The 57,671-nt window shown below is 63.1% G+C and carries 42 protein-coding genes and 4 pseudogenes; 23 read left to right on the forward strand and 23 right to left on the reverse strand.

All coding sequences use genetic code 11. From position 1 onward, the window contains the following. The first annotated feature begins 896 nt into the window (after positions 1-896). Both HDG37_RS39590 and HDG37_RS28380 read left to right on the forward strand, forming a co-directional pair. Positions 897-1,019: a hypothetical protein gene (locus HDG37_RS39590; protein ID WP_013094087.1), complete on the forward strand. Its 123-nt coding sequence runs from the start codon at positions 897-899 to the stop codon at positions 1,017-1,019. A 71-nt stretch (positions 1,020-1,090) separates the two neighbouring features. Next, on the forward strand, positions 1,091-1,702 hold the full coding sequence (locus HDG37_RS28380) for a recombinase family protein (protein ID WP_184053545.1): 612 nt from the start codon (positions 1,091-1,093) through the stop codon (positions 1,700-1,702). A 128-nt stretch (positions 1,703-1,830) separates the two neighbouring features. Here HDG37_RS28380 and HDG37_RS28385 read toward each other — a convergent pair whose 3' ends face one another. The 8 genes from HDG37_RS28385 to HDG37_RS28420 all read right to left on the reverse strand — a co-directional run bounded on the left by HDG37_RS28385 (position 1,831) and on the right by HDG37_RS28420 (position 11,105). Continuing rightward, positions 1,831-2,847, reverse strand: a complete 1,017-nt coding sequence (locus tag HDG37_RS28385; RefSeq protein WP_184053316.1) for a UDP-glucuronic acid decarboxylase family protein — start codon at positions 2,845-2,847, stop codon at positions 1,831-1,833. Positions 2,848-2,898: 51 nt separating this feature from the next. Further along, on the reverse strand, positions 2,899-3,855 hold the full coding sequence (locus tag HDG37_RS28390; protein ID WP_184053319.1) for a glycosyltransferase family 4 protein: 957 nt from the start codon (positions 3,853-3,855) through the stop codon (positions 2,899-2,901). Then, positions 3,845-4,984, reverse strand: coding sequence for a glycosyltransferase family 9 protein (locus tag HDG37_RS28395; protein WP_184053322.1), 1,140 nt, complete (start codon positions 4,982-4,984; stop codon positions 3,845-3,847). Before HDG37_RS28395 ends, HDG37_RS28390 begins: the two co-directional genes overlap by 11 nt. Continuing rightward, positions 4,981-6,069 carry a glycosyltransferase family 2 protein gene (locus HDG37_RS28400; protein ID WP_184053325.1) on the reverse strand — a complete coding sequence of 363 codons (1,089 nt, stop codon included), beginning with the start codon at positions 6,067-6,069 and terminating at the stop codon, positions 4,981-4,983. Before HDG37_RS28400 ends, HDG37_RS28395 begins: the two co-directional genes overlap by 4 nt. Beyond that, on the reverse strand, positions 6,066-7,811 hold the full coding sequence (locus HDG37_RS28405) for a carbamoyltransferase C-terminal domain-containing protein (protein ID WP_184053327.1): 1,746 nt from the start codon (positions 7,809-7,811) through the stop codon (positions 6,066-6,068). The genes HDG37_RS28400 and HDG37_RS28405 overlap by 4 nt, the downstream gene beginning before the upstream one ends. 22 nt (positions 7,812-7,833) lie before the next feature. Continuing rightward, complete coding sequence (gene waaF, locus HDG37_RS28410) at positions 7,834-9,075, reverse strand: lipopolysaccharide heptosyltransferase II (protein ID WP_184053330.1); 1,242 nt, start codon at positions 9,073-9,075, stop codon at positions 7,834-7,836. Continuing rightward, positions 9,072-9,674 carry an HAD-IIIA family hydrolase gene (locus HDG37_RS28415; RefSeq protein WP_184053332.1) on the reverse strand — a complete coding sequence of 201 codons (603 nt, stop codon included), beginning with the start codon at positions 9,672-9,674 and terminating at the stop codon, positions 9,072-9,074. Before HDG37_RS28415 ends, waaF begins: the two co-directional genes overlap by 4 nt. A 123-nt stretch (positions 9,675-9,797) precedes the next feature. Continuing rightward, complete coding sequence (locus HDG37_RS28420; RefSeq protein ID WP_184053335.1) at positions 9,798-11,105, reverse strand: glycosyltransferase family 1 protein; 1,308 nt, start codon at positions 11,103-11,105, stop codon at positions 9,798-9,800. Between the two features lie 377 nt (positions 11,106-11,482). On the opposite strand from HDG37_RS28420, the gene HDG37_RS28425 reads away from it, so the two are divergent. After that, a complete protein-coding gene (locus HDG37_RS28425) occupies positions 11,483-14,176 on the forward strand; it encodes an ATP-binding cassette domain-containing protein (RefSeq protein ID WP_184053338.1) in 2,694 nt (897 codons plus the stop codon). Positions 14,177-14,207: 31 nt separating this feature from the next. Here the strand turns inward: HDG37_RS28425 and HDG37_RS28430 are convergent, their stop codons facing one another. After that, the gene (locus tag HDG37_RS28430; RefSeq protein WP_184053341.1) at positions 14,208-15,140 is read right to left on the reverse strand and encodes a glycosyltransferase family 2 protein; all 933 of its coding nucleotides are present in this window, start codon (positions 15,138-15,140) and stop codon (positions 14,208-14,210) included. Positions 15,141-15,198: 58 nt separating this feature from the next. After that, complete coding sequence (locus tag HDG37_RS28435) at positions 15,199-15,906, reverse strand: PIG-L deacetylase family protein (protein WP_184053548.1); 708 nt, start codon at positions 15,904-15,906, stop codon at positions 15,199-15,201. Between the two features lie 177 nt (positions 15,907-16,083). On the opposite strand from HDG37_RS28435, the gene HDG37_RS28440 reads away from it, so the two are divergent. The 3 genes and pseudogenes from HDG37_RS28440 to HDG37_RS40450 all read left to right on the forward strand — a co-directional run. Continuing rightward, positions 16,084-17,115, forward strand: a complete 1,032-nt coding sequence (locus HDG37_RS28440; RefSeq protein WP_184053344.1) for a flavodoxin family protein — start codon at positions 16,084-16,086, stop codon at positions 17,113-17,115. 28 nt (positions 17,116-17,143) lie between these two features. Then, a complete protein-coding gene (locus tag HDG37_RS40445) occupies positions 17,144-17,401 on the forward strand; it encodes a hypothetical protein (RefSeq protein WP_409260253.1) in 258 nt (85 codons plus the stop codon). Beyond that, positions 17,401-17,763 (forward strand): annotated as a pseudogene (locus tag HDG37_RS40450) (phosphatidylserine decarboxylase); the annotation flags it as partial. The gene HDG37_RS40445 and the pseudogene HDG37_RS40450, both read left to right, overlap by 1 nt. Before the next feature lie 28 nt (positions 17,764-17,791). Here the strand turns inward: HDG37_RS40450 and HDG37_RS28450 are convergent. From HDG37_RS28450 to HDG37_RS28460, 3 genes are all read right to left on the reverse strand, one after another. Then, positions 17,792-21,874, reverse strand: coding sequence for a CheR family methyltransferase (locus HDG37_RS28450; RefSeq protein WP_184053347.1), 4,083 nt, complete (start codon positions 21,872-21,874; stop codon positions 17,792-17,794). A gap of 104 nt (positions 21,875-21,978) precedes the next feature. Next, on the reverse strand, positions 21,979-22,968 hold the full coding sequence (locus tag HDG37_RS28455; protein ID WP_184053350.1) for a chemotaxis protein CheB: 990 nt from the start codon (positions 22,966-22,968) through the stop codon (positions 21,979-21,981). 352 nt (positions 22,969-23,320) lie between these two features. Next, complete coding sequence (locus HDG37_RS28460) at positions 23,321-24,400, reverse strand: glycosyltransferase family 4 protein (protein ID WP_184053353.1); 1,080 nt, start codon at positions 24,398-24,400, stop codon at positions 23,321-23,323. Between the two features lie 142 nt (positions 24,401-24,542). Here HDG37_RS28460 and HDG37_RS28465 point away from each other — a divergent pair, with 142 nt between their 5' ends. From HDG37_RS28465 to HDG37_RS28500, 8 genes are all read left to right on the forward strand, one after another. Then, positions 24,543-25,103, forward strand: coding sequence for a hemerythrin domain-containing protein (locus HDG37_RS28465; RefSeq protein WP_184053356.1), 561 nt, complete (start codon positions 24,543-24,545; stop codon positions 25,101-25,103). Between the two features lie 318 nt (positions 25,104-25,421). Beyond that, complete coding sequence (locus tag HDG37_RS28470) at positions 25,422-25,694, forward strand: DUF6723 family protein (protein ID WP_184053359.1); 273 nt, start codon at positions 25,422-25,424, stop codon at positions 25,692-25,694. 335 nt (positions 25,695-26,029) lie between these two features. Next, positions 26,030-27,136: a cytochrome c oxidase subunit II gene (gene coxB, locus HDG37_RS28475; RefSeq protein WP_184053362.1), complete on the forward strand. Its 1,107-nt coding sequence runs from the start codon at positions 26,030-26,032 to the stop codon at positions 27,134-27,136. Beyond that, on the forward strand, positions 27,133-29,760 hold the full coding sequence (gene ctaD, locus HDG37_RS28480) for a cytochrome c oxidase subunit I (protein WP_184053365.1): 2,628 nt from the start codon (positions 27,133-27,135) through the stop codon (positions 29,758-29,760). Before coxB ends, ctaD begins: the two co-directional genes overlap by 4 nt. Positions 29,761-29,774: 14 nt before the next feature. Next, positions 29,775-30,104, forward strand: a complete 330-nt coding sequence (locus HDG37_RS28485) for a hypothetical protein (protein WP_184053369.1) — start codon at positions 29,775-29,777, stop codon at positions 30,102-30,104. Further along, on the forward strand, positions 30,101-31,051 hold the full coding sequence (locus HDG37_RS28490; RefSeq protein WP_184053371.1) for a cytochrome c oxidase assembly protein: 951 nt from the start codon (positions 30,101-30,103) through the stop codon (positions 31,049-31,051). The genes HDG37_RS28485 and HDG37_RS28490 overlap by 4 nt, the downstream gene beginning before the upstream one ends. Then, the gene (locus tag HDG37_RS28495; protein ID WP_184053373.1) at positions 31,048-32,409 is read left to right on the forward strand and encodes a cytochrome c; all 1,362 of its coding nucleotides are present in this window, start codon (positions 31,048-31,050) and stop codon (positions 32,407-32,409) included. The genes HDG37_RS28490 and HDG37_RS28495 overlap by 4 nt, the downstream gene beginning before the upstream one ends. Positions 32,410-32,514: 105 nt before the next feature. After that, positions 32,515-32,793 (forward strand): DUF2934 domain-containing protein, encoded by a 279-nt coding sequence (locus HDG37_RS28500; RefSeq protein WP_184053375.1) that lies wholly within the window; start codon positions 32,515-32,517, stop codon positions 32,791-32,793. A 15-nt stretch (positions 32,794-32,808) separates the two neighbouring features. Here HDG37_RS28500 and nadE read toward each other — a convergent pair whose 3' ends face one another. Continuing rightward, on the reverse strand, positions 32,809-33,669 hold the full coding sequence (gene nadE / locus HDG37_RS28505) for an ammonia-dependent NAD(+) synthetase (protein ID WP_184053377.1): 861 nt from the start codon (positions 33,667-33,669) through the stop codon (positions 32,809-32,811). Between the two features lie 14 nt (positions 33,670-33,683). Beyond that, positions 33,684-34,208, reverse strand: coding sequence for a CinA family protein (locus tag HDG37_RS28510; RefSeq protein WP_184053379.1), 525 nt, complete (start codon positions 34,206-34,208; stop codon positions 33,684-33,686). A 255-nt stretch (positions 34,209-34,463) separates the two neighbouring features. Here HDG37_RS28510 and HDG37_RS28515 point away from each other — a divergent pair, with 255 nt between their 5' ends. The 8 genes and pseudogenes from HDG37_RS28515 to HDG37_RS28555 all read left to right on the forward strand — a co-directional run bounded on the left by HDG37_RS28515 (position 34,464) and on the right by HDG37_RS28555 (position 47,547). After that, positions 34,464-36,473, forward strand: a complete 2,010-nt coding sequence (locus tag HDG37_RS28515; protein ID WP_184053381.1) for a protein-L-isoaspartate(D-aspartate) O-methyltransferase — start codon at positions 34,464-34,466, stop codon at positions 36,471-36,473. A 331-nt stretch (positions 36,474-36,804) separates the two neighbouring features. Further along, positions 36,805-38,109, forward strand: a complete 1,305-nt coding sequence (locus HDG37_RS28520) for a cation:proton antiporter (protein WP_184053383.1) — start codon at positions 36,805-36,807, stop codon at positions 38,107-38,109. 165 nt (positions 38,110-38,274) lie between these two features. Then, positions 38,275-39,708, forward strand: a complete 1,434-nt coding sequence (locus tag HDG37_RS28525; RefSeq protein ID WP_184053385.1) for a site-specific integrase — start codon at positions 38,275-38,277, stop codon at positions 39,706-39,708. 10 nt (positions 39,709-39,718) lie between these two features. Beyond that, positions 39,719-41,746, forward strand: a complete 2,028-nt coding sequence (locus tag HDG37_RS28530; RefSeq protein WP_184053387.1) for a hypothetical protein — start codon at positions 39,719-39,721, stop codon at positions 41,744-41,746. 291 nt (positions 41,747-42,037) lie between these two features. Continuing rightward, on the forward strand, positions 42,038-44,062 hold the full coding sequence (locus HDG37_RS28535; RefSeq protein ID WP_184053389.1) for a hypothetical protein: 2,025 nt from the start codon (positions 42,038-42,040) through the stop codon (positions 44,060-44,062). Between the two features lie 122 nt (positions 44,063-44,184). Then, on the forward strand, positions 44,185-44,610 hold the full coding sequence (locus tag HDG37_RS28540; RefSeq protein ID WP_184053391.1) for a hypothetical protein: 426 nt from the start codon (positions 44,185-44,187) through the stop codon (positions 44,608-44,610). Between the two features lie 728 nt (positions 44,611-45,338). Further along, positions 45,339-46,253: pseudogene (locus HDG37_RS28550) on the forward strand (IS110 family transposase); the annotation flags it as partial. A gap of 277 nt (positions 46,254-46,530) precedes the next feature. Beyond that, positions 46,531-47,547: pseudogene (locus HDG37_RS28555) on the forward strand (transposase). Between the two features lie 245 nt (positions 47,548-47,792). Here the strand turns inward: HDG37_RS28555 and HDG37_RS28560 are convergent. The 8 genes from HDG37_RS28560 to HDG37_RS28595 form a co-directional block, all read right to left on the reverse strand. Further along, entirely contained in the window at positions 47,793-48,338 is a 546-nt protein-coding gene (locus HDG37_RS28560) for a DNA-binding protein (RefSeq protein WP_184053393.1), read from the reverse strand. A gap of 381 nt (positions 48,339-48,719) precedes the next feature. After that, the gene (locus HDG37_RS28565) at positions 48,720-50,276 is read right to left on the reverse strand and encodes a cytochrome c peroxidase (protein WP_184053395.1); all 1,557 of its coding nucleotides are present in this window, start codon (positions 50,274-50,276) and stop codon (positions 48,720-48,722) included. A gap of 307 nt (positions 50,277-50,583) precedes the next feature. After that, positions 50,584-51,741, reverse strand: a complete 1,158-nt coding sequence (locus HDG37_RS28570) for a PLP-dependent aminotransferase family protein (RefSeq protein WP_184053397.1) — start codon at positions 51,739-51,741, stop codon at positions 50,584-50,586. 18 nt (positions 51,742-51,759) lie between these two features. After that, a complete protein-coding gene (locus tag HDG37_RS28575) occupies positions 51,760-53,343 on the reverse strand; it encodes a class I tRNA ligase family protein (protein WP_184053399.1) in 1,584 nt (527 codons plus the stop codon). A 1-nt stretch (position 53,344) separates the two neighbouring features. Further along, a complete protein-coding gene (locus HDG37_RS28580; protein WP_184053551.1) occupies positions 53,345-53,680 on the reverse strand; it encodes a cupin domain-containing protein in 336 nt (111 codons plus the stop codon). Between the two features lie 16 nt (positions 53,681-53,696). Further along, positions 53,697-54,476 (reverse strand): phytanoyl-CoA dioxygenase family protein, encoded by a 780-nt coding sequence (locus tag HDG37_RS28585; protein ID WP_184053401.1) that lies wholly within the window; start codon positions 54,474-54,476, stop codon positions 53,697-53,699. A 40-nt stretch (positions 54,477-54,516) separates the two neighbouring features. Continuing rightward, entirely contained in the window at positions 54,517-55,758 is a 1,242-nt protein-coding gene (locus HDG37_RS28590) for an MFS transporter (RefSeq protein ID WP_184053403.1), read from the reverse strand. A 4-nt stretch (positions 55,759-55,762) separates the two neighbouring features. After that, a complete protein-coding gene (locus tag HDG37_RS28595) occupies positions 55,763-57,085 on the reverse strand; it encodes a lysine N(6)-hydroxylase/L-ornithine N(5)-oxygenase family protein (protein WP_184053405.1) in 1,323 nt (440 codons plus the stop codon). Positions 57,086-57,372: 287 nt separating this feature from the next. Here HDG37_RS28595 and HDG37_RS28600 point away from each other — a divergent pair. Then, a pseudogene (locus HDG37_RS28600) lies at positions 57,373-57,638 on the forward strand (transposase); the annotation flags it as partial. Positions 57,639-57,671 lie beyond the last annotated feature (33 nt).

Consider the following 57,671-nt stretch of genomic DNA (forward strand, 5'->3'; position numbering starts at 1 on the left):
TGTACTGCGCCCGCTTTGCCTTGACCGTCATCGTTTCCTCTCCTTGCTTGAGCTTACACACTCAGCAAGGGATTCGTTTTTCGGGGGCAAGCTCACTCCGCGCGCCGTAATGCCGGCTAAGGCCGAAGCCGAGTCCAGAGATGAGAGTGCGGTATGGACGTTCCTGTCTGGGAACTGCCGGTCGCCCTGCGTTAGCTTGAATGGCCGAGATCGAATACCGCCAGCCTCCGATGGTTAAGTCGCCGCTACATGCAACTAACCACTTAAGAACCCATTGGACACCGCAACTTTGAGGGATTCTGGAATTGAATCCGCGCACCTCGGCTTGAGCATGTCAACCGGGGACAAATGTATTCTAATCCCTTGCAAATCGTTAAAAAGGGCCTTTAGGTGACGTATCGCCCGCAGATCGTATCTGAATATGGATTGGCAGACTTGCATTTCTATAATAATTACAGATACTTGCAGTCAGTCATACACTCGTTACCGGTTGCACTTCTTGACCATACCGAACCGAAAACGCGTCAGTGGGCTGAAGTGATTCCCGCGCTCACGAACATGGTCGCCGCCGCGAAGACGCTGCGCAGCCGGCTTAAAGAGGCGAGCGAGCCGTCAATTGCTTCGCGGCGGCTACCTGCCGCCTCTACCGCCCACGTAACCACAGTTCAATCGCGCCAATACCGACGCCAACCGTATTGGACGTTCAATGCGGTTGATACACTTTGAAAATTCCTCCACCGGGCTGCTCGCGTCGCCAGCGGAAGCGTCATTGCCAGGCGCCTGCTTGCCCGCGCCGCAACGGTCTCGCGCGGGCAGGACCGGGAACGGTGGTTGCGACTTGATCACGATGGCCGCGGTTAGCCACGGTCACCCGCAATATCACATAGGAGAGCGTCATGACTTCGGACAAGAATTCGAATCGTCAGCCGTCGAATCCGGCGCAGCCCGGCCGCGACAGCGGACAGCAGCAACAGAACCAGACTCCTCCGACGCATCAGGGCGGCCAGCGGCAGCCCTGAGCGCGATGAGTGACGACGTATCCGGGCGTCGTCGCTCGAAAAACCGGCACCCCGACGTAATAGCGCCGCTAATGGCGGATCGTGACTACGAAGGCGAAGTGGAAAAACTACACATCTATCTGTTCGGCGCGCACGATGCGGTTCGGCACGAGCAGGCGCTGATCCGGCTCGACAAGGCCGGCTACATGGTCACGCTCGCGCGGGTCGTGGTCGAAGATCTGCCGACCTATGCGCAGGCGCGCGACCGCCCCGAGCTGCAGAGTCTGATCCGACGAATCGCGCCGCGCGACACGCTCGTCGTGCTCGAGCTGGCCGCGCTCGGCTGCAACGCGCGCGACATCCTCGCCACCGTCATGCAGTGCCGGAAGGCCGGCGTGGCGCTGCGTTGCGTCGAGGTCGGCCATACCGATCTTGCCGGGCGCCCCGAGCCCTCGGCGGTGAAGGCATTGCGCGCGCTGGTGCGGCTCGACGCCGCGTGCCGCAGCCTGCGCAGCCGCGACAGTCTCGCGGCCGTTCGCGCGAGCGGCAAGCACACGGGCAGGCCACCGTCGCTTTCCGAGCAGCAGCGTCAACGCGTGCTGCAATCGCTCGGCAGAGGACAGTCGGTCAGCGAGGTCGCGCGACGCTTCGGCACGTCGCGTCAGACCGTGATGCGCATTCGCGCGGACACGCCAGCCGTGTAGAAATCGTGTGCCGGAGCCGTTTGCGTCACCTTCCTTACCGCATCGCTGATCGTGCAGCCCGCGCGGCGCGTTTCGCATGACTAATCGCGTGAAACGCGCCACTGCGTCGGCAGCGCTGCGCCGCTGGCTCAATGACGGCGAGCGGACGTGACTCCGGCGCCGTCCATGCCCGCAGACGGCGGCGTGTGCTGACTCGCCTCGATGCGCGCGCGGAAATAACGTGCGGTGCGCGGCAGCCCTTCGTCAAGCGACGTGCCCGGCTGCCAGCCGAGTAGTTTTGTCGCCAACGAGATGTCCGGCTGTCGATGCCACGGATCGTCGGCCGGCAGCGGCCGTGTTTCGAGCGGCGACGCGGAGCCGGTCACCGCGACGACGCGCTGCGCGATCTCGCGCATCGACACTTCGTGCGGATTGCCCAGGTTGACCGGGCCGCCTGGATCGTCGGCGCTGTTCATCAGCAGGATGAAGGCGTCGATCATGTCGTCGACATAGCAGAACGAACGCGTCTGCGAGCCGTCGCCATAGACGGTCAGCGGCTCGCCGCACAAGGCCTGCATCATGAAGTTCGACACCACCCGGCCGTCGGCCGGATGCATGCGCGGGCCGTAGGTGTTGAAGATGCGCGCGATGCGGATCGACAGGCCATGCTGACGGCGATAGTCCATGAACAGCGTTTCCGCGCAGCGCTTGCCTTCGTCGTAGCACGAGCGCGGACCGATGGGATTCACGTGGCCCCAGTAGTCTTCTTGCTGCGGATGGACGAGCGCGTCGCCATACACCTCGCTCGTCGACGCCTGGAAAATCCGCGCTTTCACGCGTTTGGCGAGCCCGAGCATATTGATCGCGCCGTGCACGCTGGTCTTCGTGGTCTGCACCGGATCGTGCTGGTAGTGGATCGGTGACGCGGGGCACGCGAGGTTATAAATTTCATCGACTTCCACATACAACGGGAACGTCACGTCGTGACGCATCAGTTCGAAGTTCGCGCAGTCGAGCAGATGCGCGATGTTGTCCTTCGTACCGGTATAGAAGTTGTCGACGCATAGCACGTCGTGTCCCTGCGCGACGAGCCGTTCGCACAGGTGCGAGCCGAGAAAGCCGGCGCCGCCGGTGACCAGAATGCGCTTGCGGGTAAGTTCTTTCATGGTGCGTGATCCTGTGGTTGGACCGCATGAACGTTGAAAAGGAGCGTGGCATCACGCCGTGACGTGCAGCAGCGCGTCGTGCCAGTCCTGCGCGAAACGGTCGATATGAAAGCGTTCGAGCGCGGTGCGCCGCGCGCCTTCGCCGAGCCGCCGCGCTTCGCCGGGATCGCGCAGCAGCCCGAGCATGACGTCGACGAGCGCGTCGACGTCGGTATGCACGAAGCCGTTTTCGCCGTTGCGGATCACGGTGGCGAGCTCGGCCGTCGCGAGACCGACGATCGGCATGCCGATCGTCATCGCCTCGACGATCGCGAGGCCGAGGCTGGTCCAGCGGATCGGATTGAAAAAGAAGCGGTAGCGCGCGCTGAACGCGGCCAGATCGAGGTTGCCGATCTCACCGATGCCGTCTAGCCGCTGTGCGTCCATGCCGACGAGATCGAGCGGCACGCGCGTGCGCGTTTCGCTGAAGACATCCGCGCCGAGCCGCCGGCCGCGCTGCGCCAGATGATTGACGACCACGATGCCGCGCTGCAGTTCGCCGCTGTAGCGCACGCCGTCGGGCACCACGACGCCATGTTCGATCACGCGCGTCGGCGTGACGCCGCTGTCCCACATCAGCCGGTTGAAGTGCGTGACGTGGACCAGCAGCGTGCCGGGATCGTCGACCCAATGCCATTGCTCGAACGGGTTTTCCTGCGGCGGGTCGTGCTCGACATAGACGCGTGGCAGACGTTGCTGCGCGGCGCTCAGCACGCGCTCGCGGTCGTGGTCCCAGTGGGTGCGATGCTGGTACAGCACCACGTCGAACTCGTGGTTGGGCACGTCGTCGATTGCGATCTCGTGCACGTTGTCGCCCCACGGCAATACGCCGACCTTGCCGGCATAGCCGGGCGGATGACCGGGTTTCGTCACCAGATAGAAATCGTGCGGCGTCTGGCTCAGGTAATACATGTAGTTGCCGTGCACGTGCCAGGTCAGCACGCGCAGCCGGCGGCAATTACGCAACATGGTGCAGATCCTCGAAAGACAGCGAAACGGTTCCCTCATGCAGGCTGCCGGGCGCGCCTGGTTGCGCGCCGGGCGCGCGCGCAAGCTGCTCGCGGGCGGTCTCGACCACCTGTTCGACCTGCACGTTCAGCGCGCACGGATGACCATACGGGCAGTCGCGGAACATGCACGGCCGGCACGCCGGATAGTCGGCCAGCACGCGATGCCGCGCATGATCGAGCGGCGCCCAGCGCCGCGTGTCGCTGCCGCATGCGATCACGACCGACGCGCTCGCCATCGCCGCGGCGATGTGCGAGATGCCGGTGTCGTTGCAGACCACGAGCCGCGCATGCGCGACCAGCGCAGCGAGTCCGCCGAGCGAAGTCGCACCCGCCAGATGCAGCGCGGGCGCGCTCATCGCGCCGAGCACCGCGCAGGTCAGCGGCGCTTCGGCGGCCGTGCCGGTGATCGCGATCTGCCAGCCGTCGGCGGCGAGGTGGTCGGCGACGGCCGCGAAGCGCTCGGCGGGCCAGCGGCGGGACGGCAATTGCGAACCGGGGTGAACCAGCACGAGCCGCTCGTCTTCGATGCCGTGATACGTGCGCAGCGCGGTGTACTCGTCGAGGTCGAGCTCGGTGAGCGGGAACGTCAGACGCCGGTCGTGCGCCGGCGCGCCGAGCGCGCTCATCAGCGCGAGATAGCGCTCGGGCTCCGGCAACGCATCGGGCCAATCGATGAAGCAACCCTCGCGCGGTACCTCGTCGGGCTGCACGAAGCCGGCGTCGGCACACGCGCCGAGTTGATGCAGCAGATCGTTGGCGATGCCGCCGCTGCCGTGCAGTTGGATCGCCAGATCGAAACGCCGCTCGCGCATCCGCGCGAAGAACGCGGGCAAGCCATGGTTCGATTCGGGCTGCTCGGGAAAACCGACCGCGCCCGGAAACACGATCAGCTCGTCGACGAGCCCCGCATAGCGCTCGACGAACGCGCGTGCCCACGGCAGTCCGATCAGCGCGATATGCGCATCCGGCGCGGCCGCACGCAGTGCGTGCAAGGCGGGCACCGCGCACAGCATGTCGCCGAGCTGCAGCGCGCGAAACACGGCGATACGGCGCGGCGCGAGCGCCGCCAGCAGCGAGGGTGGGGTCATGGAAAGAACACCTTGAAACGGATGGCGCCATAGAGCCGCCAGTAGATCGATAGAAACGGAATGGGGATCGACGTCCAGAGCATTTCGGCGACGTGGCGCCAGCCGTGATTGCGCCCGCGCAGCCGCCGCGCGCAGAAATAGCCGGTCAACCCGCACCACGCGATCAAACCCGCGCCCGCGAGCATCGGCTGATCCGCGAACGAACCGCCGATCGCCAGCAACGCGGCGCAGAGAATCGCGTAGTACAGCAGCGGCGGCCGCGAGCGGATGCGCGTTCGAAACAGTTCGGGATGCTTGCGATAAAGCAGCGCATCGAACTGGCTCTTTTTCTGCTGCGCGATGCTGACGCCCCAGCGCGCCGGCCGCACCGGATGCACGACCACCGCGTCGCGGGCGCGCACGATCTGGCCGCCCGCGGTAAGCAGCGTGAACTGCAGGTCCGAATCCTCGCGCCACGCCGACGTGAACCGTTCGTCGAAGCCGCCGGTCGCGACGAGCGCCGCACGCGTGACGAACACGTTCGCGGTCGCGAATTCGGCGCGCGCGAGGCCGCTCGCGTCGGCTTCGTAATCGGTCGGCAGATCGGGCGGCGAGGGCAGCGGCACGACGATCGTCCCGGCGGCCGCCGTCGCGCCTTGCGCGAGCGCCGCGACGCCAGCCGTCAGCCAGTGCGGATCGGGCAGCGTGTCGTCGTCGGTGAAGGCGATCAGCGAAGCGCGCGCATACTGCCAGCCCGCGTTGCGCGCGCCGGCCGGCCCCTGGGTGCGCGTGACCGGCAGGTAGTGCACTTCCAGCCCGCGCGGCGCCATCTCGCGCGCGAATCGTTCGACGCAGGCGCGCGTGGCGTCGTCGGGACCGTCGTCGCAGACCACGATCTCGTAGCGGTGCGGCGCGAACTGCTGCGCGCATAGCGCGGCAAGGCAGTTCGCGAGCATCGCGGGACGGCGGTAGGTGGGCACCACCACCGACACGTCGGGCCACGACTGCGTGCGCAACGTGCGGCCGGTTTCGTCGGCATCTTCGCTGCTGTAGCGCGCGGCCACGCCGCCATGCAGGGGCGACGGACACATGACCGAGGCGTTCATGAGCGGCCCCCCGCCTTGTCGACGAGGAACGGGCCGATCACGAGCGCGTCGAGCGGCGAGGTCCAGAACGACTCGACCGCGTCGCGCGGCGAATTCACCATCGGCTCGCCGCGCGTGTTGAACGACGTATTGACGAGAATCGGCACGCCCGTGCGCTGCTTGAACGCCGCCAGCAAGTCGTAGTACAGCGGGTGCTGCGTGCGGTTGATGGTCTGCACGCGCGCGGTGCCGTCCACGTGCCGCACGGCCGGAATACGCGCGGCCTTGTCGGCGCGCACGTCGAACACGAACAGCATGAACGGCGCGGTTTGGCCGTTCACGAACCATTCGTTGGCTTCCTCTTCCATCACGACCGGCGCGACCGGGCGGAAGTCCTCGCGATCCTTGATCTCGTTGAGCTTCGCCTGCATCCGCGGATCGACCGGCGACGCGAGGATCGAGCGCGCGCCGAGCGCGCGCGGCCCGAATTCGGTGCGCCCCTGATACCAGCCGATCACCTTGCCCTGCGCGAGCAGATCGGCGGTCTCGCCGGCGATATCGGCGAGTCGCCGGTACGGTACTTTCGACCAGCGCAGGAACTGCTCGATTTCCGCTTCGCTGTATTCGGGCCCGAGATACGCATGATCCATTTTCCAGTGACGTTCGCGGTCGCCGCGCGCGGCACGTTCGCGATAATCGGTCCACAGTGCCGCGCCAAGCGCGGTGCCAGCGTCGCCTGCCGCCGGTTGCACCCACACTTCGCTGAATGGCCCGGCGTCGCGCACCTTCGAGTTCATCACGCAGTTCAGCGCGACGCCGCCCGCCATGCAGAGCCGGCTCAAGCCGGTCTGCCGATGCAGCCAGTGCGCGAGTTCCAGCACGGTCTCCTCGAGTACGCGCTGCAACGAATTGGCGATATCGAAGTGGCGTTGTTCGAGCGGCCCGCCACGTTCGCGCGCGGGACCGAAGCGTTCGGTCAGCCGCGCAGCGTCGACGGTATAGCTGCCGTCCTGCCGATAGCGGACGATCTCGCGGAACACCTCGACATAAGCCGGCTTGCCGTACGACGCGAGCGCCATCACCTTGTACTCGTCCGACGAGTGCAGGAAGCCGAGCCAGTCGGTGACCGCTTCGTAGAGCAGCCCGAGCGAGTGCGGCAGCTCGACCTGTTTCAGACGCTGGTACTCGCCCCCGACGAATTGCCCCATGCTGGTCGTCACGCCCTCGCCGCGGCCGTCCATCGTCAGCACGGCGGTGTCGTCGAACGGCGCGGCGAGAAACGCGCTCGCCTCGTGCGCGAGATGGTGCTCGACGAAGTGCCATGCGAAGCCGTGCTCGCGATCCACGCCCTGGAAGCGCTTGCGCAGATGATGCGGCGCGCCGTCGAGCAGCTGGCCCTTCGCGTTGGCGATATAGCTGAGGAACAGCGGGTCCCACGGCGACGCGGACGGGTTGTCCGGGCGCGTGCCGGCCGGATCGAACGGCAGCGCGATCGTCGCGCCCGGACTCTTCGGCATGCCGCCGAATAGCGTGGGGTCGTACGAGTAAGCGACGTGATCGATCGCGGCGAGCGTAATGCCGGCGGCCTTCAGGCAGTAGTCGATCGCATCGAACGGGAGCTGCCAGGTCGAGAACGGCACCGGACGTTTCGCGTGCTTGACGTGCGTGAAGCGTTCGTCTTCGGCGGCGGCGAGCACCACGCCGTCGCGCAGCAGCGCGGCGGCGCTGTCGTGATAGACCGCATTGATTCCGAGTGTGTACATGGCATTGGCAGTGGAAGTGGGTTCAGGGGACGGTTGGCTGATCGATCAGCGACGGCGTGCTCGTGTCATCGGCGCGACCGGCGCGCTCCGATACACCACGACGCGGCGCATGCGCATGCGCTTGCCGCAATTCGAGTGCCGCGTGCACGACCTCGTCGGTCGGAACGCCGAGCAGGCAGGCGTGATGCCCGTGCGGACACACGCTGCGATAGCACCAGCGGCATTCGACGTCGCGATACAGCACGCGTTGCGGTGTTTGCCACGGCGTGTGCTGCGGGTTGGTCAGCGCGTAAAGATCGACGACCGGCGTGCCGAGCGCGGACGCGACATGCACGGGGCCGCTGTTGTTGGACACGAGCACGCTCGCGCGTTCGAGCAGCGCGGCGAGTTCGGCGAGCGTCAGCGCACCGCTCAGGTCGTATAGCTGCGCGCGCGTGCCGGGCGCGGCCGTGCGCATCACGGTCTCGACGAGCGCCCGCTCGCTCGCGCCGCCGGTCACGAGCACCGAGGCGCCGGTTTCGCGCGCGAGCTGCGAGGCGACCTCGCCGAAGCGCTCGGGCGGATAGCGGCGCGACGCAGCGGTCGCACCTGGATGCAACACGATGCACTCGGTGTGGCGGCAGATGCCGAGCGTCCTCAGTTTCGCGTCGAGCGACTGGCGCGCGGCCGGCGGCACGCGAAAGCGCATGCCGGTGTCGCCCGTCCGCGCGCCGACGTGATGCACCAGATCGAGCTGGCGTTGCACCTCGTGCCGTGTGCGCTGCTGCGGCTCCGGCTCGCGCAGCCAGTCGGTCAACAGCGCGTACGGATTTTCACGGCAATGCGCGAGGCGGCGCGGAATCCCCGCGAGATAGCACAGCATCGCGGCCGGCAACGGGCTCTGGCTATAGACGGTGAAAATCACCGCCGCGTCGAAGCCGCCGCGCCGCAGCCGCTGCTGCATGCGGTGATCGTCGAGCAGATCGCGCGTCACGGTCGACCCGGGCGCGACCCACGGCGCGTCGTATTCGATCACATCGTCGACGTCGTCGAGAAACGGTGCGAGCGCGACGCCGCTGCGCGACGCCAGCAGCGTGAGATGGCGGTCTTCGGCGGACTCGCGCAGCGCGTGCAGCGCTGGCGTGGTCATCAGCACGTCGCCGAGATTGTCGAGGCGCACGCACAGAATCCGTTTGACCTCGCCGCCCCAGCACACCGGCTGCGACGTATCGGGCGCGCGCGCGTGAGCCAGCCTGGGCGGCGCAAGTGGCAGAGGTGCGTTCACCGCGGCGCCTCCTTGCGGCGCGCCGCGGTGCCCGGCGGCAGGCCGTGCAATACGACGCGTTGCGCGGCCTCGTGCAGACCGGCGGCGCGCGCGCCCGGCGTGCGCTGCGGGCCGGTTCGCCATTCGGTCTCGTGGCCGTTGTCGAGCAGGATCGTGCGGCAGCCGGCGCGATTGCCCGCTTCGACGTCGTCGAGAATGTCGCCGATGAACCAGCTGTTGGCGAGATCGAGCTCATGCTCTCCGGCCGCGCGCAGCAGCATGCCGGGCGCGGGCTTGCGGCAGTCGCAGACGATCGCGTAACGCTCGACGCTGCCCTCGGGATGATGCGGGCACCAGTACGCGCCGGCGAGCGTGGCGCCGCACTCGGCGAACATCTGCCGCAGCCGGCGTTCTACGTCGAACAGCGCTCTGTCTTCGAACTTGCCGAGCGCGATGCCGGACTGATTGCTGATCACGAACAGCGCGTACGGGTACGCGGCGAGCAGCGCGAGCGCTTCGCGCGCGCCCGGCGCGAAACGCATCAGCGCGGGATCGGCGTTGTAGGGCACGTCTTCGAGCAGCGTGCCGTCCTTGTCGATGAACACGGCGGGTAGCGTCATGATGGTTCGTGGTACGCGCGAGCTTCGGTCAAAAGTTGGAAAAAGGCGCGCCGCAGCCGCTGGACCGGCCGCGGCGTGTTCCAGATGCACACACCGTGCGGGTTCGCGCGGTGTGCGCCGTCGTCAACGGGACGACGCTCCGGCCGCTGCTCGCAGCGGTAGCTGCGCCGGCTCGGACGCGGTGTCGAGCAATGTTTTGGTCGGTGCGAGCCTTGCCGCGCGTGCATAGATTTGCGCGAGCGCATCGCTGACACCGCGCCAGGTGAAGCCGGTCCGCGCCCGGTCGAGACCCGCTTCGCCCATCCGGCGCGCGAGCGCGGGGTCGCGCCGCAAGCGGTCGAGACGCGCGGCGAGCGCGTGCGGGTCGCGCGGCGGCACGAGAAAGCCGGTCACGCCATCGAGGATCGAATAGCGGATGCCGCCGACATCGGCGCCGATCACCGGCGTCGCGCAGGCCATCGCCTCGATCGGCGTGATGCCGAACGGCTCGTACCAGGGTGTCGTCACGAACACGTCGGCGGCGCTATAGAAGTAGCGCAGCCGCGTGCGACCACGCCGGCCGACGAAGCTCGTCTGCTCCGCGACGCCGCATTCGCGGGCGATCTCGCGCAGCCGCGCGATCTCCGGCGTCGCGATTTCGTTGGGCGCGTCCGAATTGCCGCCGACTACGTACAGCTGCGCCGCCGCGTTGAACGTGTGCTTCAGCACGCCGACGCCGCGCACCACGTTGTCGATGCCTTTGCGCGGCACGAGCCGGCCCAGTTGCAGCACGATGAAGTCGTGCTGGCGCCAGCCGAGCGCATCGCGGGCGGCTTCGCGCTCGACGGGCATGAACTCCTCGGCATCGAAACCGCACGGCACGATCTGGATGCGCGCTGGATCGGCGCGATAGTGTTCGAGCAGATCGGCTTGGTCCTGCGGACATTCGGCGACGAGCACGTCCGAACCTGCGACCAGTTCGTCTTCGATCGCGAAGCGCTCGTCAGGGAAGCCGTCATCCGTTCCCTGATGGATACGCCGCACGCGGCCGAGCGCGTGAAAGGTCGTGACCAGCGGCACGCCGAGCGCAGCCTTCACTTGCAGCGCGGCGAGGCCGGACATGAAGAAGTTCGCGTGCATCACGTCGTAGGACTGCGGTTCGCGGCGAAAGAACGCGCTCAGAAACGCGGCGAACTCGTCCATGAACGGCAGCAGTCGTTCCTTCGGCAATTGCCGCGGCGGTCCCGCGGGCACATGAATCACGCGCACGCCGTCCATGTCGACGCGCTCGGGCAGCAGTGCGCGATCGCGGCGCGTAAACACGTCGACCTGATGGCCCATTTCCACCAGTTGACGCGCGACGTTCGCGACGTAGATGTTCTGTCCGCCGCTGTCGACGCCACCGGCGACAGCAAGTGGCGACGCGTGTTCGCTGATCAGGGCGATCTTCATTGGTATTCCTTCCTGCGATGAGCGGCTATTGATGTTGACTTTCGTAAGCGGCGCTCAGCATGTGGTGTGCCATTCGCATCCTGCGGTGCGGACAAACGACGCAAACGTCGCGCGGAACCGTACGAAGCGCTGTAGCGTGCCCTTTCTCGTAGGAAGAGAAGCGCTGTGGCGTCCCTGTTTCTACATACGGTCATGTAACTTCGAACCGCTTGCGTCGCGCCGGTACCAGGATGAGCGAAAGACCCCGCCCAATTAACAAGTAAGAAGTGCGCGGAAATGGGCTGGAGCCAGCGCCTTTTTTGCGTGCGCCCGGGCGCGCCGCTTGCGCGACGCCACACTTGTGCGACGTTTCTTCCGGGTGCCCTCACCCCGACCTCATGCCGAATTCCGCCCCGCCGCCTCGCTCCGAACTGACGCGCCGAATCGTCGGCGATCTCGCGCATGCGGTATGGCGTTATCGCTGGCAGACCAGCGGGGCGCTCGCGCTGATGATCGCCGCGCGGCTCGCGACCGTGCTGATGCCGCTCACGCTGAAGCACATCGTCGACGAACTGAGCCATCCGCTCGCGCAGGTGGCGTTTCCAGTGTTCCTCGTGCTCGCCTATGCGCTGCTACGATTTTTCGGTGACGCGCTGAACGAGGCGCGCGACGTCGTCTTCAGCATCGTCGTGCAACGCACGGTCGCGGCGCTGACCGAGCGGACCTTCGCGCATCTGCATCGGTTGAGCGCGCGCTTTCATGCGCGGCGCGAGACCGGCGCGATCGTGCGCGACGTGCAGAAAGGCGCCGACGGCATCGGCTTTCTGCTCGGCACCGCGCTGTTCGCGATCGTGCCGACCTTCTTCGAGATCGCGGTGATCGTCGCGATCATGGTGCATAGCTACGCGCGCGAATTCATGCTCGCGATCGTCGTGACCTTCGTGCTGTATGCGGGCTATACGTTCGTGTTCACGCGGCGGCGCGTCGCATTCCAGCGCGCGGTCAATCTGCTCGAAGCGCAATCGGACGGGCGGCTCGTCGACAGTCTGCTGAACTACGACACGGTCAAATACTTCGCGACCGAAGAGAGCGAGACGCAACGGCTCGGCAACGTGCTGGAAAAGTGGGTGCACGCGCGCATCGCTAACCAGAACGCGTTGACCGCATTGCACGTGGGACAGAGCGCGGTGATCGCGCTCGGGGTAGCGGCGGTCATGCTGCTCGCCGCGCAGCACGTGGTGGCCGGCAGCATGAGCGTCGGCGATCTGATTCTGGTGAACGCCTACCTGATCCAGATCTGCATGCCGTTGAACACGCTCGGCTTCGTGTTTCGCGAGACCAACGACGCGCTCGTCAACGTCGAGCGTATGTTCGTGATTCTGGCGGCGCGCGGCCGCGTCGGCGAGGATATCGATGCGCGCGACGCGCAGCCGCTGAAGGTCGGCGCGGGGCTGATCGAGTTCGAACACGTCGATTTCGGCTACGACGCGGCGCGGCAGGTGCTGCGCGATGTCGACTTTCACGCGTATCCGGGCAAGACGCTCGCGGTGGTCGGCGGCAGCGGCTCGGGCAAATCGACGCTCGTGAAGCTGCTGTTTCGCCTCTATCGGCCCGAACGCGGCATGATCCGTATCGACGGGCAGGACATCGGCATGCTCACGCAGCGCAGTCTGCGCGAGGCCATCGGCATCGTGCCGCAGGACACCGTGCTGTTCAATGAAACGATCGCCTACAACATTGCCTATGGACGTCCGTCGGCGACGCGCGCGGACGTCGTGCGGGCGGCGCGGGCCGCGCAGCTCGACGAGTTCATCGAGCGCTTGCCCGACCATTACGACACGCGCGTCGGCGAGCGGGGCGTGCGGCTATCGGGCGGCGAGCGGCAGCGCATCGCGATTGCGCGTGCGATTCTGAAGGACCCGCGCATCATCGTGTTCGACGAGGCGACCTCGGCGCTCGACACGCGCTCCGAGCGCGCGATCCAGACCGAGCTGACGCGCCTCGCGCAAGGCCGCACGTCGATCGTGATCGCGCATCGACTTTCCACCGTCGTCGACGCGGACTGGATTCTGGTGATGGAGCACGGCCAGGTGGTCGAGCAGGGCACGCATCGGGAACTGCTCGCGCGCGAGGGCGTGTACGCGAAGATGTGGTCGCTGCAATGGCAGCAGGGTGAACTCGAACACGCGCAGCGCCGGCTGACCGCGCGATCGGTCAGCGTCAGCGCATTGACGGCGGGTGTGATCGATGCCTTGCACGACGAGATCGCCGGGCAGCGCGTCGTCGTCTACGCGGAGCCGTCCGACCACGAGCTGCGGGTGACCGGCGATCCGAGCGTGCTGCAACCGTTGATCGCCGAGTTGTGCCGCAATGAGATCGCGCAGGCGAGCCCGGGGCAGCGCATCGCGTTGCGCGCGCAGCGGCACGGCAACCACGTGTGGTTCAGCGTGCTCGGCATGGGCGACAAGCCGGCCGAGCTATCGCAGGCGGCGGCGCGGCAGATGGAAAGCGCGCTGGCGGCCGCGGGCGGCAGCTTCACGCTGACGCCGCTGAACGGGCGGCTCGCCTATGTGGCGATGCTGCCGCTGCGGCCGGTCGCGGATGCGCAGCCGCCACTGGCGTCGGGGCCCACGGCGCCGGATTCGGCGGAGCCCGCTGCGCTCGATGGCCTCTTCGTGCTCGCGATCGACGACCAGGAAGAAGCGCGCGACGCGCTCGAAGCGGTGCTGAGCACGAGCGGCGCACGCGTACGGCTATGTGCAGCGGGCACCGAAGCGCTGGACTGGCTGCGCGCGACGGACCCGGCGCAATGGCCGCACGTGCTGCTCTGCGATCTGATGCTGGCCGGCGAAGATGGCTATGACGTGCTGAGCCGCTTGCGCGCACTGGAAGGCGGGCGGCCGTCGATTCCGGGCGGGCCGCTGCCGGCGATCGCGTTGACCGGCTACACGGACGTGCTCGACGAACAGCGTGCGCGCACCGCGGGTTTCGACGCGCACTTGCACAAGCCCGTGGCGCCCGCAGAACTGATCGCCGCGATCCGGCGGCTCGCGCAGGCGCCGTCGCGCACGGACACGGCGTTGCCGCGATAAAGATGCGCGCGATTCAGGTCTGAGCGAGGTCTCAGATCGGCGCGTCGAACTTGCCACCAACAGTCGTCGTTGCGGACGCCTCGAGATTGCGCTCGGCCGCGCGCACGCGGTCGCGCATCGCGAGGATCGACCGGGGGACCACCCGGCGTTCTCGCACGGTCCACGCGAGCCCGGCCAGCAATTCGCTGCCGTCGCGCATCAGCGTGCCTTCCCGCGCGAATACGTAGAGGGCGCGCAGAGTCGCGCTCAACGCTTCGCCCAACGGCAGACGCAGCCACGCGACCCACGCGGCGTTGCGCGCGAGCATGCGACGGCGCAACGCGCTGTCGCGCACCGGCGACGGATGGTGATGGAGCGTCAACTGCTCGCAGTAGACGATCGCATGTCCCGACGCGAGCACGTCGAGCGAAACGAGTGCTTCCTCACCGCCGATGAAAAGACGCGGCTCATAGCCGCCGATCTCGCGATACAGCGCCGCGCGAAACACGCACGCGCCCGCCATCAAGCCGATCAAGGAGGGCCCCGGCAGACCGACACGGCCGAGCGGGCTTGCGCGCATCAACGCACAGGTCGGATCCGTCGTGTTGTCCGCGCCGACCGCGACACGCGCATTCAGCACGCCGACGCGCGGCCATGCATCGAGCAATTGCACCGCGCGGTCGAGCGAGCTCGGGCCCCACCAGGTGTCGTCATCGCAGAACGCGACATAGTCGGTCTCGACGCACGCGAGCGCGTGGTTGCGCCCTGCAGCGCCGAGATTGCCGTTGCATTCGACGACGCGAACGCTCGGATAGCGCGCTTCGACGAGTGCGACCGTGTTGTCGGTGGAACCGTTGTCGGCGACGATGATCGGCGGGTTTTCGGGTAACGCGAGCAGACGTTCCAGGGTGGTGAGCAATTCGCCCGCACGGTTATACGTGAGAACGACGACCGAAATACGCGGGTGGGGGGCTTTGGTTTGCATGCTGTGCAATCGCTTCGACGGTTGGACTGCGACGACGCAGCAAACCTTGTGCCGTACGTCACGCGTTTTGCGTAGCTGGAGCCGATTCGTCGCGGCCAAGCTGCCAACAGCGTTCAGGCGAAAAGAGGCTCGCCTGTCCTTCGGGACCGAATGCGCGCAGTTGGCTGCGGTAGGCGTCGATTGCCGCGCGCTTCATATGCTCGTGTTGCGTGGTGTCGGGCACGTTCAACGCATGCGGCGTGTTGGCGGCGTAGCCGCGTTTCGCGAGGTCGCACAGGCGTGCTTGCACGACGCCGGACATGCGCCGGTAGGGCACGTCTTCATACGCGACGAACTGCGTGGCTGGCTGACGCCGCATCAGTGCGAGACAGGCATTGGACACGAGAACGTGATCCGAATGGAACAGGCCCAACGGCATGGCGATCAGCGTGGGTTTTGTTTCGGAAACAGCGTGGTTCAACGCGGTGATCAGCTCGTCCGCATCAGGCGATGCGTGGTATTGCGCGTCGCGAAACAGCAGATGCACGGGAATCGCCGACAACAACCCCAGCGCCTCCCGGTCTTCCGCCTGACGCGCCCGCATCGCTTCGAACGCGTCGGCGAAACCGGCCGCGCGGTCCCAATCGGTCGTCATGCTCTCGGCGGGCGGCGCGGTGAAAACCGTGCAGACGACCGCGCCGGGATGCGCGGCGATCAGAAGTCCGCAGCTGAGGACCGCATCGTCGAGATGCGGTGAGATGACGAGCAAGCGCTGGTCCGATTCCATACCGGCGAGTAGCAAGCAGCATTCCGCCGGCGCGGTGCGCGAAGGGTCGGTGCGGGAATAACACTTGCTCCCATTGCGGTTCTACTACCGCTTGCCACTTCCACTATGAGCCCCCCTGCAAAACCGCCCGACCACGTTCGCACTGTCGAAGTTCGCAAAGGTCAGGTTACCGAATCGATGTCGCGCGACGCGTTTCACGAACGCTTCATGGCCCGCTTCTACGACCCGGCGTTTCGCGCGGAAGACGCAGCGCTCGCTCGGCTCGAAGCGATCGCGTGGGATGCCTATCGCCAAGGCCGCAAGGCGCCGGTCACGGAAAAGGCCGGGCCGGGATTCGCCGACCCGGACTACGATCTGTCGGTCGAATGGCGCGCGGCGAGCGAGCGGATCAAGGCGGCGCAGGCGCGGCAGCGCGATCCGGCGTCGCGCTCGCGCGTGCTCGTGATCAACGCATCCTCGCGCAACGACTACACGTGCCCCGGCGAAATGTCGAAGAGCTTCCGGCTCGCCAAAATCGCGCAGCAAGCATTCGAACGCCGGTCCTGCGACGTCGATTTCCTCGACCTGTCGCACCTGAACTCCGATCGCGACCTGCATATTCATCCGTGCAAAGGCTGCGTGTCGACCGCGATGCCGCTGTGTCACTGGCCATGCAGCTGCTATCCGAATCACTCGCTCGGGCTCGTCAACGACTGGATGAACGAGATCTACGAGCGCTTTGCCGCTTGTCACGGCGTGCTGATCGTGACGCCGGTCTACTGGTATCAGGTGTCCGCGCCGCTCAAGCTGATGATGGATCGCCTCGTGTGCGCCGACGGCGGCAATCCCGACCCCACCTCGACCCACGGCAAGAAACCGGACGAAGCGAAGCGTCTCGAACTGGCTGGCTGGGACTATCCGAAGCATCTGGCGGGCCGGGCTTATGGCGTCGTCGTGCATGGCGACGTCGCCGGCATCGAGAACTCGCGCAGGGCGCTCGCGGATTGGCTCGACTGGATGGGCTTCGTCGAAGCGGGCGCGAAGTCGCGGCTCGATCGTTTTATCGGCTATTACGAGCCCTATGCGACCAGTCATGAAACGCTCGATCGCGACGAGAACATGCAACAGGAGGTGGCCAACGTTGCCGAAGCCGTCGCGACCTGCGTCGAGCAAATTCGCGGCGGGCGCAAGGAACCGGACGACTGCCTCGGCACTCCGCGCGCCAAATGATCCGCAACTCACTTAAGAAGGGCGAAGCATGACGACCGACGAAGTGGCGAGCCCGCGCACGCAACGGCGGCGGCTTGGAGGATGGCTGCCACGCGAGGAAGCGCATCTCGCGCGCTACCGGACCATGCTGGTCGCCAAAGCGCGCGAACGTGCGCGCACGGCGCCACGCACGCGCGCCGTCGAAGAACTCGCGGCGCTGATCGAAGGCGATCCGGTGCTGCGCATGGATATGACGCGGGCCATCATTCAGGCGCGAGAGGCGGGCTACGTGCTCGGCTATGCATAGGCGAAGACCCGAGCGGCCTCAACGATTCTCAGGGCTATATTACGGCGCTCGCGGCGCGCGCGGTGATCGTGATCGAGTGCGACGATCCGGCGGTGGGACAGGTGGCGTGCGTGTTCGTCGGCATGGCGGACGTGTCGTCGTGCATGATCGAGGCGTTGCCTGGCCAGCGCGTCAGAAAGGGCGATGAGTTGGGGTTTTTCCAGTACGGCGGATCGACCTGCTGCCTGGTGTTCGAGCCGGGCGTGATAGACCGCTTCGTCGTGGAACCGCCGTTCGGCGACAGGCAGCCACCGATCGAGGTCAACGCGGCCGTTGCGAGGGTCGCGTCGCGCAACGCGTCGTCGTCGCAAAGCAACGGATAGATGCGTTGCGCCCCGTCAAGCCGCTAGTTCAGCCGCGCAGCCGCGCGAAAATGCTCAGCAGGTCTTCGAGAACCACCGGCTTTTTCAGGTGCGCGTCGAAGCCCGCGTGTTCGGCCGCACTGACGTCCGCCTGCTGTCCAAAGCCGCTGACCGCGACGCAGATCACGGACTTCATCGTCGGCATGCTGCGCAGCTTGCCGATGAACTCCATACCGTTCATGCCCGGCATGCCGATGTCGGACAGGATGATATCGGGCGCGTTGCCGTTGATGATCGTCAACGCTTCCTCGCCGCTCGTCGCGGTCCGCACTTCGGCGCCCTCGCTTTCCAGCAGCAGCTTGAAGGTTTCGACGGTCGCGGCGTCGTCGTCGACCATCAGGATGCGCGTGCCTTTCAACGGCTCGGCGGTGACTTCGATATCCGCGCTCGTGCGGGTGGCGAGCCGGTGGATGGGCAGGGTCACCGTGAAAGTCGCGCCGCGGCCGACGCCGTCCGACTCCGCACGCACCGCGCCGCCGTGCAGGTTGACCAGATCACGCACCAGCGCGAGGCCGATGCCGAGGCCCCCGCGGCGCAAGCCCGGATCGCGGCTCTGCTGGAACATCTCGAAGATATGCGGCAGCAGCGACGCCTCGATGCCGATGCCGGTATCGCTGACGCGCAGCACGGCCTCGGCGTGATCGTTGACCTGCAACGACACCTGAATCGAACCGCGCTGCGTGAACTTCAGCGCATTGCTGATCAGATTCCACACGATCTGCTCGATCCGCGTGAGGTCCGCGTGAATGATCACGGGCGCATCGGTGATGTCGACCCTCAACGCGACGCCGCGCTGCGCCGTATCGTCCTGCACCGCGCTGCACACGCGCTGCACGATCTCGCGCATGTCCACTACGGTACGCACGACCGACAGCTTGCCCGTGCGCACGCGCGAAATGTCGAGCAGATCGTCGATGATTTGCGCCTGGCCCATCACGGTGCGGCGGATCGTATCGGTCGCGCGCGACACGTTCAGGTTCTGCCGCGCTTCCGGCGCGCGCGCGATCAGCTCGGCGCTGGCCGAAATCAGGTTCAGCGGATGCTTGAGCTCGTGCGACACGACCGCGAGAAATTCGTCGCGGCGCCGCTGCGCGTCGCGCTCGCTTGCCGCGCGCAGCGATTCGACATGGGTGCCGCGTCCCGAGGTCGGTTCGTTCACATATTCGCCGAGATCGCGCGTGATCTGCGCAAAGCCGCTGATGCCCGGTTCGTCGAGACGGGACAGCACGCCGCTCGCGAAAAAGCGCGTGCCGTCCTTGCGCAAATGCCAGCGCTCCTCTTCGGCGCGGCCATTCAGACGCGCTTCGGCGAACTCGCGTTGCGCGACGTTGTCGGCGCGGTCCTCTTCGGTGTACAGGATGTCGGCGGACTGGCCGATCATATCGGCTTCCGTATAGCCGAAAATCCGTTCCGCGCCCGCGTTCCAGCTGTTGATCACGCGGTTGTCGTCGAACGTGATGATCGCGTAGTCGCGCGTGCTTTCCGCGACGATGCGCATGCGCCGCTCGCCTTCGCGCAGCCGGTCTTCCGCCTGACGCCGCCCGGTGATGTCGATGAACGACAGCACCGCGCCGTCGATGCGGTCTTCGGTCGTGCGGTAAGGCACGAAGCGCGCGAGATACCAGCGCCCGTCGTTGCTCTTCAGCTCGCGTTCGATCAGGCGCAACGAGTCGAATGCCTCGGCCGCGTCGTCGGCGAGCTTGTCGTATTCGAGGCGGTGCGTGATGTCGAGCAGCGAGCGGCCGATGTCCGACGCAATGATGCTGAAGACGTCGGTTGCGCGCGGCGTATAGCGCTTGATGCAGATGTTGCGGTCGACGAAGATCGTGCCGATGTCGTTCGCGGCGATCAGGTTCTGCAAGTCGTCGTTGATCTTGCCGGTTTCCTCGACCTTCGACTTCAGCTCCGCGTTGACCGTGGTCAACTCCTCGTTGATCGATTGCAGCTCTTCCTTGCTGGTTTCAAGCTCCTCGGTCGCCGAGCGCAGTTCCTCGTTGATCGCCTGCAATTCCTCGTTCGAGGCCTTCAGCTCCTCGGTTGAGGTTTCCGACTGCTCGATCGTGGACTGCAACTGTTCCTTCGTGCGTTGCAGTTCCCGTTCGAGCTGACTGATGATCGGGTCTTTCTGCACGTCGGCCGGCGCCGTTTCGGCGTTCGCCACGCTGTCCTCGACCTCGTCGAACAGCACCAGCACGAAGTCCGCGTTCGCTTCCGGATCGTGCACGGGCCGCGCGGTCATGTTGACGAAGTACGACCGGCCATCGCGCTCGATGCGCACGCGGCGCGCTTCGACGCTGCGGTTCGTGTGCAAGGCCTGATAGATCGCGGTGCGCAGTTCCAGCCGCAGTTCGGGACGCACGACGGCCACGATGTTGTGCGACGGCTCGCCGCCGGAATACTGCAGAAAACGCCCGGCGCGATCGGACAGGTGAACGATTTCGGATTCGCGGCTCACCAGCACGCTGGGCGGCGCATATTGCTCGACGAGCCGCTGATGCAGATCGCCGAACGAAAAGCGCCGGCGCCCCGGCGGCTGCACCGTGGTCACGACGGGCCGCGAGCTCACGGTGCCGGAAATCGCGATCGGCACCGGCGTGTCACTGCGTACCGCCATGTTCGCGCGATAGATGCGGTTGCGCTTGTCGACCACGGTGAACATCGAACTCACGCCGTCGGCCGACTCCGAGCTGCCGAGGAACAGCATGCCGCCGGGACGCAGCGCGAAGTGGAACATCTTCAGGATTTCGATCTGCGCTTCGCGGTCGAGGTAGATCAGCAGGTTGCGGCAGCAGATCATGTCGAGCCGCGAGAACGGCGGGTCGCTCAGCACGTTATGGTGGGCGAACAGCATGTGCTCGCGCAGCTCTTTCTTGATCCGGAAATGCGCGGCGTCCCTCGTGAAGAACTGGCGGATGCGCGCCGGCGTCAGGTCGGCGGAGATCGACTCCGGGTACACACCGGCGCGCGCGAGGGAAATGGCGCGCTCGTCGATGTCGGTCGCGAACACCTGAAAAGACACGCCCTCGGGCGACTTCAGCGAGCGTTCCTGCAGCAGCATCGCCAGCGAATAGGCTTCTTCGCCCGTCGCGCAGCCCACCGACCACACGCGGATGCGGTCCTGTTCGCCGCGGTTTTCGAACAGGGGCGGCAATACTTCACGTTCGAGCACGTCGAACGCTTCCTTGTCGCGGAAGAAATTGGTGACGCTGATCAGCATGTCCTGCAACAGCGCCTGGGTTTCTTCAGGGTGCAGATGCAGATAATCGCGATACACCTGCAGGTCGGTAATGCCGTTGACTTGCAGCCGGCGTTCGATACGCCGCAGAACCGTAGCCCGTTTGTAATGTCGGAAATCGTGTGCGGTGCGGGTGCGCAGAATCACCATGATTTCGCGGAGCGCGCGCTCGGCCGACTCGTTGACCGTGTCTTCCTCGGGCTCGTCCGCCTCCGCGGCCGGCAGATGGATTTCCCGCGCGGTGGACCACAGATCGAGCAGCCGTTGCGGCATCTCGGCCGCGGTCATCACGAAGTCGGCCATGCCGGTCGCGATTGCGCTGCGCGGCATGCTGTCGTATTCGGCCTCGGAAGGGTCCTGCACGAGCGTGATGCCGCCCATTTCCTTGATGCGCGACAAGCCGACCGAGCCGTCCGAGCCCGCTCCCGACATCACGATGCCTATCGCGCGTTCGCGGTGCGCCTCGGCGAGCGTGCGGAAAAACAGATCGATGCTCGCGCGGCGTCCTTCCTCGGGCAGCTTGCGCGTGACGCGCAGGTAGCCGTCGACCATGATCATCTCGAACGAGGGCGCGACCAGATAGACGTGGTCCGATTCGATCGGCGTGGGGCCTGTGACCTGCTGCACGGACATGCTGGTGACTTTCTGCAGCAGTGAGGCCAGATTGCTTTCGTGATCCGGCAACAGGTGAACGACCACGACGAAGGCCATCGACGTGTGCGCGGGCAGCGCCTCGAAGAATTCCGTCAGCGCGTTAAGCCCCCCCGCCGATGCGCCGATACCGACGATCGGATAGAGTGCCTGGCTAGGCAGAGTTTGCCCTCGCTTCTTTGACATGGCTGCGTGTCCCTTCTTGGAAAGGATAGTGTTCAGCGGTGGATTTTTATAGGGCGACGAGCCCATTTCTTGCTGGCTCGGACGGCTATTATCCCGCATTGCACTCATTTTTCCATCAGCATCGACTGCAGCAGTTCGGCCGCGTGCCTCGCGCGCAGCACATTATCCTCCTCGCGCTGTTGCGCGGCGGTATCTCCGGTTTTGGCGAAATGCTCGCGCAACTCGCGGCTAAACATTTCGCGCTCGCGCAGCGCACGCAGCGCTTTGCGCAATGAGTCCTCGGCATCCGTCATGCGGCCGTCGCCGAGCGACGCGGCCGAATACGCATGACCGGTATGACAGCGATAACGCATCACCCGCGATCCGGTCATGCGCCACAGCGTGCCGTTGCATTCGGGGCATGTGAAAGTCGAGGGCGTCGCGAGTCCCCTGATTGCTTCGAATGCCGTGGTGCCGGCCAGCCACGCGTCTTGTTCGAGAACGATGCGATCGGTCGCCTCGCGCCGCGCACGGCCGTTTTTTCCCGGCGCGCTGGCGTTGCCGCCGGTCAGTTTTACCAAACATTGCCCCATTTGATCGAGCGGCAGCACGTGGTCGGCAAACGGCGATGCATGTCGCGGCATTTCGCTCGCGAACGCGTCGGCCGGGTCCTGGACGAGCGTCGCGCCGCCGCACGCCTGGATTGCTTCGAGGCCCGCGGTGCCGTCGTCGAGCAGGCCGGTCAGGATCACGCCGATCGCGCGTGGCCCTATCTGCGTGGCCGCAGTGCGAAAGAGGGGGTCGATCGCCGGGCGCGCGAAGTTCTCTTTTGCGCCGTGCAGAAGCCGCAGTAGCCCATCCTCGACGACGAGGTGCCGATCGGGCGGCGCCACGTAAATTCTGCCGGGCGCGTAATGTTCGCCATCCTGTGCGTGCTTGGCGGGTAGCGGTCCGGCCTGGTTCAGAAGCGCGGGCAGCATGCTGCCATGCGCGCCGATATGCAGAACGACGGCGATGCTGGCGGGCATATCGGCGGGAAGCTGCGAGGCAAGCGAACGCAGCGCATCGACCCCTCCCGAGGACGTGCCGATTACGATGAAGTCGCGGTGGGTCAAGTGGGCTCCGGGACTGGAAGCGGGCGTGAAAGCGGACCTTTCCTGTTAGTCAAACAAACGAGCAAGCCATATGCCGTCGCTGCATTTTTTGGGGCGTTGCCGGTAAAAACGTTCTTTTGGCGACGGCGGTTTTCAGCCTCCGCCACAATCCAGGCACGCGGGCCGAAAGCGCCGCGCGAAGCTCGCACAATGCATATGACGAATGTCGTGCAAACATCAGCTGCCGGGCGAATCGGCCAAGTTCGTGAATCTGGTCCGCAAGTGGACGTCGCTGCGGCAGTGCTCGCGGTGATGCAGAGCCGGACGCCCCGCGAAACCGAGGTGCGCCGCGCGGGCGGTCCGGTTAACGCAATTACACCGGCGCGGGCTGACTGCCCGTTGCTCGCGCGCGGCCGCTCGTGTCGTGCGCGAGCAGCGCGCCGTAGATCGTCAGATAGTCGTCGGTCATGCGCGCGGCCGTGAAGCGGCGCTCGAACGCGCGGCGGCACGCGCCGCGCTCGATGCCGTCGATGCGCGCAACCGCTTGCACGGCCTCGTCCACGTTATCGACGATCAGGCCGCTCACGCCGTCTTCGATCAATTCGGGCACCGCGCCGCGGCGAAACGCGATCGCCGGCGTACCGCATGCCATCGCCTCGATCATCACCATGCCGAATGGCTCGTCCCATTCGATGGGCAGCAGCAACGCGCGCGCGTTCTCGAGCAATTGCCGGCGCGCGAGGCCGCCGACTTCGCCAAGGTATTCGGTGAACGCGCCAGAGCGGCGCAAGAGCGGATCGATGCGTTCGCGGAAATAGTCGCGTTCGCCGGGATGAATCTTCGCGGCGATCTTCAATGGCAAGCCGCTGCGCCGGGCGATTTCGATTGCGAGATCGGGACGTTTTTCCGGCATCATGCGGCCGAGAAAAAGCAGGTAGGAACCGGCCATCGGCTGAAATTCGAACTGGTCGAGCGGCAGGCCGTGATGGACCGTGCCCTGCCAATTCGCCCACGGCACGGGCCGGCGCTGACTCGCGGAAATCGACACCACCGGCACGCGCGCGAATTCGCGAAACAGCGGGCCATGATCGTTCAGCAGCAGACGGCCGTGCAGCGTCGTCAGCGTACGGCACGGCAGGCGCTCGGCCCACGCGAAATGCAGCGGCTCGCCGTGAAAATGAACGACGTCGAAGCGGTCCGCGTCGCGAATCACGCGCGCGAGCTGCCTGATGTGATGGGTTTGCGTGTCCCACACGTTCGCGTCGCGCCAAAGACCGCGCGGGCAGATCGGCACGAGCCGCGCGGCGCTCGTCGAATCGGCGCTCGCATAGAGCGTCACGTCGTGGCCGCGCGCGACCAGCTCTTCGGTCAGATACGACACGACGCGTTCGGTGGCGCCGTACGCGAACGGCGGCACGCTTTCGTAAAGCGGAGCGATCTGGGCGATTCTCATCAGTCGTTGAAAAGAGGAAGGAGAGGTTAGCGCGCAACATGCCGCGCCGGACCACCAGCAGCAAGTGACGTACCGACGCGGGACCGTTGGCGCGGTATGGCGTTTGCTCGATGCGGGCACTTGACCGATTGAAGGAGCCGCCATGAACCGCGCAACGCGATCCGCTACCGACGACACGCAGCCCACCGCTCGACGCGAAACCGCAAGCACGCCCGATGCGCTCGCGCTGCTCGAGGCCGATCACCGCACCGTGGAAAAGCTGTTCGACGCCTTCGGCAAATCGCGCGGCGACGAGCGCGACACGCTCGAAGCCAAAGCCGCGCTGACGCAGCGCGCGTGCGAAGAGCTGACGATGCACACGATCATCGAGGAAGAGCTGTTGTATCCGGCCGCGCAACAGGCGCTGCCCGACGACGACAAGCTCGATGTCGATGAAGCCTACGTCGAGCATTTTCTGGTGAAAACGCTGATCGCGAAGTTCGAGACGCTGAAGCCGGGCGACAAAGGCTTCGACGCGACGTTCAAGGTCATGTCCGAGCTCGTGCGGCATCACGTCGAGGAAGAGGAGGGCGAACTCTTTCCGGCCTTGCGGCGCACCGGCTGCGATCTCGGCGCGCTCGGTGAAAAGATCGCGGCGCGCAAGCAAACGCTGCAAGCCAGGCTGGATCAGGCGGGCAGTCGCGCGGTCGGCGACAAGACCTGATCGGCGCAAGCGCCATCGAACATCGGAGGTGCATGATGGCAGTTGCAGGAGCCGACCGACGCGCTCGTGCGGCTCACGTCGAGCGCGATTTGCGGCACAGAGGGCCTACCGCGAGTTCGACCGGCGCGAGCCGGGGTGGATCAAGGTGAAGCTGGAGCCTTGAAATGCGCGCGGCGGTCGCGCTGATCCGGTTGAAGCGTCGCTGCGACAGGGAAGTCCATAAGTCGACGCTTATGGACGAACGCGCCCTTTTACACCTCCATTAACATCGGTTTCAGAAGGGCATAACAGGATCGCCTAATGCAGGCAGGGAGTGACATGTCGAGGAGAAAGCTGAAACTGATCCAGTACTCGCCGGCCGCGATCCTGTCGCGCGACGACTTTTCGATCTTCGTCACCGCGCGACGCAGCGCCGATGGACGATTCTATGCCGACCTACTGGTCAGCCGTAAGGTGGACGGCCGCCGACTGTTCCCTTTCGATGGCGCACCCGATGTCGGTCCGTTCGACAGTATCGAGGAAGCGCGGCTCGCCGCCGAGGAATACGGCGCGCGGATCGTCGCGGCCGACCTTGCCTGTCCCGAGATGTAAGCGCGCGGCCCGTGCCGCGCCCGGCGATCCGGCCGCGATGCTGACCGGATTGCGTCGATCGTCGACGACACGCCGGCATCGGCGCGCATGGCGCTATCGCCTGGCGACTGCATCCCCATCTGACGCGTGTGCCAGTCCGCGACCGGCACACGGCGGACCTGCGTGTCCGCCGTTTTCCTTCTGACGTCGTCATCGCGGCTCCCTCGAATGTCCACAGATGGCCAGGATTGGCCACCCGGTCGAGCATCGGCCGTTGCTTTGCCGCTGTCGTCGTTGGAACGGCGCTTGCTGTGCTGCACGCGAACCGCTGGCTTACCTGCCTCCAACGTCGCGCCATGATCGATCTCGCTGGACCTATCGGACCTACGGCTTCTCATCGCATTTCGCTCCTCGCGCGGCGCGGCGTGCGGATACTGCTCGCCTGCGTGGCACGCGGCGCTTGCGCACAGCAACCGCCGCAGGATGCGCTGCATCCGGCCGGCGTGCAGGCCGCGCACATTCTGCGGCTGTGGCACCTGTCGTTGATCGTGTGCGGCGCGGTGTTCGCGGCAGTGCTGTTCGCGACACTGATTGCGCTGGTTCGCCGCACCGATAGGAGCGGCAATACTGGCGACACTGAGCAAGGTATCGAGCATGCGTCACTCGCGCAGCCGCGCGAACGCGGAACGCAGTGCGTGGTCGCCGTCGTCAGCGTCGCGTCGGTCGCGCTGCTGTTGGGGCTGATCGTCGCCGACGTATTGACGGATCGCGCGCTGTCACGCTTGCCGGTCGACGACGCGTTGCATCTCGAAGTCACCGGCGAGCAGTGGTGGTGGAAAGTCGACTATCCTGGCGACGCGCAACAGCCGGGCTTCTCGACCGCGAATGAATTTCACGTGCCCGCGGGGCGGCCAGTCGTCATCGCGCTGAAGACGAGCGATGTGATCCACAGCTTCTGGATGCCCAATCTGCACGGCAAGAAGGACATGCTGCCGGGCATCGATTCGACGATCGAATTCCGCGTCGACAAACCCGGCGTCTATCGCGGCCAGTGCGCCGAATATTGCGGTGCCGAGCACGCATGGATGGCGATGTTCGTGACCGCCGACACGCCCGAACATTACGCGCACTGGCGCATGCAGCAGGCCACGCCCGCCGTGACGGCGGCGCTCAGTCCGACCGACGTGGTCGCTCGACGCGGCCTGCAGATCTTCGAGCAGTCGAGCTGCGCAAACTGCCACACCGTGCGCGGCACGTCGGCGCAGGGCACGCTCGGCCCGGACCTCACGCACCTGATGAGCCGCCAGACGATCGCCGCGGGCGTGCTGCCGAACACGCAGCAGAACCTCGCGGCGTGGATCCGCGATCCGAACGCGCTGAAGCCGGGCACGACGATGCCGACCGTGCCGCTCCCCGCATCCGACCGGCAAGCGCTGGTCGCCTGGCTCGGAACCCTACGATGAGCACGCTCGAACGCCCGCCCGCCTTGCACGTCGACCTCGCGATCAAGGACGGCCCCCACGCGCCCGCCGATACGCGCGCGCTGCTCGCCGACACGTGGCGCGATCCGCCGGGCGTGATTGGCTGGTTGTCCGCAATCAACCACAAGACGATCGCGCGGCGCTTCATCGTCACGACGTTCGTGTTCTTCCTGCTCGCGGGGTTGCTCGCGCTCGCGATGCGCACGCAGCTCGCGCGGCCGAACAACCACGTGGTCGGTCCCGACTTCTACGACCAGCTGTTCACGATGCACGGCACGACGATGATGTTCCTGTTCGCCGTGCCGGTGATGCAGGCGGTCGCCGGTTACCTGATTCCGTTGATGATCGGCGCGCGCAGCGTCGCGTTTCCGCGCATGAATGCGTACGCGTACTGGGTGTTCCTGTTCGGCGGACTGACGCTCTACATTGCGTTCGCGATGGGCGCGGGGCCGCGCTCGGGCTGGTTCAGCTACGTGCCGCTGGCCGGCCCGGACTATGCGACGGGCAAAGGCTCCGATATCTGGGCGCAGATGATCACGTTCACCGAGCTGTCCGCGCTGCTCGAAGCGATCGTGCTGATCACGACCATTCTGAAAATGCGCGCGCCCGGCATGTCGCTGAACCGGCTGCCGTTGTTCGCATGGGCGACGCTCGTCACGCAGTTCATGGTGCTGTTCGCGATGCCCGCGGTCATGCTCGCGAGTACCGCGCTGATTCTGGACCGGTTGGTCAGCACGCAGTTTTACAACCCGTCGCTCGGCGGCGACGTGCTGCTGTGGCAACACCTGTTCTGGTTCTTCGGACACCCGGAGGTCTATTTGATCTTCATCCCGGCACTCGGCTTCATGTCGTCGATCATCGAGACCTTTTCGCGCCGGCCGGTGGTCGGCTATCCGGCGATGGTGCTCGCGCTGATCGCGACCGCGTTCCTTGCGTTCGGACTCTGGGTGCATCACATGTTCGCGACCACGGTGCCCGAACTGGGCAAGAGCTTCTTCACGGCGGCAAGCGTGCTGATCGCGGTACCGTCGGGCATTCAGATCTATTGCTGGCTCGCGACGCTGCTGACCGGCAAGCTCAGGCTCCGGACGCCGCTGCTGTTCGTGCTCGCGTTCTTCTTCATCCTGGTGCTGGGCGGCATGACCGGCATCATGCTCGGCTCGGTCGCGCTGGATCTGCAGGTGCATGACACCTACTTCGTGGTCGCGCATCTGCACTACGTGCTGATAGGCGGCGCGGTGTTTCCGCTGTTCGGCGCGTTCTACTACTGGTTTCCGAAGCTCACCGGACGCATGCTCGGCGAGCGCCTCGGGCGCTGGCATTTCTGGCTGTTCTTCATCGGCTTGAACGTGACGTTCTTCCCGATGCACTGGCTCGGCCTGCATGGCATGACGCGGCGCATCTGGACTTATCCCGCCGGGCTCGGCTGGAGGCCGCTGAATTTGACTGCGACACTCGGCGCGTATCTGATGGGCGTCGGCGTCTTGCTGTTCCTCGTCAATGTGGCGCGCAGCCGCCGGCGGGGCGCTGCCGCGTCGGCCGATCCGTGGGGCGGCGGCACGCTCGAATGGAGCATGCCGAGCCCGCCGCCGCCGCACAATTTCGACGTGCTGCCGATCGTGCATGGCCGCCATCCGCTGTGGGAGCCGTCGCGGCAGCCGGCGTCGGTGTCGGGACTTACGGCCGGCGCGCGCGAGGTGCTGACGACGAGCGCGCTCGATGCGATCGCCGAAACCCGCCCGCTGTTTCCGACGCCGTCGATCTGGCCGTTTGTGAGCGCTGTCGCGACGACGATCTTCTTTATCGGTTCGATCTTCACGCCGACGGCCGTATGGTGGGGCACCGTGCCGGTCGCCGCGGCGATGATCGCGTGGTTCTGGCCAACCCGCGCGAGCAATGCGCTGGCGCGCGCGCTCGAACGCTGGCCGTCGCCGCGCGGCGGTACGGCGCAGCACGAAACGCCGCAAATCCGCACGCTTGCCGAGTCCGACGACGCGCCGGCGGGCACCGTCTCGACCCTCGATGTGCGCGCGTTGCCGAGCTTCGACTTCAGCCATCGCAGCCCGATGTGGTGGGCGAGCGCCGGTCTGATGGCGATCGAAGGCACTGTGTTCGCGATCGCGGTCGCGATGTACTTTTATCTGCGCGGCGTGAACGCGGCGTGGCCGCTGCACGCGCCGCCGCCCGCTCTGCTGTGGGGCACGCTGAACACGGCCATCCTGCTGCTGAGCCTCGCGCCGAACCAGTTCGCGAAGCGCGCGGCGGAGCGTGGCGAGCGCGCTCGCGCGTGCTTGTGGCTCAGCGTGTGCCTCGCGTTCGCGCTGGCATTCCTCGTGGTGCGCGGCTTCGAGTTCACGGCGCTGAACGTGATGTGGTACGCGAATGCATATGGCTCGATCGTGTGGCTGCTGCTCGGGCTGCATACCACGCACCTCCTGACCGATACCGTCGATTCAGCCGTGCTCGCGCTACTGCTGAAGATCGGTCCGTTCGAGGGCAAACGGCTGCTCGACACCAGCGAAAACGCGATCTACTGGTACTTCGTCGTGCTGAGCTGGCTGCCGATCTATGCGGTGCTGTACGTTGCGCCGCGCATGCATGGGTGATTCGTGAGGTGCCGATGGATATCTGGCTAGGATTGCTCGCGGCACCCACGGCGGTGCTCGCCACCCAGAGCATCGACTATGCGCTGATCCGGCTCGCCTGCGCGAGCGGCGCCGCATGGCCGATGCACGCGGTCAGCGCGGCGGCGTTCGCGTTCTGCGCGTTTGCCGCGTGGCTCGCATACGGACGCTGGCGTGCCGAACGCTCGCTCGGCGAGCCCGCCTATGCGCGACGCGACGCGCGCGCCGGCTTTTTCGCGCTGATGGCGATGATCGTCGGTGCGCTGTCCGCGCTCGTGCAACTCGCGATGTGGTTCCCGCAATGGCTGCTGCCCGCTTGCCGATGACACGGCACATCCATTGGGCCGCATGCCTGGCCTGGCTGCCCAGCACGACGGCCGCCGCGCATGTGCTGTCCGACGCCGATCGCGCGACCTTGTCGTTCGGCTGGAGCTTCGAGCCGTGGGTCGTCGCGTTGCTGGCGCTCAGCATCGGCGCGTATCTGATCGGCTATGCGCGGCTGCGGCGCCGCTCGCGCGCGCGGCGGCGCGGGGTCGGCGCGCGCACGCTGCATCTGCTGGCCTTCGCCGGCGGTTGGAGCGCGCTCGTGCTCGCGTTGATGTCGCCGCTCGATACGTTGTCAGGGGCGCTGTTTTCCGCGCACATGGTGCAGCACGAATCGATGATGCTGATCGCGGCGCCGCTGTGCGTGGCGGGGCGTCCGCTTGCCGTATGGATGTGGGCGCTGCCGCGGCGCGCGCGTCTGGCGGTCGGGCGGGCGGTGCGCGCTCGACCGTTCGCGCGCGCGTGGCGCTGGCTGACCGCGCCGCTGGTCGCGTGGTTGCTGCACGCCGTCGCTTTATGGGCGTGGCATGCGCCGACGTTGTTCGAGGCCGCGCTTGCGCATCCAACCGTGCATACATTGCAGCACGCCAGCTTTTTGCTGAGTGCGCTGATCTTCTGGTGGACCGTGACAGGCGACGGCGCCCGCCGCGGCAACGGCGGCCACGCGATGCTGTCGCTGTTCACGACGATGGTTCACACGAGTGCGCTCGGCGCGCTGATCACGCTTGCGCCGGGCCTCTGGTATCCGTCGTATATCGAACCGTGCGCGGCGTTGGGCATCAATCCCCTGCACGATCAGCAACTGGGCGGACTGATCATGTGGGTGCCGGGCGCGATGGCCTATCTGGCCGGCGGGCTGCTCGTCGCGGCGCGCTGGCTGAGCCGCGCGGACCGGCAGCCGGCATTCACGTACGACGCGGCGCGGGCCCGCGGGGAGGGCGCGCCATGATGCGAAGGCACGCCGCGGCGCGAGCGGCGGCAGCGGGTGCGTTGCTGGCGGTGTGCGTCGGGTTGTCGGCGAGCGCATTCACCGGTGGATCGAGCGCGGCGGATGCGTCGGCGGCGAGCACTGACGCGCAGGCTTCGGGCGACGCGGCGAGCATCGAGCCGTCCCAGCTCGCGCGTGGCGAGTACCTGGCGAAAGCCGCCGATTGCGCCGGCTGCCACACCGCGCCGCAGGGCGGCGCGCCGTTTGCGGGCGGCCTTGGCATGGGGTCGCCGTTCGGCACGATCGTGTCGAGCAATATCACGCCGGACCCGCAGTACGGCATCGGCCGCTACACGTACCAGGACTTCGAGCGCGCGCTGCGCGAAGGTGTCGCGCGCGGCGGCAAGCGGCTCTATCCGGCGATGCCATACGTGTCGTTCTCGAAGCTCAGCGACGAGGACGTGCATGCGCTTTACCTATACATGCTGCACGGCATCGCGCCGGTCGCGAAACCGACCCCGCGCTCGGACGTCGCGTTTCCGTTCAACCAGCGCTGGGCGCTGCGCTTCTGGCAGATGGTCTTCGTGCCCTCGCAGCCATATGTGCAGCGTCCGCAAAGCGACGCGATATGGAATCGCGGCGCGTATCTGGTGCAAGGCCCCGGACATTGCGGCGCGTGTCATACGCCGCGCGGCAAGTTCTACCAGGAAAAAGGCCTCAACGAGTCGTCGAGCGACTATCTGGTGGGCGGCGTCAACGATCACTGGTTCGCGCCGAACCTGACCGGCGACATGGGCTCAGGACTCGGCCGGCTCACCGCCGCGGACATCGCCGCGTTCCTGAAGACCGGCCACGGCGCGGGCGTCATCGCGTACGGCAGCATGGTCGAACAGGTCGAGGACAGCACGCAGTATCTGACCGACGACGATCTGCATGCGATCGCGCATTACCTGAAGTCGCTGCCCGCGCAACAGCCGTCGGGCACCTATACGCACGGCGCCGATCCAGCGCGTTCCAGCGTGAACGGCAGCCGCGTGCCCGACTCGCTGAGCGTCGGCTTCAACGTCTACCAGTCTTTCTGCGCAAGCTGCCATCACGCGGATGGGCGCGGCGTGCCGAACGTGTTCCCGGCGCTCGCGGGCAACCCTTCGGTGATCGCGGAAGACACCACGTCGCTGATCCGGCTGCTCGTCGAAGGCGGCAACAGTCCGGCGACGCGAAGCGGTCCGTCACGTCAGTCGATGCCGCCGTTCGCGGCGACCCTCGCCGTCGTCGAGATCGCGCAGGTGTTGACGTATATCCGCAGCGCCTGGGGCAACAACGCGCAGTCCGTCACCGCCAACGACGTCGCGACGCTGCGAAACGAGTTGCACAAATAGCAGCACACGCCGCGCGGAACAACGCTTGCTCGCCTGTCGCTCGCCGTCATTCGGGCACGGCGCGCGTGGCGCCGTACCGCATCGCTCACGTTCACGGAGAGACACATGGACAAGGAACTCGAAGCCCGCATCCGCACGCGGGCGTATCACATCTGGGAAAACGATCCGTCGCCGGAAGGCAGGGCCGACGACCATTGGGAAGAAGCGCGCCGGCAGATCGAGGCGGAAGGCGCGGTCGATGGGGCTGCCGCGCCGCAGGAGCCGACCGATCAGTCCGCCGATCGCGACCGCGGCTCGCGCATCGCGCCCGAACAGCAACTGCAGGAAATGCCCGGCGAGGACATCGAGCCGCCGAAGCGCGCCAAACGTCCGCGCGCCGGATGAGCGGGCGCCGCGCTTTCACTCCGACGCCGACGATGGCGTCGGAGCCACCGGCAGCGCGCGCTTGTGGCGCGTCGCCATGTAAAAGCGGCGGATCGTGGTCAAGACTTCTTCACTGACGGGCTTGCCTTCGAGGAAGTCGTCGATGTCCTGGTAGCTGATGCCGTAGCTGTCCTCGTCCGGCTTCTGCGGCGTCAGCGATTCGAGGTCCGCGGTCGGCACCTTGTTGACGAGCCGCTCAGATGCGCCGAGCGCATGCGCGAGCGCGCGCACGCGGCGGTTCGTCAGACCGGCGAGCGGCAGGATATCGGCGCCGCCGTCGCCGAACTTCGTGAAGAAGCCCATCAGTGATTCGGCCGCGTGGTCGGTGCCTATCACCACGCCGACCCGCGCGCCCGCAATCGCGTACTGCGCGATCATGCGTTGCCGCGCCTTGATGTTGCCGAGCACGAAGTCTTCCTGAAAGTCGTCGACGTACTGCACGTTGCCGCGTTTGAGCGAAGACAGCATCGCGTCGGCGGGCTCCTTGATATTGACCGTCAGCGTTTCGTCCGGACGGATGAACGCGAGTGCGGCCGAGGCGTCCTCTTCGTCGCGCTGGCTGCCGAACGGCAGACGCACCGCGACGAAACGGGCTTCATAGCCGCCGGCGCGCAGACGTTCGACGGCAAGCTGCGCGAGGCGCCCCGCGGTCGACGAATCGACGCCGCCGCTAATGCCCAGCACGTAGGCGCGCAGGCCTTGCGACGCCAGGTAGTCGCCGAGGAACGCGACACGCCGCTCGCGTTCGCGGGCCACGTCGAAATCACGCTCGACGCGGAGTTCGTCAATCACTGCCTGTTGCCAGGCGTTGGCGTCGAAGGAAGATTGCAGATTCATCGTTCGGTCTCTCTTCAGTGGTCCCGCTGGATGCGCGGGAGTTGATCGAAGTAATGCTCGACGCGCGACAGCGCATACAGCGCGGCGGCCGAACGCACGTCGTTGCGGTCGCCCGAAAAGCGCCGCGTCTCGGCGAACGTGACGAACTGATCGCCCGGCCGCCGGAACGCCCACGCGAAGCATTGCGTGCCCTGTGGCGGATCGTCATCCGAGCCGCCATGCGCGCCGCCATCGGCGAGCCCCGTGTTCGATACCGCGATGTCCGCGCAGCAGCCTTCCTGGCGCAACGCGCCCTCGGCCATTTCGCGCGCGACCGCTTCGCTGGTGAGTCCGTATTGCTTCATCGTGCTTTGCCGCACGCCGAGAAACCCTGCTTTGCCCGATGGCGAGTAGCTGACGAAGCCGACGTCGAGACATGCGCCGCTGCCCGGCACGCTCGCGAGATATGACGCGATCTGGCCGCCGGTGCAGGATTCGGCGGTCGCGAGCTTCAGACCTCGCGAGCTGAGGAAGGATACGACCTGGATGGGAATGCTCATGATTTTCGCCCTTGTTGTGCGACGGAATCGGACCGGCGTTTTGTTCGCTCAAGCGCTCGCGCCGGAACCGCAGCAAATATCGGTCCGCGGTCGCGGACCGCGGGCGCGTGCCGGCGGCTTCACGCTTCGCGCATCGCCACCGGTCCCCGCCGGCGGTATGCTCGTTGCTGAAGCGTGGAACAGCAGTGCGCTCGCGCGCGGCCCCGTGGCAAGTGCGGAGCGCGCGCAGCGCTGCGCATTCGCGAGGAGGCGGCGATGAGCGATTTCGACGAAGCGCGCGCATGGATGGTCGAACGGCAGGTCGTGCAACGCGGCGTGCGCGACGACTACGTGATCGAGGCGATGCGGCGCGTGCCGCGCGAGGCGTTCGTGCCCTCCGATCTGCGCGAATTCGCGTATGACGATACGCCGCTGCCGATCGGCGGCGAGCAGTCGATCTCGCAGCCGTACATCGTCGCGAAGATGCTCGCGGCCGCCGAGTTGCAGCCCGGCGATCGCGTGCTCGACATTGGCACGGGCTCCGGCTATGCGGCCGCGATCGCCGCGGAGATCGCGGGCCGGGTGGATTCCATAGAACGCGACGCGAGCCTCGCCGAGGGCGCGCGCGAGCGCTTGCGGCGGCTCGGCTACGAGAACGTCGAAGTGCATGTCGGCGACGGCACCGCAGGTCTTGCCGCGCATGCGCCCTATAACGCGATCATCGCGGCGGCTGGCGGACCGCATGTGCCGCGAGCGCTGCGCATGCAACTCGCCGTGGGCGGACGGCTCGTGATGCCGGTCGGCAGCAGTCAGAGCCGTCAGCGGCTCGTGAAGATCGTGCGGCGCGACGAACACGACTTCGACGAAGATGCGTTCGGCGACGTGCGCTTCGTGCCGCTCGTCGGCGACGATGGCTGGCCGGAGCCAGGCGGCGCGGCGCGCGCGGATTGGCGGCCCACGCCCGCCCCGCTCGCACCTACGCCGGCCGCACTCGAACTAGCGATTCGCGAGGCGGCCGAACCGTTGCCCGACATCGATTCCGCGGAATTCGCGGCATTTTTCGACCGCTTCGCCGGGCATCGGGTCGTGCTGCTCGGCGAGGCCAGTCACGGCACGTCGGAGTTCTACCGTGCGCGCGCGGCGATCACGCGGCGCCTCGTCGAGCAGCACGGTTTTTCGATGATCGCGGTCGAGGCCGACTGGCCCGACGCCGCGATCGTCGACCGGCATGTGCGCGATCGGCCGATGCCCGGCGGGCGGTCCCGACCGTTTCGCCGCTTTCCGACCTGGATGTGGCGCAACACCGACTTCATGGGCTTCGTCGCGTGGCTGCGCTCGCACAACGCTGCGCACCCCGAGCGCGAAACGCGCTTTTACGGGCTCGATATCTACAGCCTTTCCGAATCGATCGACGCGGTATTGCGCTATCTCGACAGCGTCGACCCTGCCGCGGCGCGCATCGCTCGCGAGCGTTATGGGTGCCTCAGTCCGTGGCAGAAAGATCCGGCCGTGTATGGACGCGCCGCGTTGAGCGGCGGCTACGCGCAGTGCGAAGAACACGTGGTCGCGCAACTCGGCGATCTGTTGAAAAGCCGGCTCGACTATGCGCGCGAAGACGGCGAGCGCTTCCTCGACGCGGCGCAGAACGCGCGGCTCGTGGCGGTCGCCGAGCACTACTATCGCGCGATGTACTACGGCGGGCCGCAAAGCTGGAATCTGCGCGACACGCATATGTTCGACACGCTGCGTCATACGCTCGACAGCCGCGGGCCGCAGGCGCGTCTGGTCGTGTGGGCGCACAACTCGCATATCGGCGACGCGAGCGCCACTCAGATGGGCCGCATGCAGGACGAGATCAATCTCGGCCAACTGTGCCGCGCGCAGTTCGGCGACGCGGCGGCGCTGATCGGGTTTGGCACGCACAGCGGCACGGTCGCCGCGGCGAGCGATTGGGGCGGACCGATGGAGGTCAAAACCGTGCAGCCATCGCTCGCGGGCAGCGTCGAATTCAGCATGCACGGCACGGGTCTCCCGCGCTTCCTGCTCGACCTGCGGCCCGGGATGCACGACACGCTGCGCGAACGGCTGCGCGCGCCGCTATTGGAGCGCTTCATCGGCGTCATCTACCGTCCCGGGACCGAGCGGTATAGCCATTACGCGCAAGCGTCGCTGGCCGAGCAGTTCGATGCGTTCGTGTGGTTCGATCGCACGAGCGCGGTGAGCGCGCTGCCCGTTTCCGCCGACGAAAAGAACCACGCGGCGGAGACTTTTCCATTCGGTGTGTGAGGGCGATCGGCACGCTCACGCCTCAGGCGAGGAACGCGGCTTGCAACGGAACGGATAGTGCATTCCAGCTGGTCCGAACCGAGGGGGTCGCTCATGAACAAGGTTGTACAGCGCCTTGCCGTCGCCGCGATGTCGGGTGTTGCCAGTGGCGTCGTCTGCGCGCACGGCGCCTGGCGAGTCGAGCCGCGACCAGGCGAACCGTGAACACGCGGGGCGCGCGAACCAGGCCGCGGTTCAGCACGGACAGTGCCGCTGGCATAGCGCGAGCAGCGCGCGCTAGCGGCGACGCGGCCCGGCTGCCGCCGTCGCCGCGCGTGCTCGCGATTCCGCCATGAAGGACGAACCGGTCTGGTTCCTGCTGATCGGCGCGCTGCTCACGTTCATGGCCGTCGCGCGCGGGCCGATCCGCCGCTTGCCGCTGACCGGCGCGATGATCTATCTGCTGGTCGGCGTGGCGGTCGGGCCGGCCGTGTCCGGGCTCGTCGGGGTCGATCTGCTCCGCAATACCGCGTTGCTCGCGACGCTGGCTGAAGTCGGGCTCGTCGTGTCGTTGTTTTCGATCGGCATGCATCTGCGCGTGCGGCTGCGCAATCCGCTGTGGTTGTTGCCGCTGCGGCTCGGCGGCCCGGCGATGCTCTTCACCGTCGCCTTGATGTTCGGCTTCACCGCTTTGGTGACCGGCCGCGCGGACGGCGCGGCGTTGTTCCTCGCGGCCGCGCTCGCGCCGACCGACCCGGTGCTCGCCAACGAGCTGCGCGTGACGCAAGCTGGCGACGACGAGCCCGTGCGCTTCGCGTTGTCGGGGGAAGGCGGCCTGAACGACGGTGCCGCCTATCCGTTTGCGGTGCTGGGACTGACGCTTGCCGGCGCGAGGCTGTTCGGCTCGGGTAGTGGCGTGCATTTCGTCGGCTCGGTGCTGTGGGGGATCGTCAGTGCGCTCGTGATCGGTTGCGTGTTTGCGATCGTGTTCGCGCGCGCGATTTTCTTTCTGCGCACCCGCTACGGCGAAGCGATCGGTCTCGACGGGTTTCTCGCGCTAGGCCTGATGTCGACCTCGTACGGCGCGGCGCTGCTGCTGCACGCGTATGCGTTCGTCGCGGTGTTCGTGGCGGGCGTCGCCGTCCGTCACGAGGAACTGCGCGCGACGGGCGACAAGAATCCCTCGGAAGTGCTCGACGAGGTGCAGCACGGCGAACAGGTCGATGTCGCCCAGGATCCAGAAATGGCGCATGCGGTCCTCGCCGAATCGATGATGGGCTTCATGCGCGAAATGGAGCGACTCGCGGAGTTGTCGCTGATGCTGATCATCGGCTGCGTCGTGTCCGCGCACTGGCGCGAGATGTTCGATCTGCGCGCCGTGTTGCCCGCGGTGTTTCTGTTTTTCGTCGCGCGGCCGCTGTCCGTCGTCGTCGCGATGATGGGTGCGCGCATCGACAATAGCCAGCGGCATCTGATGGCGTGGATGGGGATTCGCGGCGTCGGCGCGTTTTACTACCTGATGTTCGGCCTCGAATACGTGCGTGGCGCGATGACGCCGCTGCTGCCCGCCGTGCTCGATGCGATCGTGTTGTCGGTGCTGCTGCATGGCTCGACCGCGAACTATCTGTTGCGGCGGTATTTCGACCGGCGTCGCTGAATGAAGCGACGGGCGCGATGGCGCGCGTGAGTTGTCGCGCCGCGCTCCGCCTGGCTCTCGTTTGCCGCTCCTTGTATCGCAGTGTATCCGCGCGGCCCGGGGATACGTGCGCTTACCAAACCCGCTGATCCAGACACATGCGAGATACGTCGGCGCGTTATAGCCATGCCCAAAAATACCAGATGGAAGTTGACTGTTGCGGGAGATTCCGATAGCTTCGAGTTACCTCACCGTTCGGTGCTGTCGACGATGACTTACCACGTGATGTACAGCGACCCGTCCGTGACAACCCGAGCAGGGTTCGGAAAAGTCGCGGGCTTGCCCTACATACTCGATTCACGTCCCGGTTACCACCGATTGGGCAGTCGGTATTTGATTGACCGTGGGTTGGGTGTTTGGGACCCGGTTAAACGTGGGGTAGGTCTTCCGGAGGCGTTGCCCTCCGACCAGTCGATGAAGGATTATGCGGATTGGTTAGCAAACTTCCTTGAGTATGCTGACGTCCGCAAAATTGATCTGCGGACGTGTGACTACATCACAGCAATTAGGGACGGCTATCAGAAAGAACAAGTTGAAGGCACGTGGTCCCGAGACGGTCAGCCACTTGCTCCCAATTCCGTAAATGTGCGCGTCGACCATGCGTGCAACTTTCTCTTGTGGATGGTGGATAAAGGTCTTCGGCCGAAGTTCGACATTCCTTCGGTTACCGTAACTGTTTCATCGCGAAAGGCGTCGAATTCGAGAGGACACAGTGAAACGACGAAAGATGTTCGGGCTGGAAGACTTCGAAAAGACAAACGAACTCTCCAGATGCCGACCGAGCAGGAGCTTAGGAAATGGCTTGACGCGGTCTATCGTCGCAACGGCTACGCGAAAGGGCTGATGTGTGAGTCAGTGTTGCTCACCGCAATGCGCCGGACAGAGATCTCGCGCTTTAGAGTTGACGGTCTGCCTGAGGACAGGCGGAATTGGCGAACGCACAGTCCAGACGCTCCCCTGAGACAGCAGAAGGTTCTTATTTCCATCCGCTATGGAACGAAGGGGCCAGACTATGGAAAAGACCACGGTGACAAGATCGGACCGAGCAGGTCCATATGGGTGCCAGTAAAACTTGCGCAGCGTTGGGATGAATACCGGAAAGCCAAGCACGGCCGCATCGCTGCGCTCAAAATATGGGTGAGCGGCGCTAGAACAAAGAGCGAACGTAAGGAGCGAATCGACAACGCCGTCCACATGTTCCTCGACGAGCGAACTGGCTTGCCCATCACAAGCAAGCAACTCTACCACGCATGGACAAATGTTGAACTGCCTTACGACGGCTGGTCTTGCCATCTAGGCCGTGATTGGTGGGCGTGCGCAACGCTCATCGCGTACATGAAACCGTATATTCCGGCCGGGCGTGTTGATGCCGCGCAGGAGCGGAAATTAGAGATGGCAGCTGTCGATGTCATTCGTTTTGTCATTCAACCGCAACTTGGACACGCGGATGACGAGACATCGATGATTTACCTGCGCTGGTTCATGAACCTCATAGCGAACAATCTTTGGATCAGTTACGAGGATGATTTAAATAGTGGTTCGGTCGGCAACGGCGCTTGAGGGACACATTATGAGTATACGCAAGCACGACAAGGATCACAAACGCCCGCATAACCCAACCGAAGAAGATAAGCCCCCGGTTTCGATTCCAATGCAGCGCCCCGAATTTGGCGACCCTCTGCAATTCTGGACGCTACACTCCGAGCCGGTGTTCGTGGACCTTCACCCTTTTAAGGACGGGCAACTGGAGCCACGGGGGTATGGGCTCTGGAACGGAATGTACAGGGGAAGGCCTGAATTGATATATGAAGTTGCCCCCGCCTTCCAGGCATTGACTGAATATCTCGCGCCGTCAAGTGTTGCCTTAGATCTCACGACTTTGCGCAACTGGTGGCGCATATTCGACCAAATCGAGTCAGAATGCGTCTCGAGCGGCGTGCCAGTGATTCGCGTGAAAAATTTGTCAGATATAACGGAAATCCATCGGAATCGCGCGGTCGAAAGTGGAATGGACGTCACACAGTTTCGACGCTTCCGGCGTCTTCTAGAGCTTGCTAGGCGGATGCGGGAATTGCCCAAATTGCATTGGGCAGGTATGAAAGATCCGATTCCCCAAAATTATCTCCCGCCACCAGACGGGATTAGGATGATTCGCATTGAATTAAAGCATTCTTGGTTTCGACTTCTCTGGCGATGGGAGCGGACTGACAATCTATTACGGGTCGGAGGAAAATCGTCTTCGTCGGAAAACGAGAGACTGCGAAGAAACTACAGACGTTTCCGCATGGCTGTCAATAGAAATGCGCAACCTCGCCCGCGTAGCGAAGCGCTTTACGGGAATGTCAATGAAAAACATTTCCGAAAGCGAGGCTATAGCATAGAAGATATGTTTCTCGGATTTTACCCAGACGGATCTGATATTAGAGATGCATTTCATTTGTGTTTGGCTGCAACCGGATGGAATGCTGCAGTCCTAATTCAATTGGATGTCGACGAGGACTTTATCGTCCAGCATCCAAAGGATGCTACCCGATATATCATGTATGGGAAAAAAAGGCGCGGAAATTCAGAGCAGATTTATGAAGGGTTGTACAAATCTCAAAGCTCTGCCGGGATGGTCATAAAGGCTCTCATAGAGCGCACGGCTCCTTTGAGGACTCAGCTGCGGAAGAACCTGATAGCATTGGAGGGTCGATATCGCACACTTCAGTCGAGCGGTGCGAACGCACAAGATCTCTCCGATTTAAAAGAAAAAATCGAAGAGTTGAAACTCGGGGTTCGGTCACCATGGCTCTATGCGAACTATAGATCTCCGGCGGACATGCAATGGCTCAGCAGCAACGACTATGGGCGTTCTCCATCGGGCCCTGGTTCATATATTAACGTCGTTATCGAGCGCGTGAATCGTGGTTGTCCGCCAGAGAAGCGCATTCAACGCTTTGTGGCAGGGGATCTCAGAGATGCATTCGCTGAGTATGCCTATCGGGTCAGTGGCGGAATGCTCTTATATGTCATGAAGGCGTTAGGACAGAAGACGCTTAAGTCCACGGTAAGGTACGTAGACAACACTTTTGTCAACGCAGAGACTGACAAGCTCTACATGATTTTCAGCGAGAATCTATGGGATGAAATCAGGCAGACCGAGAAGGTCGATCCGGCTATTCTCGCCATACGTTCCCGTGATGGAAGCGTGACAACGAGCCAGAGGGGGCGGCTCGATGAATACCGGAAATTGAGTCGTAGCCGAATCGGTATGGGATGTAAAGATCCTCACAATCCTCCACGCCACATCGCGCCAGATTTTGTTCCCGATGGGAAATCGAATTGTCCCGTTCAGAGATGCACACTATGTTTAGAGAATGGCGTAGTCTTTGCTGAGAGCATTGATGGACTTTGCATGCGTTTCGTAGAACTTGAGTACATAAAATCACACATATCTGTTACCGCATTTCTTGAATCATCGTTCGGAGAAGAGATTGAAAATACAGAATTCGCACTGAAGCATTTCGACGGGCGAGAGGTCGAGTTGCGCCTGCAACAATGGCGGAAGCGAGTGAACTCGGGTGAGCATCGTGTCGTTGACCTAGATGGCGTTTGAGCGATGAGCAAAAGAAATGTCTCGCAACGGTCAGTGCCGCAAGAAGAATGTTTAGACTGTCAAGTATTTGACGAGAATGGTGTTGACGGGACTGCTAACCGCGCGCGTCTGCGGGTGGAGGTCGAGTCCATACAGCGCGCTGGCAGCGACAGTCTGACGACGATTCAGTCTCTCCTCCGGCATGGGAGCAAGTTCGGCTATTGGGATACACCGCGTGATTGGGCGCCTACGCAGGTTGGCCAAGCAACACTACATGTGGATTTACGAAGCCGAATTATTCACTTTCTACCCATGACCATGAAGGGACTATGTCCTGAGGGGACGCCCTTGAACGCGAGAGGTCGGGAATCGGAAGCGGAGAGGCTTGGCCGAATTGTGGAGGGGGCAGTTCTGATCATCACACGGTACTTGCTTCTGCTTCGGATTGGTCCGGTCGGATTTCGTAGCCGTGATTCCTCTCTTGATCCGACAACCATACGGGGCCTTGCGTACGACATACTTCCTAAGCTCTTCGCGGTGTCCATCGCCTCATTCGTCTCTAGCATATCAGCGAACGAGGCGGACGTTCCAGCGGACTTTCTAAGGCATGTCCCACTCGAATATGTCGATTCGCTTGCGAAGACTGCAAAGAGGAGAACTGTTGCTGAGCTTCAACGTATGTTCATGCTCGAATCAATGGGTCTCTGGAATCAAGTGCCGGTTCTTGAACACGATAACCGACGAACAACCCCCGTAGCCGGACCGGGGAAGCCGAAAACTGACGAAGACAAATCTGTACCGTACCAGCCGTTGCCAGATGACTACGTTGCAGCAATGGGTGCGAGAAGCTTGTGGCTTATCGAGAATATTGGGCCAGTCATAATCCCGGTGCTCCGGAAAATGAAAGAGATTTATGTCAAGGAAGATAAGCCGGAATTGGGTACAAAGGGCGTGAGGACTAGGCGGAGACGCAAGTTAAAAGAGTTTCTTTCGGGTCACGTGTGGAAAGATCGCGAAGGTAACACTATCGAGTCGTTACCCTTCCCAATATACTCTCCGAACACGGCAGGTCGATACTCGAAGGTAAGCGGGCTAACTCCTGAGGCCGGGGCTGGTGATGCAGAAATACATCGTCTTGCATGGCCGCCGAAGCTGCCCTCAGAAGTGTTTGCCATCGCAAACACGGTTCAGCTTGCACACATGTTCCTTGTAGGTATGACTTTAGCTGGTCGCAAAGGAGAAATAATTTCGCTGGAGCGTAACTGCGTGCGATATGCCAGGAATGGAAGGCCCTATGCGAATGGGAAAACCTATAAGTTGGTCGAACGGCATGGCGGTGAATGGAGAGATTGGATCTTACCTGACATTGCTGCTGCGGCAATCGAGCAACAGGTTCGGCTAGTTCGCGCGTTGGAAACCATCGGAAATCAAGAGCCAGAGCGAAGTGTCGAACGGGAAAAAGGCACAAATTTTGGAACACATTTGTGGTCGCAATCCGGCATCGGGTACGGCGATCGTGCATCACCGCTGTTGAAATTCAACTGGGCGTTAGGGCAATATGCGCGAACTCTCTGTTTGGAAACGCATCCCGGTGGAATGGCGTTTACCTCGCATAGACTGAGAAAGACGGTGGCGCGGCTCGTCGCGCTAGCGCTTACACAAGCCCCAAAGATACTTATGAGGGTTTTTGGGCATAAAGCGGTTGAGATGACGATGACCTACATTATGACCGACAAAGGTCTCCGTGCGGAGATAGAGCAGCTATGCCGCGAACTCAGGGTCATGAGGGCAACCGAAGTTGTACAGAAGATGATTGAAGCCGAAGATGCGGAAGGTCCTTCGTTGGTCAATGGCGGATTTGGCGGGCCTGCAGCAACGACGTTCCGACAGGCCGTTGCGGTTCAGAAAGAAGGGCTACACCATGCCGGAATGGAGTGGGGCGCGGAGAATGCAAAGGAGCTTGCCGAGGTACTCACGTTGCAGGGCAAAGCTTGGCACTACGTCCGGCCTGGGATCATTTGCACGAAGTTTCCGGGCACCGAAGCGGGTCCATGCAATAAGAGCCGTGGGCACCCCGAACCTGCTCGATGCCAAACGCATTGTCGACACCGACTCGAAGAAGCGTTTCTAAGGGAAGACGTCGATGGAGCGATAAGAGATTCCATCAAGGCCTACAACGAAGCCTCCGTAGCGGGAGAGGATCTGATGCGGGAATCTTGGGCCGGTCAGATAAGAATGCACATTCGGCGATTTGAGGACATTCGCGCGAAGTGGAGTAATGACCCAACTGTTCAGCTTGTCCTCAATGAGGTCGACCACGACGGAGCGGTAACATGACGAGGGCGTACTTGAAGGGGAAGAGGGTTACGTCAGACGCTTCTCGCGCTTTGATGCGCGATAGTGCCCTAGAACGAGGGAAGGCTCGATCACAGGATGTTGAAAAGCGTGTCCGAGATGTTATGAATGGCATCGATGAAGAGATGGCAAGAAACGGTGGTGTCTATCCGCATAATGGCGGCGCGGTGTCAGCAGCGGAGGTAGCGCGCCGGGCCGGGATTCATGAAACGACGTTTTACACTGCTAAGCAGCGTGACCTCGGGAAAGAGGTCAAGGCGTGGATTTCCGGGTTAAAGGCCACGAATGTGGTTGGCCGGGTTCGTCTTCGCAGAACGGTCGCTGAACGGCTGCAAGAATGGATGGAAAACTATAAGGGCCTCGCTCAGTCACACCGTGACACTGAGCTGGAGCTACAACAAGTCGAAGCCGATCGGGACGCGGCGCTAGTCGAGCTGGAAAGACTGCGAAACGAAAATGCAACTCTTCGCGAAAATCTTTCCGTGTCAGCGGCAGGGCGGGTTGTCGGATTTCCGCCTCAAAATCGCTGATGTCTACTGCGAGCCTTGGCGATTCCTTGAGAACGGGGTTGTTTGCTATCTCAGGGGCCGTTAAGGATGCTTTGACTCAACAATTCTAACAAGTGATTTCAGTGTAGCGCCTAGAACGCGCGCCACCAGCGTAGGCAGCCGGCGGTACGTTCTGTCGCATCGTCTGCTGCAACCGTGGAGCGGCCCCCTGAATCTCCGGACACAGTCTCCCACTAAAACAACGGGTAGGTATAGGACTGTGTTAATGGGATGGTCGCCCCCGCCTCCGTGGCAAGAGTACGCTACGGAGGCAATCACCGAGGGGAACCATCATGGAAGAAGTGACGCTCGTCGGAATCGATCTTGGGAAGCATTCGTTTCACTTACACGCCCAGGACCAAAAGGGTAAAGAGGTCTTTCGCCGGAAAGTGACACGCAGGCAGCTCGTTGTGTCAGCGGCGACGTGGAATTCGATGAAAACGGACGGTTTGAAATTCACATTGATGAAGCGATAGCGCGACGGCGGGATAAATAGTCAATCTGGCTCTGCGACCGCGGCTGACCTCAGTGGCTAATCCGCTGAGAATGCGGCAACCACGCGGGAAGCAGGAGAATGGAGCGAGGAAAAATAAAGAAGACTGAGGCTCTCGATAAACCGGGCCCCGAAGAAAATGAACCAAGAAAAGTTGGTTCCACGCAGTGAGTTTCACACTGTCAGTTTTTGACGACTTTCAGATCGCCGATGACACGTTGAGCTATTGGCGAATTTTCCCGCCTGTACTATTGCAATGGAGGCATGTGCCGGTGCGCATTTCATGGCGCGCACGCTGGGTGGCTTGGGCCATCACGTCCGGCTCATTGCCCCACACCTTGTTCGGCCGTTCGTCAAAAGCAATAAAAACGACTTTGCCGACGCCGAGGCGATCTGCGAAGCGGCATCGCGCCCGTCCATGCGATTCGTCACACCTCGAACAGAGCCGCAGCAAGTCCTGTCAGCACTGCATCGAATTCGGGAATCGTTCGTGCGCGACCGTGTGTGCACCGGAAACCAAGTTCACGGAATTCTTCTGGAGTTCGGCGTCAGTTTGCCCGTGGGCAGCACGGCGTTGAAGCGTTTGCCAACCATCATCGCCCAGCATTCACTTCCCCCCCGGCTCGTGATGATGCTTGAGAGGCTTCATGCCCACTACAAGTATCTCGACGGACAGATTGCCGACCTCGACAAGGAGCTGGCTCGCCAGTTGAGTGACGATGATCTCGGGCAGCGGCTACTGACGATCCCCGGAGTCGGCCCAATTACGGCAAGCGTGCTGTCAAGCGAGGTCGGTGACGGGAAGCAGTATCGAAACAGTCGTGATTTCGCTGCCTCAATCGGCCTTGTTCCGCGTCAGCACAGTACAGGCGGCAAAGCGACTCTGCTCGGCATCAGCAAGCGAGGGGACAAGAATATCAGGCGTCTCCTTGTGCAGTGCGCGCGCTCCTATATGCGTGACGTCGAAAGAAGATCTGGTCCTCTTGCTGACTGGGTACGTGCTCTCCTCGGGCGACGACACTCGAGCGTTGTGGCCTGCGCGCTGGCCAACAAGCTGGCCCGGATCGCGTGGGCCATAGCTGCACGGCACACGGTATTCGAAGCTACCGGTTCTCGATTGCAGGATGCCTGAGAGAGGCTGTTAGCGTTGGATTAACCATCTGGTTTTGCGATCGCTGGAAATTGATGACGTGAACGGCATACCGGCCTGAACGAACAACCCGATAGTCAAGGAGGCTTCCAAAGCCGATGTGTTTTTTAGGATCGTCAGGTGCGACTCTCATCGTGGCGCTGGGGCAGTGACCCCATGAGGACGCCGAATAGATTTGCGCAAGCCCGTAACATCGTCGAAACCGGCATTTGCAAAAATGGGGGCGACCATAGATTTGACTAACTTCAGGCAGGAAGTGATGGAAGTGTTGACGGGCCCGGAGCGTCGGCGGCGCTGGACGGTGGAACAAAAGCTGGCGATGGTGCGAGAGAGCCTTCGAGCCGGGAAAATCGGTTTCGATGGTCGCGCGCCCGCACGGCGCGAACCCGAACCAGCCGTTCCACTGGCGCAAGCTTTACTAGGACGGGAGCCTGTCAGCGGTCAAGGCTGGCGAAGAAGTTGTCCCTGCATCGGATTTGGCCAATGCACTCAAGCAGATCGCGAACTGCAACGGATGCTCGGCAAGAAGACAACGGAGAATGAGAACGTTTGCGAAGCAGTCGAGTATGGTCGGGCAGAAATGGATAGCGCACTCGCCTTTGCTGCCGGAGGAAGACCAGTGAAGCTGGTTTGTGAAGTTCTCGGCGTGTCGCGCTCGAACGTATCGGCACGACTGTCGTGTCCGGCTACCTGGCGAGATGGACGTCAATCGAGGCATACCGACGATGCGAGCGTGGTCGAGGAAATTCGCCGCGTCGTCGGCGATTTGCCGAGTATGGCTATCGCCTGGTTCGGGGCAAGGTGCGCAACGAACGCGTTGCGCTTGGGCTGGTCCCGTTCAATGCAAAGCGCGTCTATCCCGTCATGCGCACATACGACGGCAGGCCATAGCGGCGACATCGTGCGCGACGTGATGCTGACTGCGGTGGGAAATCGCTTCGGCAATGCGTTGCATACGCCATCAGAAATCGAGTGGCTGAGCGACAATGGCTCGGGCTACACAGCCGACGATACGCGCCAGTTTGCGAGGAACATCGGGCTGAAGCCATTGACCACTCCGGTCTATAGCCCGCAAAGTAACGGTATGGCTGAGAGCTTCGTCAAGACGATGAAGCTTCATTACGTCGCCTTCATGCCGAAGCCGGACGCAGCGACCGCTGCACGCAACCTGGCCATCGCGTTCGAGCATTAGAACGAGAAGCATCCCTATAGCGCGTTGAAATACCGTTCGCCTCGCGAGTTCCGCCGCTCGATGGATTCAGCAACCATAGTGTGAACCTGTGTTCGAGATTACAGGGTCAACTCCAAACCGCATTATAGTGGGCGGGTGCAGTAGCTGGCAGGAGCCACACCGATGCCCACATTGTGCGCGCGGCGTACTGCGGCCAATAGCCCTCTCTGTACTGTGAAGTTCTCGAGGCGCTGTTGCTCCGTCTGGACCGTGTCGCGCTGGTGCGCGGTTTCACGCACTAGCTGTTTGGAAAGCCGCGCACGCTCGGCGGCAAGTTGGCTCTCATCCTTCTACGCCGAGTTGGCGGCCCCGGCCTCCAGCTGCGCCTGCAGAATCTTCAAGGGTCGCAGTCCGCTTCGTGGCCCGTTCAATATTCGCACAGCCACCGCTAGGGCGGCGTCTCGGGCGCTTAGCTGACTCCGCACGTCCGCGAACTCGACCCGCAGCAGTTCGACCTTCAGCGCGGCGTTGTGCTGTGCCTCAGCTGCGGCTCCCACCAAGGCTTCGGCCTCGCGGCATAGCCGCACCGTACTGTCCAGCTGCGTGGCGACTGCGGCCTCCCACGACACGGGCATCTGCGCGGCGATCTCCGGCGGCACGTCGGGCAACGCGAAGCCGGTGAGGCCCGCGTGCACAACCTCCGCCTCGATGGCGTTCAGGTGCCGCGAGAGCGTGGCGGGGGGCGCCGGCGCCGAGACGTGCCCCGAAGCTTGCGCAACGAGACGATCTTCCGGAAAAGGGGCATCGGACGCGAGGGTGGGGTCGCCCGCCTCGGCGAGCATCGCGAGGATGGTGGCGCGGATCGCGTCGGGGGTCACGGCGGCGGGGCGGGCCATGGAGGACCTCCTGCAGCGGACCGGCCACAGACGGCAAGCAAACGGGCAGCAAACGACGGCGCGTGGCGGGACGTCGGGAAAGGCCAGCCGCGCGAGGCGCAGGGCGGTTTATTTAGTCTGTATTACGCACAGGCCTGACGCAAGAAAACCGCATTTGTCGCGATTAAAAAAGGTCTCGCCGCGATAAACGCCCTTATCGCGGCCAGCGCACGACTTCGCCCGACGCCCGAAGCCGCAGCCGACAATTGGTCACCGTGGCGCGTGGGACAGGCATCGACGCAGGGTTAAGCACTGCGGGATGGGACCCACTTCCGAGCACTTTATTAGTGAGTAAGCTACCTCGTACGGACCTTCAGGAGCGGCAGCTTGCCCGTGCGGACTTCACGAACTCGCACCGTATCCATCAGCGCATCCCGTCTTGAACGCACGTACGCGCGGCGCGAGGGTGTAGCCATCGTAACGACGGAGCAATGCGATGGAGAACACCACGGGAGAGACTGTATCGACGGGCACGCGGCGGCCTCGGCAGGGCGAGGCGTTCTGGCGAGAGATGGTCATGGCATGGAAAGGAAGCGTACCCGTTAGCGTCCTCAGGAACGCGACGATTGCGTCAATGTCCGATTCCGCCAATTGTTTGCCGACCTGATATATCGCCATGTCACGTACAGCTTCGCGCAGATCGATGCGGCTGCCGTCGTGGAAATAGGGCGCGGTCAGCTCAACGTTGCGCAGCGTCGGCGTCTTGAACGCATGGCGATCGAGCGGATCTTTCGTAAAGTTGGCGCGGCCGTTGTCCGCGTCGGTGCGCGCGTAGCCCCGCGCGGCGAAGTAGTCGGCCGCGAGGCCCATCCGTTCGAACGACTGCCCGCCCAGATTCTTGCCAACGTGGCAGGTCGCGCAATGGTTTGCCTTGAATAACTGGTAGCCGCGCAGTTCCTCGCTATTCAGCACACCCCTGTCGCCGCGCAGGTAAGCATCGAAGCGACTCGGCGTTAGCAGTGTCGTCTCATATTCGGCGATCGCGTCTGTGATGTTCTCGCCTGACCAACCGTCCGGGTACACCCGCAAGAACTGTTGCGTCAGCGATGAGTCCTGTTTCAGCTTATTGATGATCTCACTCCATGACGTGGACGCCATTTCGACCGGATTCAGCGGTGGGCCGCCGGCCTGTTCCTGCAGCGTGGCGGCGCGACCGTCCCAGAACTGCTTGCGGTTGAGTGCCGAATTGAACACTGTCGGTGCGTTGATTGCACCCAACTGGCCACCCACGCCGGACGAAACCTTGTTTCCATCTACGCCGCCGATCGCTAGCTTGTGGCAGCTCGCACACGATATCGTGTTGTCCACCGATAGTCTGACATCGTTGAAAAGCTGTTTCCCGAGCGCGACCTTGCCCGCGTCAGTCGGCAAGGAATGTGGCAACGGTTGTACCGGCTCGTTAGCGAACTCTGGTGCAACGCCGGGCGTCGCATATGCGCTGTGTCGCTGTGACGCGATCCAGTCGACAAGCGCGCGTTGATCGTCGCCGCTCAAGCCGGTGGTCCAGTGTACGAAGCGGAACAGCTTTGGTGGCATGCTGCGTTCGTTCACAACGGTTTCCAGCTTTGCAAGATCGGCTTCGGGGGCCGGTACGCCACTTTCGAGCGCCGCGTACAGGCTGTCGATGCGGAAGTAGGCGAGGCCCGTCTGTATGTCGTGCTCGGCTAGCTGACGAATGCCCGGTAGCGCGGCATAGTTGGGCAGGACAGTTTTCGTCGAGTGGCAGTAATAGCACGCGTTTCGATCCAACACTTCGCGGATGCCGAATGCTTGTGGGGACGCAGCCAGTCTCACGGCCGCTCTTTCCGCATAGTCCTTGTCGTGTATGTACGCGATACCGCTGATGCAGAGATAGCCTATCAGCACGACGGCGATCGACACGATCAGCAGTTTTTTCACTTGCTCTCCTGTTTCGATTTTGGTCGGAATCCCATACCGTTTACATCGGGTAGGTCTTGATGTTGATATCGGCTGCAGAGCGATGACGTGCTGATCGTACAGAACGCACAGGAATTGACTGGTTCCGAGACACGCGCGAAGGGGGTGTCTGCCTATATAACGGACGGATCCTGAGCGAAATCAGTGACGTAGTGCCATGCCGAAAAGCGTTCGTCGAGTTGTTTGCGGGAGAGGCGGCGCAGTGGATGTCTTCGGTCGGCCTACTCTTGTACATCTCGCACCGACTATCCGTAGTACTTGGCATTCTCTAGCCACGCCGCTTAAAGCGCGTCGATGTCAGAAGGCTCGCATGCGCATCGTCTATCTGAGCCAAGCCGCGCTCGATCAAACGCGGCTGGAGATAACTGAAGTTTAAGCGTACATGGGCTGCACCGCTCGGTCCATGGTGCTTTCCTTCGACGAGTTTCACATTGTGCTTCCGGCGCACCTCGCCGACCAATTCGGCGGAATCGACGCCTTCGGCAAGCGAGACCCAGAACGAAAATCCACCACTCGGAATCTCGTAATCCCGTTTGCAGAATCGGCAGGCCTGTAACAGCCTATGCATTGCGTCGCGCTTGCTCCGGTAGTGCGTCCTTAGGTGTTCGACGTGAGCGTCCAAAGACGACGACTGCAATAAGGCGAGCGCCATATTGCTGACAATGGGACTCACACCTCCATCGCATTTCAGGTGGGCCAGGCGGTCGACAATTTCCGGCTCGGCCAGCACCCAGCCTACGCGAAGCCCGGGGCCTGAGATTTTGGAGAAGCTATGCACATTGATGATGTTACCACCCGCCTGCAGAACCTCAGGTGACGCGCCATCATAGGGCAACTCGCTATAAACCAGGTCCTGCACCAGCCGCACGCCGTTGCGGGACAGGAGAGCCTCCACCTCGACCATATGCCGGTGTGCAAAGTATCGTCCAGTCGGATTGTGGAACGCCGGAGTGGTGTAGTACAACTTGGCTCGCCCCTTTGCGTGCAGCAATGCTTGTTCGAGCAGATCGAGGTCGACACCCGAGGAATCCGCACCTACTTGAACCACCGTCGCGCCCGCAATAGAGAAAATGCGCAACGCGCCGAGATAGGACGGGTCCTCGGTCAGCACGACGTCTCCTGGGTCGATAAAAGCATCGGCGAGCAGTTGCAGGGCTTGTGAAGCGCCGTTCGTCAGAATGACATTGCCACGCGCCATCCGGTACCTTTGGCCAAGCTGTCCGCGCAGTTCGGGAAGGCCATAGGCGTCGGTGTACTGCGGTAGGTCGGAGATGCTGACGCCCGTCTCGACGGAAAGCGGGTCCGGCCATTGCAGGCGGGCGAACGTCAAAGGATCGGGAAGCCCATAGGCGAAGTTGACTGTGTCCTTGCCTGAGGTGTAGTCGAATACCCCATAACTGAGCGAAGTGCGACTGCGCATCGACATGACTGGCTTCATCGTTGGTTACGCGGCATCGACGGCGCGCTGGAAGCGCGATTGATATTGGCGGATGAACGAGTCGGCAATCGGCATTCCGAACGGCGGAAATTCGGCCGTTGCTCTGGGAGGCGTAGCCAATAGCATGGCGTTTGCGCCGAGTGCCGGTGTCCAATTCTCGCCAAAGAACACGTTTCCATAGCGTTCGGCCAGCACTGGCATCACGGGATGGAGCATGCTCAGAAAGACGGATACGTGCACCGGCCGCCACGTTTCCGGGCTCGTGCCGAAGCCCGTCGCGACGAAGTATTCGTCAATCAGATCGAGGGCGTTCCAGAAGCGTACCTGGTCCATCGCGGTGATATAACGTTGGACTATGTCGTCGTGCGCCGGCGTAAGACCGCTTCCATCGACATTCGCCGAGTGCAGTGAATCGCGGCGGAGGGCGCTTTCCCACGCAAGGATGTGCGAAGCCGACCGGATCAGTTCGCCGATCTGGAAATCGTTATTGTTGGTGCCGAACGGCTTGGCAAGCCGAGCGAGCGCATAGCGCAACACACTCGGGTCGACCTGCCGGGATACTTCATCTGCCCAGAGTGCATGGTCGCGGCTAGTCGAGAATTTCTCGCCCTCCAATTTATAGAAGTCCTGGATCGAATGATTTGCCGGAAGCGGATAGCCGCGCGCAAGCAGACTGCCAGTCACACCGATGGTGTAGTAGAAGCGATTATCTTGGCCCATGAAAAACAGGAGGCGTGTATCGGGGTCGCGCATCACGGTGTCGTAGTCGACCTCGTCGCGCGCGCACTGCAAGCGGATCCCCGTCTCGAAACACCAAAGCCCTTCGAACCACGTCATCAACGTTTGCCCCGCAATCTTCGCGGGTGCTTCAAGTGTCACACCCCGGTCGAAAATGCGCGACATAGGCAGCGGCCGCAATTCGTCACGCAACCATGCACGCGCTTTACGCTGGATCGTTTGATCCCATTCACTTCCCTTGATCGCATCGTCAAGCATGGCTGCTATGCGAGGGACGTCGAAAACCGCCTGTTCGATGGGGCGAAGCGATAGCGGTTTGCCGCACGACGTGTGGACTGGCGCTCGCAACTTCGAGTGCTGTTGCGCCAAACCGCAGTTTTCGCACAAGTTGCTGTCGGTGGACGCATCGCACGCGGGGCAGCGGCCGACGGCAAGCGAATCGGCCACGAACTGGTCACAGTTTTCGCAGTAGAGTTGATGGCCATCACGCACATCAATGTAGCCTGCAGCTTCCAGCTCGCGAAAGATCTTCAGACTGTTCTGCTTGTGCGTAGCGTCCGTTGTTCTGACGAAGACATCGGGCTCGATGTGCATTGCCCGCAAGCAATCCATTATCTCGTCAATATGCAACTGCGCGACTTCGTCAATCGGACGACCGAGCTTGCGCGCCTTCACTACCGTATAGGTGCCATGCTCGTCCGCACCTGTGACGTGGTAGGCGCGGTGACCTCTCATACGTTGAAAGCGAACGAAAAGATCGGTGAGCAGATAGACCCCGCCAATATGGCCGAGATGCAGCTTGCCGTTCGGGCAGGGCGGTGCGGGGCAAACGAAAAAAGTGCGTGTGGTCACGTTAGTCCCACCATATCGATAGAAATTTCAGGCTCGCTGCCGGATCGGCATTGCGAATCGCGTGCTCCTGATTCGGCTCGATATAGAGCAGCGTTGAATCTGCCACTGGCCGCGCCTGACCATTCACCTCGAAGACTCCCTTGCCTGAAATGAGTACCCACAGTTCATGCTCGGAATGGGAGTGCAGATTGACAGCGCCCGCGGGCACGACCTCAACAATCGACGTGCCGAACGCTTTTGTCAGGCCAGCGGGCAGATGTTCGAGCAGCCGGCAAACTAGAACGCCGTATTCCGGCCGCATCATGGATGAGTCAATCTGCTTTGTGTACACGCACATCCTCCGGTGAATTACATTAGGTACGATAGAAAATGCCATTTGGCGGCTTCAGATCGTGGATATCCGATTCCTTTCCTTCGGGTGGGTTGTAGGCACGCTTCAGTTTGTTGTATTCCGTACGCGTGGGGCCACCAGTTGAGGCGCGCTGGAACACCAGATAGAGCACGCGGCGCGAACGGTTACTTTTGTTGGGCTGCGAATAGTGCGGCGCGTAGTCGTCGAAGACGAAGATGTCGCCGGCCTTCCAGGGCACGGGTTCCCACTTGAACGTCTCGGTCACCTCCGGATGAATCACGCCGCCGGCGTCCATCGGAAACACACCTTTCTGATGGTTGCCCGGACTGAAGAACAGGCCGCCGTTGTCCGGACCGGAATCGTCGATGCCGATGGCGACCACGGCATGCACCATGCGTTCAGGAATGTTGTGCGGGATGTGATAGATGTCCTGATGCGGACGATAGCCGCCGCTGTCCGGGTACTTGAAGATGAGCAGTTCCTTGAGCATGCGGGTATCTTCATCGAGAAGCGATTCGACAGCCGTCTGGATACGCTTGTCGGCTAGCAACAAATCGCGCAGCTCATTGTTGAAGTCCAAAAAGTTCTCTACCTTTGAAACGATCCTGCGATCGTCCTCGGTCTTCTCGAACCACATCATCCATTTGTTGTCGCTGATTTCCCAGCGCGAGACATCGTTGACCAGAGCAGAAATCTTTTCGCGGGTGACCGGATCGAAAAAGCCCTCTACTTTTAGATATCCATCTTCATGCCACTTGGATTTTTGTGTTTCATTCAGCATACGAATCACCTCGTTAAAGAACGGAGTTTTCAAGGAGAAGTCAGGCGGCGAAATGTGCCTTCATTCGCATGACGCCGAGTAGCACGACATTGGCGAGTACGGCGCCTAGCAGGGCGACGAGCATTGCATCGGCGCCGAAAACGTGAATCAGGGCGCCACATAGGAAAGGGAATCCGAACAGACCGATGAAATAGGCAAGCGTAAAAATTTGCGAAGTCATCGGCACCGAAACGCCGTGGTCTTCGGCGAGGTTCACGGCCATGCCGTTCAGGGTCGAGTAGCTAAGTCCGTAGCCCGTGGCGAACAGCGCGGTAGCGACGATATAAAGCGTCGTGCTGCCGCGGTTCGACAGGAACAGTACGAGCGAGGCGCCGGTCAGCAAAAACAATGCGAGCGCCAGTCGCGCGGGGTTGATGCGTCCCAGGCTTCTCGCGAGCGACAAGCGCAGTGCCACGCTGGTTATCGTGAACGTCAGGAAGAACAGGTCTGGCCTGAGGTTACGCGAGACGGCATAGGGTGTCTGGTAAGTCGCCAGCCCGGCGAAGACACAGGCTGCCAGTGCGATCATTGCGATCGGCACTGCTGTTCGTGCCCTGAGCAGGGCCAACGTGTCGGTCGCGGTAATGGCCACGCGCGTCATCGGCAAACAGGACCTATCCCTCATCGCCTCGCCGGCGATCTTGACGCAGACTGCCGCCACCGCGCATGCCGCAGCGAACAGAAGGTAGGCCAGCGCGATCGAGCCGGTATGTTGGGCGATCAGGCGGCTCAAAGGCGCCGCCATGCCTAGGCCGGCCATTTGCGTGCCGGAGACGAAGGTCAGGTACTGGATACGCGCGTTGGGGCACAGATGATGGATGATTTGCAGCGGCGCGAGTATGAAGAACACGGACCACCCAGCGCCCAACAGCAAACCGCCTGCATAGACGGCACGAATGTCCATTGGCGCAGCGGCGAAGCAGAGCATGCTGCCTGCCATGACGAGCGAGGCCAGCGCAATGGTCGGCATGACACCGATACGCTGGGCTATGCGCCCAGCCACGCAGCAGCAGATCATGGTCGAGACCATGCCGCTCGAAATCACGGCGCCGGCGACATCGCTCTTCATGCCCAGGGATTGCAGGTACTCGGGCAGGAGAAAACTCGTCCCGTACGAAGCGGCGATCACCAGTGAAGCGATCAGAAACGGAATGAACGCCCGTAATTGGAGGGATGCCGGCAAGTGCTCGGCGTGTGAGATCGCACGCTCGCCGGTCGATAAATAAACGGAGGAGCTAGTCATGCGCTTACGCCACTGCCGGATGACGCGAGGCCTGATGCGCGTCGCACAGTATCGATCCTGCTTCAGTCTCCTGATCCTCAAGGCTGTCGAGCAGTTGCCGGTCCGGAACATCCGGATAGAACGCACGACCTAGCAGACTGTTGATGATGCGGGTGTTCCTGTACGCGACCAGCGAAAGATTGACGCTTTGCAGGCCATGCTGGACGCGGCTTTGGTTTTGCAGATACACGGGACCGGGCATTGGCGCATCGAAGCGCACGGCGTAATCGGGATCGAGCGTTGGCAGACCGTCTTCACGGCTTGCGCCGTCGAGCAGCTTCTGAACGAATGGCAAATGGCGCGGCTGAAAACCGGTTGCCAGGATGATTCTGTCCGCGCTTATGCCGTTGCGCTGCGACGTGACGAGCGAGGTCAACCCGATATGCCAGCGACCGCTGCGGCGTGTGATCTCGTCCATCGTCACCGAAGGCAACAGACGAAAGCAGTCGGCTAGCGTGCTATGGACGCTGCGTTCGTACAACGCTTCATAGAGCCGGTTGCACAGGCTGGCGGAGATGCCGTCGCTGGTGAGCTTTTCGCTTTCGACAATGGCCCGGCGCTGCTGGATCGGCAGCGTGTGAAAGCGTTGGCTATAACTGGGTATGTATGCTTCATTGACAAATGCGTTGTCGTCCATCGCAAACAGATTGGCGCGCGACGTCGCCCAAGTGATCTTGTCGGGACCTGACTCGGTCAGCATGTGCTCGACGACTTCCGCGCCGCTCTGCCCGCCGCCCACCACCAGCACATGTTCGTCTTCGCTGAACGGTTTCCGGTTAAGGTAGTCGTCAACGTGATAGACCGTCTCGCCAACCACCTGCCGCGCACATGCCGGCACCTTGGGTTCGACCCCGACCCCGACCACTACCGCGCGCGCATGATATGTGCGCGCGGTGGTGGTCACGCAATAGCCCTTATTGCAAGGCCTGATATCGATCACCTCCTCGCCGAATCGAAGCGTGTCCAGGCATTGCGCGACCCATTGGTAATAGTGGGTGAACTCACGTCGCGACGTGCTGTTTCCACCTTTATTCACGAAGCTGTACAGGCGTCGATGTACAGCGAGATAGTTGAGAAAGGAATAGGGGCTTGTGGGATTCACCAGGGTCACGCAATCCTTGAGCGGCGACACCTGGAGTTGACTTTGGGGCAGCATGAGCCCCGGATGCCAGGAGAATTTTATGCGCTTCTCAAAGAAGAGCGCTCGCAAACCGGTGGGCTGAATGAGCGCCGCGAGGCTTAGATTGAACGGTCCGATACCAATACCGATGACGTCTAGCATGTCCATAGGAACTTGTTCCGCCGTTAGAGGGGAATTGGCCAACCGAGATAGTGCAGCGCAATTCCCGTGGACTAAGATTGAGGCGGTGGTGCCGGCGTACTGCGTAGCCGATGCCCGCTGCAGGAAAACGAAAGCAGTCGATGACGATCGCTTTTCTTCCCAATAGCGGCATTCTGACCAGCACTATGCTTGGTTTGACATTACCTCGGGCCGCCTGAGTGAATCATACGAGGAATTGAGAAGCTGAACACTTTGAACATACGCAAACCTTGCGGTGCGTCAATTGTCCACGCGTGTTGCGGCAGTGGTGCACCAACGTCATGCGCTCAAAGGTCGAGCCGATGAAGGAAGTGGCGCGAATGATTCACCAGCACTTCGATGGCATCGTCGCCTGGACTCAGACCCGCCAGACCAACGGCTTCATCGAGGCCATCAAGGCTTGTTTCAAGCTGCCAAGCGCAAGGCTCGCGGTGACACGCGCTTCACGACGATGCGCACCGTCCTCTTTCTCATCGCCGGCAAGCTGGATTTCTCCAGCTTTAACCCGCACGCCCCGTGAGCCCCATTACCCACTGCATTTTGAAGAAGATGC

It is taken from the genome of Paraburkholderia sp. MM5384-R2 (assembly GCF_014201025.1).
GTDB lineage: Bacteria > Pseudomonadota > Gammaproteobacteria > Burkholderiales > Burkholderiaceae > Paraburkholderia > Paraburkholderia tuberum.

Excerpts from the sequence above, each read along its gene's own strand:
- HDG37_RS28530 (WP_184053387.1), top strand. The coding sequence starts at position 39,719 with ATGAGTATACGCAAGCACGACAAGGATCACAAACGCCCGCATAACCCA.
- HDG37_RS28395 (WP_184053322.1), bottom strand. The coding sequence starts at position 4,984 with ATGACCCCACCCTCGCTGCTGGCGGCGCTCGCGCCGCGCCGTATCGCC.
- HDG37_RS28460 (WP_184053353.1), bottom strand. The coding sequence starts at position 24,400 with ATGAGAATCGCCCAGATCGCTCCGCTTTACGAAAGCGTGCCGCCGTTC.
- HDG37_RS28470 (WP_184053359.1), top strand. The coding sequence starts at position 25,422 with ATGTCGAGGAGAAAGCTGAAACTGATCCAGTACTCGCCGGCCGCGATC.
- HDG37_RS28430 (WP_184053341.1), bottom strand. The coding sequence starts at position 15,140 with ATGCAAACCAAAGCCCCCCACCCGCGTATTTCGGTCGTCGTTCTCACG.
- HDG37_RS28425 (WP_184053338.1), top strand. The coding sequence starts at position 11,483 with ATGCCGAATTCCGCCCCGCCGCCTCGCTCCGAACTGACGCGCCGAATC.
- HDG37_RS28595 (WP_184053405.1), bottom strand. The coding sequence starts at position 57,085 with ATGGACATGCTAGACGTCATCGGTATTGGTATCGGACCGTTCAATCTA.
- HDG37_RS28450 (WP_184053347.1), bottom strand. The coding sequence starts at position 21,874 with ATGTCAAAGAAGCGAGGGCAAACTCTGCCTAGCCAGGCACTCTATCCG.
- HDG37_RS28510 (WP_184053379.1), bottom strand. The coding sequence starts at position 34,208 with ATGAGCATTCCCATCCAGGTCGTATCCTTCCTCAGCTCGCGAGGTCTG.
- HDG37_RS28405 (WP_184053327.1), bottom strand. The coding sequence starts at position 7,811 with ATGTACACACTCGGAATCAATGCGGTCTATCACGACAGCGCCGCCGCG.
- HDG37_RS28515 (WP_184053381.1), top strand. The coding sequence starts at position 34,464 with ATGAGCGATTTCGACGAAGCGCGCGCATGGATGGTCGAACGGCAGGTC.
- HDG37_RS28435 (WP_184053548.1), bottom strand. The coding sequence starts at position 15,906 with ATGGAATCGGACCAGCGCTTGCTCGTCATCTCACCGCATCTCGACGAT.
- HDG37_RS28415 (WP_184053332.1), bottom strand. The coding sequence starts at position 9,674 with ATGACGCTACCCGCCGTGTTCATCGACAAGGACGGCACGCTGCTCGAA.
- HDG37_RS40445 (WP_409260253.1), top strand. The coding sequence starts at position 17,144 with ATGACGACCGACGAAGTGGCGAGCCCGCGCACGCAACGGCGGCGGCTT.
- nadE (WP_184053377.1), bottom strand. The coding sequence starts at position 33,669 with ATGAATCTGCAATCTTCCTTCGACGCCAACGCCTGGCAACAGGCAGTG.
- HDG37_RS28490 (WP_184053371.1), top strand. The coding sequence starts at position 30,101 with ATGACACGGCACATCCATTGGGCCGCATGCCTGGCCTGGCTGCCCAGC.
- HDG37_RS28570 (WP_184053397.1), bottom strand. The coding sequence starts at position 51,741 with ATGTCGATGCGCAGTCGCACTTCGCTCAGTTATGGGGTATTCGACTAC.
- HDG37_RS28380 (WP_184053545.1), top strand. The coding sequence starts at position 1,091 with ATGGCGGATCGTGACTACGAAGGCGAAGTGGAAAAACTACACATCTAT.
- HDG37_RS28560 (WP_184053393.1), bottom strand. The coding sequence starts at position 48,338 with ATGGCCCGCCCCGCCGCCGTGACCCCCGACGCGATCCGCGCCACCATC.
- HDG37_RS28465 (WP_184053356.1), top strand. The coding sequence starts at position 24,543 with ATGAACCGCGCAACGCGATCCGCTACCGACGACACGCAGCCCACCGCT.
- ctaD (WP_184053365.1), top strand. The coding sequence starts at position 27,133 with ATGAGCACGCTCGAACGCCCGCCCGCCTTGCACGTCGACCTCGCGATC.
- coxB (WP_184053362.1), top strand. The coding sequence starts at position 26,030 with ATGATCGATCTCGCTGGACCTATCGGACCTACGGCTTCTCATCGCATT.
- HDG37_RS28540 (WP_184053391.1), top strand. The coding sequence starts at position 44,185 with ATGAATGGCATCGATGAAGAGATGGCAAGAAACGGTGGTGTCTATCCG.
- HDG37_RS28525 (WP_184053385.1), top strand. The coding sequence starts at position 38,275 with ATGCCCAAAAATACCAGATGGAAGTTGACTGTTGCGGGAGATTCCGAT.
- HDG37_RS28485 (WP_184053369.1), top strand. The coding sequence starts at position 29,775 with ATGGATATCTGGCTAGGATTGCTCGCGGCACCCACGGCGGTGCTCGCC.
- HDG37_RS28520 (WP_184053383.1), top strand. The coding sequence starts at position 36,805 with ATGAAGGACGAACCGGTCTGGTTCCTGCTGATCGGCGCGCTGCTCACG.
- HDG37_RS28390 (WP_184053319.1), bottom strand. The coding sequence starts at position 3,855 with ATGTTGCGTAATTGCCGCCGGCTGCGCGTGCTGACCTGGCACGTGCAC.
- HDG37_RS28590 (WP_184053403.1), bottom strand. The coding sequence starts at position 55,758 with ATGACTAGCTCCTCCGTTTATTTATCGACCGGCGAGCGTGCGATCTCA.
- HDG37_RS28440 (WP_184053344.1), top strand. The coding sequence starts at position 16,084 with ATGTCGCGCGACGCGTTTCACGAACGCTTCATGGCCCGCTTCTACGAC.
- HDG37_RS28500 (WP_184053375.1), top strand. The coding sequence starts at position 32,515 with ATGGACAAGGAACTCGAAGCCCGCATCCGCACGCGGGCGTATCACATC.
- HDG37_RS28420 (WP_184053335.1), bottom strand. The coding sequence starts at position 11,105 with ATGAAGATCGCCCTGATCAGCGAACACGCGTCGCCACTTGCTGTCGCC.
- HDG37_RS39590 (WP_013094087.1), top strand. The coding sequence starts at position 897 with ATGACTTCGGACAAGAATTCGAATCGTCAGCCGTCGAATCCGGCGCAG.
- HDG37_RS28495 (WP_184053373.1), top strand. The coding sequence starts at position 31,048 with ATGATGCGAAGGCACGCCGCGGCGCGAGCGGCGGCAGCGGGTGCGTTG.
- HDG37_RS28385 (WP_184053316.1), bottom strand. The coding sequence starts at position 2,847 with ATGAAAGAACTTACCCGCAAGCGCATTCTGGTCACCGGCGGCGCCGGC.
- HDG37_RS28580 (WP_184053551.1), bottom strand. The coding sequence starts at position 53,680 with ATGTGCGTGTACACAAAGCAGATTGACTCATCCATGATGCGGCCGGAA.
- HDG37_RS28585 (WP_184053401.1), bottom strand. The coding sequence starts at position 54,476 with ATGCTGAATGAAACACAAAAATCCAAGTGGCATGAAGATGGATATCTA.
- HDG37_RS28535 (WP_184053389.1), top strand. The coding sequence starts at position 42,038 with ATGACCATGAAGGGACTATGTCCTGAGGGGACGCCCTTGAACGCGAGA.
- HDG37_RS28400 (WP_184053325.1), bottom strand. The coding sequence starts at position 6,069 with ATGAACGCCTCGGTCATGTGTCCGTCGCCCCTGCATGGCGGCGTGGCC.